The 55,615-nt window shown below is 71.1% G+C and carries 58 protein-coding genes and 1 pseudogene (1 of these 59 only partly in view); 29 read left to right on the top strand and 30 right to left on the bottom strand.

Annotation, left to right across the window (positions count from 1 at the left end):
• The 4 genes in view from ACFVVU_RS31745 to ACFVVU_RS31730 are tightly spaced (at most 29 nt apart) and all read right to left on the bottom strand, a layout consistent with a single transcriptional unit that may run on beyond the window.
• Positions 1-236 carry the start of an ArsO family NAD(P)H-dependent flavin-containing monooxygenase gene (locus ACFVVU_RS31745; protein WP_387793638.1) on the bottom strand. 811 nt of this gene lie to the left of the window's left edge, so the window shows 236 of its 1,047 coding nt (coding positions 1-236); it begins with the start codon at positions 234-236; the stop codon falls past the left edge of the window.
• A 29-nt stretch (positions 237-265) separates the two neighbouring features.
• Entirely contained in the window at positions 266-511 is a 246-nt protein-coding gene (locus tag ACFVVU_RS31740; RefSeq protein ID WP_387793637.1) for a hypothetical protein, read from the bottom strand.
• The gene (arsB, locus tag ACFVVU_RS31735) at positions 508-1,617 is read right to left on the bottom strand and encodes an ACR3 family arsenite efflux transporter (protein ID WP_387793636.1); all 1,110 of its coding nucleotides are present in this window, start codon (positions 1,615-1,617) and stop codon (positions 508-510) included. Before arsB ends, ACFVVU_RS31740 begins: the two co-directional genes overlap by 4 nt.
• Positions 1,614-1,946: an ArsR/SmtB family transcription factor gene (locus ACFVVU_RS31730; protein ID WP_387793635.1), complete on the bottom strand. Its 333-nt coding sequence runs from the start codon at positions 1,944-1,946 to the stop codon at positions 1,614-1,616. The genes arsB and ACFVVU_RS31730 overlap by 4 nt, the downstream gene beginning before the upstream one ends.
• A gap of 158 nt (positions 1,947-2,104) precedes the next feature.
• Between ACFVVU_RS31730 and ACFVVU_RS31725 the strand changes: the two genes are divergently transcribed.
• From ACFVVU_RS31725 to ACFVVU_RS31710, 4 genes and pseudogenes are all read left to right on the top strand, one after another.
• Positions 2,105-2,530: an arsenate reductase ArsC gene (locus ACFVVU_RS31725; protein ID WP_387793634.1), complete on the top strand. Its 426-nt coding sequence runs from the start codon at positions 2,105-2,107 to the stop codon at positions 2,528-2,530.
• 8 nt (positions 2,531-2,538) lie between these two features.
• Positions 2,539-3,555 carry a thioredoxin-disulfide reductase gene (gene trxB / locus ACFVVU_RS31720; protein WP_387793633.1) on the top strand — a complete coding sequence of 339 codons (1,017 nt, stop codon included), beginning with the start codon at positions 2,539-2,541 and terminating at the stop codon, positions 3,553-3,555.
• 61 nt (positions 3,556-3,616) lie between these two features.
• Positions 3,617-3,944: pseudogene (gene trxA / locus ACFVVU_RS31715) on the top strand (thioredoxin).
• A gap of 132 nt (positions 3,945-4,076) precedes the next feature.
• Complete coding sequence (locus ACFVVU_RS31710; protein WP_387793632.1) at positions 4,077-5,045, top strand: NAD(P)/FAD-dependent oxidoreductase; 969 nt, start codon at positions 4,077-4,079, stop codon at positions 5,043-5,045.
• Between the two features lie 200 nt (positions 5,046-5,245).
• Here the strand turns inward: ACFVVU_RS31710 and ACFVVU_RS31705 are convergent, their stop codons facing one another.
• From ACFVVU_RS31705 to ACFVVU_RS31690, 4 genes are all read right to left on the bottom strand, one after another.
• Positions 5,246-6,214, bottom strand: coding sequence for a bile acid:sodium symporter (locus tag ACFVVU_RS31705; protein ID WP_387793643.1), 969 nt, complete (start codon positions 6,212-6,214; stop codon positions 5,246-5,248).
• Positions 6,215-6,340: 126 nt separating this feature from the next.
• A complete protein-coding gene (locus tag ACFVVU_RS31700; RefSeq protein WP_387793631.1) occupies positions 6,341-6,640 on the bottom strand; it encodes a hypothetical protein in 300 nt (99 codons plus the stop codon).
• Positions 6,637-7,410, bottom strand: a complete 774-nt coding sequence (locus tag ACFVVU_RS31695; protein ID WP_387793630.1) for a heavy metal-responsive transcriptional regulator — start codon at positions 7,408-7,410, stop codon at positions 6,637-6,639. The genes ACFVVU_RS31700 and ACFVVU_RS31695 overlap by 4 nt, the downstream gene beginning before the upstream one ends.
• Before the next feature lie 88 nt (positions 7,411-7,498).
• Entirely contained in the window at positions 7,499-8,314 is an 816-nt protein-coding gene (locus ACFVVU_RS31690; RefSeq protein WP_387793629.1) for a sulfite exporter TauE/SafE family protein, read from the bottom strand.
• A 148-nt stretch (positions 8,315-8,462) separates the two neighbouring features.
• Here ACFVVU_RS31690 and ACFVVU_RS31685 point away from each other — a divergent pair, with 148 nt between their 5' ends.
• Complete coding sequence (locus ACFVVU_RS31685; RefSeq protein ID WP_387793628.1) at positions 8,463-8,777, top strand: ArsR/SmtB family transcription factor; 315 nt, start codon at positions 8,463-8,465, stop codon at positions 8,775-8,777.
• 227 nt (positions 8,778-9,004) lie between these two features.
• On the opposite strand, the gene ACFVVU_RS31680 is transcribed toward ACFVVU_RS31685, so the two are convergent.
• Positions 9,005-11,806, bottom strand: a complete 2,802-nt coding sequence (locus ACFVVU_RS31680; protein ID WP_387793627.1) for an ATP-dependent helicase — start codon at positions 11,804-11,806, stop codon at positions 9,005-9,007.
• 514 nt (positions 11,807-12,320) lie between these two features.
• On the opposite strand from ACFVVU_RS31680, the gene ACFVVU_RS31675 reads away from it, so the two are divergent.
• The gene (locus ACFVVU_RS31675; protein ID WP_387793626.1) at positions 12,321-12,947 is read left to right on the top strand and encodes a class I SAM-dependent methyltransferase; all 627 of its coding nucleotides are present in this window, start codon (positions 12,321-12,323) and stop codon (positions 12,945-12,947) included.
• A gap of 52 nt (positions 12,948-12,999) precedes the next feature.
• Here ACFVVU_RS31675 and ACFVVU_RS31670 read toward each other — a convergent pair whose 3' ends face one another.
• The 12 genes from ACFVVU_RS31670 to ACFVVU_RS31615 all read right to left on the bottom strand — a co-directional run bounded on the left by ACFVVU_RS31670 (position 13,000) and on the right by ACFVVU_RS31615 (position 23,658).
• Entirely contained in the window at positions 13,000-15,243 is a 2,244-nt protein-coding gene (locus ACFVVU_RS31670) for a hypothetical protein (protein ID WP_387793625.1), read from the bottom strand.
• Positions 15,240-15,566 (bottom strand): helix-turn-helix domain-containing protein, encoded by a 327-nt coding sequence (locus ACFVVU_RS31665; RefSeq protein WP_387793624.1) that lies wholly within the window; start codon positions 15,564-15,566, stop codon positions 15,240-15,242. Before ACFVVU_RS31665 ends, ACFVVU_RS31670 begins: the two co-directional genes overlap by 4 nt.
• Positions 15,563-16,672, bottom strand: coding sequence for a tyrosine-type recombinase/integrase (locus ACFVVU_RS31660; protein ID WP_387793622.1), 1,110 nt, complete (start codon positions 16,670-16,672; stop codon positions 15,563-15,565). Before ACFVVU_RS31660 ends, ACFVVU_RS31665 begins: the two co-directional genes overlap by 4 nt.
• 133 nt (positions 16,673-16,805) lie before the next feature.
• Positions 16,806-17,198: a hypothetical protein gene (locus tag ACFVVU_RS31655; protein WP_387793621.1), complete on the bottom strand. Its 393-nt coding sequence runs from the start codon at positions 17,196-17,198 to the stop codon at positions 16,806-16,808.
• Between the two features lie 107 nt (positions 17,199-17,305).
• Positions 17,306-19,030, bottom strand: a complete 1,725-nt coding sequence (locus tag ACFVVU_RS31650; RefSeq protein WP_387793620.1) for a mobilization protein — start codon at positions 19,028-19,030, stop codon at positions 17,306-17,308.
• On the bottom strand, positions 19,027-19,461 hold the full coding sequence (locus ACFVVU_RS31645; protein ID WP_387793619.1) for a MobC family plasmid mobilization relaxosome protein: 435 nt from the start codon (positions 19,459-19,461) through the stop codon (positions 19,027-19,029). The genes ACFVVU_RS31650 and ACFVVU_RS31645 overlap by 4 nt, the downstream gene beginning before the upstream one ends.
• 179 nt (positions 19,462-19,640) lie before the next feature.
• The gene (locus ACFVVU_RS31640) at positions 19,641-19,865 is read right to left on the bottom strand and encodes a hypothetical protein (RefSeq protein WP_387793618.1); all 225 of its coding nucleotides are present in this window, start codon (positions 19,863-19,865) and stop codon (positions 19,641-19,643) included.
• Positions 19,866-19,950: 85 nt separating this feature from the next.
• The gene (locus ACFVVU_RS31635) at positions 19,951-20,919 is read right to left on the bottom strand and encodes a DUF2637 domain-containing protein (protein ID WP_387793617.1); all 969 of its coding nucleotides are present in this window, start codon (positions 20,917-20,919) and stop codon (positions 19,951-19,953) included.
• Positions 20,916-21,488: a WhiB family transcriptional regulator gene (locus ACFVVU_RS31630; protein WP_387793616.1), complete on the bottom strand. Its 573-nt coding sequence runs from the start codon at positions 21,486-21,488 to the stop codon at positions 20,916-20,918. The genes ACFVVU_RS31635 and ACFVVU_RS31630 overlap by 4 nt, the downstream gene beginning before the upstream one ends.
• Before the next feature lie 106 nt (positions 21,489-21,594).
• Positions 21,595-22,299, bottom strand: coding sequence for an ATP-binding protein (locus ACFVVU_RS31625; RefSeq protein ID WP_387793615.1), 705 nt, complete (start codon positions 22,297-22,299; stop codon positions 21,595-21,597).
• Complete coding sequence (locus ACFVVU_RS31620; RefSeq protein WP_387793614.1) at positions 22,299-23,336, bottom strand: hypothetical protein; 1,038 nt, start codon at positions 23,334-23,336, stop codon at positions 22,299-22,301. The genes ACFVVU_RS31625 and ACFVVU_RS31620 overlap by 1 nt, the downstream gene beginning before the upstream one ends.
• A gap of 1 nt (position 23,337) precedes the next feature.
• Complete coding sequence (locus ACFVVU_RS31615; protein WP_387793613.1) at positions 23,338-23,658, bottom strand: transcriptional regulator; 321 nt, start codon at positions 23,656-23,658, stop codon at positions 23,338-23,340.
• A gap of 782 nt (positions 23,659-24,440) precedes the next feature.
• On the opposite strand from ACFVVU_RS31615, the gene ACFVVU_RS31610 reads away from it, so the two are divergent.
• The 3 genes from ACFVVU_RS31610 (at position 24,441) to ACFVVU_RS31600 (ending at position 28,304) form a co-directional block, all read left to right on the top strand.
• On the top strand, positions 24,441-25,388 hold the full coding sequence (locus ACFVVU_RS31610) for a zinc-binding alcohol dehydrogenase family protein (RefSeq protein ID WP_387793612.1): 948 nt from the start codon (positions 24,441-24,443) through the stop codon (positions 25,386-25,388).
• A gap of 103 nt (positions 25,389-25,491) precedes the next feature.
• Positions 25,492-26,346, top strand: coding sequence for an IclR family transcriptional regulator C-terminal domain-containing protein (locus ACFVVU_RS31605; RefSeq protein WP_387793610.1), 855 nt, complete (start codon positions 25,492-25,494; stop codon positions 26,344-26,346).
• Between the two features lie 167 nt (positions 26,347-26,513).
• Positions 26,514-28,304: a prolyl oligopeptidase family serine peptidase gene (locus ACFVVU_RS31600; RefSeq protein WP_387793609.1), complete on the top strand. Its 1,791-nt coding sequence runs from the start codon at positions 26,514-26,516 to the stop codon at positions 28,302-28,304.
• Here the strand turns inward: ACFVVU_RS31600 and ACFVVU_RS31595 are convergent.
• Entirely contained in the window at positions 28,282-29,613 is a 1,332-nt protein-coding gene (locus ACFVVU_RS31595) for a helix-turn-helix domain-containing protein (RefSeq protein ID WP_387793608.1), read from the bottom strand. The two genes, ACFVVU_RS31600 and ACFVVU_RS31595, sit on opposite strands and share 23 nt — an antisense overlap.
• Positions 29,614-29,936: 323 nt before the next feature.
• Between ACFVVU_RS31595 and ACFVVU_RS31590 the strand changes: the two genes are divergently transcribed.
• From ACFVVU_RS31590 to ACFVVU_RS31510, 17 genes are all read left to right on the top strand, one after another.
• A complete protein-coding gene (locus tag ACFVVU_RS31590) occupies positions 29,937-30,155 on the top strand; it encodes a hypothetical protein (RefSeq protein WP_387793607.1) in 219 nt (72 codons plus the stop codon).
• Between the two features lie 535 nt (positions 30,156-30,690).
• Positions 30,691-31,407 carry a 7-cyano-7-deazaguanine synthase QueC gene (gene queC / locus ACFVVU_RS31585; protein ID WP_387793606.1) on the top strand — a complete coding sequence of 239 codons (717 nt, stop codon included), beginning with the start codon at positions 30,691-30,693 and terminating at the stop codon, positions 31,405-31,407.
• Complete coding sequence (locus tag ACFVVU_RS31580) at positions 31,404-31,805, top strand: 6-pyruvoyl tetrahydropterin synthase family protein (RefSeq protein WP_387793605.1); 402 nt, start codon at positions 31,404-31,406, stop codon at positions 31,803-31,805. The genes queC and ACFVVU_RS31580 overlap by 4 nt, the downstream gene beginning before the upstream one ends.
• Positions 31,802-32,515 (top strand): 7-carboxy-7-deazaguanine synthase QueE, encoded by a 714-nt coding sequence (locus ACFVVU_RS31575; RefSeq protein ID WP_387793604.1) that lies wholly within the window; start codon positions 31,802-31,804, stop codon positions 32,513-32,515. Before ACFVVU_RS31580 ends, ACFVVU_RS31575 begins: the two co-directional genes overlap by 4 nt.
• A 244-nt stretch (positions 32,516-32,759) precedes the next feature.
• The gene (locus tag ACFVVU_RS31570; protein WP_387793603.1) at positions 32,760-33,458 is read left to right on the top strand and encodes a reverse transcriptase domain-containing protein; all 699 of its coding nucleotides are present in this window, start codon (positions 32,760-32,762) and stop codon (positions 33,456-33,458) included.
• A 10-nt stretch (positions 33,459-33,468) separates the two neighbouring features.
• A complete protein-coding gene (locus ACFVVU_RS31565) occupies positions 33,469-34,032 on the top strand; it encodes a formylglycine-generating enzyme family protein (protein ID WP_387793602.1) in 564 nt (187 codons plus the stop codon).
• Positions 34,029-34,472 carry a hypothetical protein gene (locus ACFVVU_RS31560; protein WP_387793601.1) on the top strand — a complete coding sequence of 148 codons (444 nt, stop codon included), beginning with the start codon at positions 34,029-34,031 and terminating at the stop codon, positions 34,470-34,472. The genes ACFVVU_RS31565 and ACFVVU_RS31560 overlap by 4 nt, the downstream gene beginning before the upstream one ends.
• The gene (locus ACFVVU_RS31555) at positions 34,469-35,509 is read left to right on the top strand and encodes a glycosyltransferase family 2 protein (protein ID WP_387793600.1); all 1,041 of its coding nucleotides are present in this window, start codon (positions 34,469-34,471) and stop codon (positions 35,507-35,509) included. Before ACFVVU_RS31560 ends, ACFVVU_RS31555 begins: the two co-directional genes overlap by 4 nt.
• Complete coding sequence (locus ACFVVU_RS31550; protein ID WP_387793599.1) at positions 35,506-36,453, top strand: radical SAM protein; 948 nt, start codon at positions 35,506-35,508, stop codon at positions 36,451-36,453. Before ACFVVU_RS31555 ends, ACFVVU_RS31550 begins: the two co-directional genes overlap by 4 nt.
• The gene (locus ACFVVU_RS31545; protein WP_387793598.1) at positions 36,450-37,007 is read left to right on the top strand and encodes a phosphoribosyltransferase; all 558 of its coding nucleotides are present in this window, start codon (positions 36,450-36,452) and stop codon (positions 37,005-37,007) included. The genes ACFVVU_RS31550 and ACFVVU_RS31545 overlap by 4 nt, the downstream gene beginning before the upstream one ends.
• Complete coding sequence (locus ACFVVU_RS31540) at positions 37,004-38,137, top strand: glycosyltransferase family 4 protein (protein ID WP_387793597.1); 1,134 nt, start codon at positions 37,004-37,006, stop codon at positions 38,135-38,137. Before ACFVVU_RS31545 ends, ACFVVU_RS31540 begins: the two co-directional genes overlap by 4 nt.
• On the top strand, positions 38,137-39,000 hold the full coding sequence (locus ACFVVU_RS31535) for a 5'-3' exonuclease H3TH domain-containing protein (protein ID WP_387793596.1): 864 nt from the start codon (positions 38,137-38,139) through the stop codon (positions 38,998-39,000). The genes ACFVVU_RS31540 and ACFVVU_RS31535 overlap by 1 nt, the downstream gene beginning before the upstream one ends.
• Entirely contained in the window at positions 38,997-39,614 is a 618-nt protein-coding gene (locus tag ACFVVU_RS31530; protein ID WP_387793595.1) for a PIG-L deacetylase family protein, read from the top strand. The genes ACFVVU_RS31535 and ACFVVU_RS31530 overlap by 4 nt, the downstream gene beginning before the upstream one ends.
• A 41-nt stretch (positions 39,615-39,655) precedes the next feature.
• Entirely contained in the window at positions 39,656-40,249 is a 594-nt protein-coding gene (gene folE / locus ACFVVU_RS31525) for a GTP cyclohydrolase I (protein WP_387793594.1), read from the top strand.
• A 124-nt stretch (positions 40,250-40,373) separates the two neighbouring features.
• Positions 40,374-41,039 (top strand): glycosyltransferase, encoded by a 666-nt coding sequence (locus tag ACFVVU_RS31520; RefSeq protein WP_387793593.1) that lies wholly within the window; start codon positions 40,374-40,376, stop codon positions 41,037-41,039.
• A 131-nt stretch (positions 41,040-41,170) separates the two neighbouring features.
• A complete protein-coding gene (locus ACFVVU_RS31515) occupies positions 41,171-43,261 on the top strand; it encodes a Helicase associated domain protein (RefSeq protein ID WP_387793592.1) in 2,091 nt (696 codons plus the stop codon).
• A gap of 382 nt (positions 43,262-43,643) precedes the next feature.
• Positions 43,644-44,078 carry an NUDIX domain-containing protein gene (locus ACFVVU_RS31510; protein ID WP_387793591.1) on the top strand — a complete coding sequence of 145 codons (435 nt, stop codon included), beginning with the start codon at positions 43,644-43,646 and terminating at the stop codon, positions 44,076-44,078.
• A gap of 289 nt (positions 44,079-44,367) precedes the next feature.
• On the opposite strand, the gene ACFVVU_RS31505 is transcribed toward ACFVVU_RS31510, so the two are convergent.
• Together ACFVVU_RS31505 and rpe are read right to left on the bottom strand one after the other, a co-directional pair.
• A complete protein-coding gene (locus ACFVVU_RS31505) occupies positions 44,368-45,327 on the bottom strand; it encodes a pirin family protein (protein ID WP_387793590.1) in 960 nt (319 codons plus the stop codon).
• Positions 45,328-45,468: 141 nt separating this feature from the next.
• Positions 45,469-46,152 (bottom strand): ribulose-phosphate 3-epimerase, encoded by a 684-nt coding sequence (gene rpe, locus ACFVVU_RS31500; protein WP_380688930.1) that lies wholly within the window; start codon positions 46,150-46,152, stop codon positions 45,469-45,471.
• A 183-nt stretch (positions 46,153-46,335) separates the two neighbouring features.
• Here rpe and ACFVVU_RS31495 point away from each other — a divergent pair, with 183 nt between their 5' ends.
• Entirely contained in the window at positions 46,336-47,274 is a 939-nt protein-coding gene (locus tag ACFVVU_RS31495) for a hypothetical protein (protein WP_355368036.1), read from the top strand.
• A 57-nt stretch (positions 47,275-47,331) separates the two neighbouring features.
• On the opposite strand, the gene ACFVVU_RS31490 is transcribed toward ACFVVU_RS31495, so the two are convergent.
• From ACFVVU_RS31490 to ACFVVU_RS31470, 5 genes are all read right to left on the bottom strand, one after another.
• Positions 47,332-47,865 (bottom strand): DUF4188 domain-containing protein, encoded by a 534-nt coding sequence (locus tag ACFVVU_RS31490; RefSeq protein WP_387793589.1) that lies wholly within the window; start codon positions 47,863-47,865, stop codon positions 47,332-47,334.
• Between the two features lie 228 nt (positions 47,866-48,093).
• The gene (locus ACFVVU_RS31485) at positions 48,094-49,581 is read right to left on the bottom strand and encodes an FAD-dependent monooxygenase (protein ID WP_387793642.1); all 1,488 of its coding nucleotides are present in this window, start codon (positions 49,579-49,581) and stop codon (positions 48,094-48,096) included.
• Between the two features lie 314 nt (positions 49,582-49,895).
• Positions 49,896-50,882 (bottom strand): aldo/keto reductase, encoded by a 987-nt coding sequence (locus ACFVVU_RS31480; RefSeq protein WP_387793588.1) that lies wholly within the window; start codon positions 50,880-50,882, stop codon positions 49,896-49,898.
• Positions 50,883-50,973: 91 nt separating this feature from the next.
• Positions 50,974-51,810, bottom strand: a complete 837-nt coding sequence (locus ACFVVU_RS31475) for an ABC transporter permease (RefSeq protein WP_387793587.1) — start codon at positions 51,808-51,810, stop codon at positions 50,974-50,976.
• Entirely contained in the window at positions 51,810-52,823 is a 1,014-nt protein-coding gene (locus ACFVVU_RS31470; protein ID WP_387793586.1) for an ATP-binding cassette domain-containing protein, read from the bottom strand. The genes ACFVVU_RS31475 and ACFVVU_RS31470 overlap by 1 nt, the downstream gene beginning before the upstream one ends.
• A 109-nt stretch (positions 52,824-52,932) precedes the next feature.
• Here ACFVVU_RS31470 and ACFVVU_RS31465 point away from each other — a divergent pair, with 109 nt between their 5' ends.
• Together ACFVVU_RS31465 and ACFVVU_RS31460 are read left to right on the top strand one after the other, a co-directional pair.
• Positions 52,933-53,679: a TetR/AcrR family transcriptional regulator gene (locus ACFVVU_RS31465; protein WP_387793585.1), complete on the top strand. Its 747-nt coding sequence runs from the start codon at positions 52,933-52,935 to the stop codon at positions 53,677-53,679.
• 115 nt (positions 53,680-53,794) lie between these two features.
• On the top strand, positions 53,795-54,943 hold the full coding sequence (locus tag ACFVVU_RS31460; protein WP_387793584.1) for a serine hydrolase domain-containing protein: 1,149 nt from the start codon (positions 53,795-53,797) through the stop codon (positions 54,941-54,943).
• A gap of 51 nt (positions 54,944-54,994) precedes the next feature.
• Here ACFVVU_RS31460 and ACFVVU_RS31455 read toward each other — a convergent pair whose 3' ends face one another.
• The gene (locus tag ACFVVU_RS31455; RefSeq protein WP_387793583.1) at positions 54,995-55,417 is read right to left on the bottom strand and encodes a hypothetical protein; all 423 of its coding nucleotides are present in this window, start codon (positions 55,415-55,417) and stop codon (positions 54,995-54,997) included.
• Between the last annotated feature and the right edge of the window lie 198 nt (positions 55,418-55,615).

Below are 55,615 nucleotides of genomic sequence, written 5' to 3'. Positions count from 1 at the left end.
TACTCGGTGAGGTACGCGACGACGTGCGCGGCGTCCGGGTACTCCTGCCCGGCCTGGCCCGGCATCGGGCGCCCAGGCAGGGAAGAGTAGGCGGCGGGCGAGAAGAGCCGCAGGCTCTCCCAGTAGTGCTGCCACGCCCCACCCGGGGCGGGCGCCGCGTCCAGGATCGCGAAGTCGAGCCCGGCGCGCCGCAGGTAGTAGCCGGCGGCGAGCCCGGCCTGACCGCCGCCGACCACGAGGACTTGGACACTCCGCGCGGGGCCGGTCACCGGCCCGCCCCGGCGAACGGCGGGCAGCAGGTGCGGTGTGCGGCCAGGGTGGCCGTGTGCGCCGAGCAGTGCAGCGTGCGGGCCTGGGCAGTGACCGCGACCGTGCGGTTGATCGCCTTGGGGCGCGTCAGCGTGACGGGCCTGATCTCGCTGTGGGCGGGATAGGCGCCCGCGCCGCACTGTCGGCAGATGCTGACAGTGGGCGCGGGCGTACTCGCTTGCGTGCGGTCGAGGCAGTTCACCGCTGCGCCTCCACCGCCGGGGTGACCGTGGCGGTGAACTTGCGGCGCCAGGCCAGGGAGACGTACACGAGGCCGATGAGGACGGGGACCTCGATGAGGGGGCCGACGACTCCGGACAGGGCCTGGCCGGAGGTGACGCCGAAGGTGGCGATGGCGACGGCGATGGCGAGTTCGAAGTTGTTGCCGGCGGCGGTGAAGGCGAGGGTGGCGGTGCGGTCGTAGGCGAGGCCGATGGCCTTGCCGAGGGCGAAGGTGCCGAACCACATCACGGCGAAGTAGACCAGCAGTGGCAGGGCGATGCGGGCGACGTCACCGGGCTGGTTCGTGATGGTCTTCCCCTGGAGGGCGAAGAGGATCACGATCGTGAAGAGCAGGCCGTAGAGCGCCCACGGGCCGATCTTCGGCAGGAATGCGGACTCGTACTTCTCGCGGCCCATCTTCTGCTCGCCGAAGCGCCGGGTCAGGAATCCGGCCAGCAGCGGGATGCCGAGGAAGATCAGCACGTTGACGACGATCTTGCCGACGGAGAAGTGCAGGTCGTCCTGGGCAAGGCCCAGCCAGCCCGGCAGGATGTCGAGGTAGAACCAGCCGAGCAGGCCGAACGCGATGACCTGGAAGACGGAGTTGAGGGCGACCAGGACGGCGGCGGCCTCGCGGTCGCCGCAGGCGAGGTCGTTCCAGATGATGACCATGGCGATGCAGCGGGCCAGGCCCACGATGATCAGGCCGGTGCGGTACTCGGGCAGGTCGGGCAGGAAGATCCAGGCCAGCGCGAACATCAGTGCCGGGCCGAGTACCCAGTTGATGACCAGGCTGGAGGCCATCAGCTTCTTGTCGCCGGTGACGGTGTGCAGCCGGTCGTAGCGGACCTTGGCGAGCACCGGGTACATCATGATCAGCAGGCCGACGGCGATCGGCAGCGAGACGCCCCCGATCTCCACCTTCGCGAGGACGTCGTTCAGGCCGGGGATCAGCCGGCCCAGGCCGATGCCCAGGCCCATCGCGATGAGGATCCACACCGCGAGGAATCGGTCCAGGAAGGAGAGCTTGCCGACCAGTCCGGCCTCAGGGGAGTCCGGAGGGGCGTCGGTCTTGGTGGCGGTCACGGGCAGGACCTTTTCGTGTCGGCGCACGCGGTGGCGCGGGCGGTGGAGGCGAGGTCGCCGAGGAAGCCGGTGAGGCCGTCCAGGGCGTCGGGGCGGAGCTTGTAGTAGGTGAAGCGGCCGCAGGGCTCGGTGTCGACCAGTCCGGCCTCGCGCAGGATCTTGAGGTGGTTGGACAGGTTGGTCTGCCGGGCACCGGTCTCCTCGACCAAGTGGCTCGTGCAGAGGGCCTCGCGGGCGAGCAGCTTGAGGATCCGCATCCTCAGCGGGTCGGCGACGGCCTTGAGCACGTCCACCGCATCTTTTGCATCACTGTCGACTGACATCACCATGTGGTGATACGTTAGCCGACGTCGGCGGAAGAGCCAAGCCCGCCGCCGCAGAACAGCACTGCAACCGGCCTGTGCCGCTGATGCCGCAGGCCGCGTCCGAGAGCCGGCCGAGCCGATCGGACGCGCAGTGCGGCAACCCCGTCCTGAGGAAGAGCGAGATGACCACCTCCCCTGCCGCGTCCGTCCTGTTCGTCTGCGTCCACAACGCCGGCCGCTCGCAGATGGCCGCGGGCTTCCTGCGCCACCTCGCCGGCGACCGCGTCGAGGTCCGCTCCGCCGGCTCGATCCCGGGCGACCGGATCAACCCCTCGGCCGTGGCCGCGATGGCCGAGCTCGGCATCGACATCTCCGACCAGAAGCCGAAGGTGCTCACCACCGAGGCCGTACAGGCGTCCGACTACGTGATCACCATGGGCTGCGGCGACGCCTGCCCGTACTTCCCCGGCAAGAAGTACCTCGATTGGAAGCTGGAGGACCCCGCCGGCCAGGGCGTCGAGGCCGTGCGCCCCATCCGCGACGAGATCAAGGGCCTCATCGAGGACCTCATCGCCGAGATCGACGCCAAGCAGCAGACGGAGAGCTGATCACCCACATGAGCACGAACCAGGACACCGCCGCCGAGGTGCGGGAGGTCGTCATCATCGGCTCCGGCCCCGCCGGCTACACCGCCGCCCTCTACACTGCCCGTGCCCAGCTCAAGCCGCTGCTGTTCGGCAGCTCGATCTTCGTCGGCGGCTCCCTCACCACCACGACCGAGGTCGAGAACTTCCCCGGCTTTCCCAACGGCATCGACGGCCCGGACCTGATGACCAACATGCGGGCCCAGGCCGAACGGTTCGGCGCCGAGATGGTCGACGACGACATCCTGTCGGTCGACCTCACCGGCGACATCAAGCTCCTCACCGACTCCGCCGGCACCGCGCACCGCGCGAAGGCGGTGATCGTGGCCACCGGCTCCGGCTACCGCAAGCTCGGCATCGACCGCGAGGACGAACTCTCCGGCCGCGGCGTGTCCTGGTGCGCGACGTGCGACGGCTTCTTCTTCCGCGAGAAGGACGTCATCGTGGTCGGCGGCGGCGACACCGCCCTTGAGGAGGCCACCTTCCTCACCCGTTTCGCGAAGTCGGTCACCGTCGTCCACCGCCGGGACTCGCTGCGCGCCTCGAAGGCCATGCAGAACCGCGCGTTCGCCGACCCGAAGATCACCTTCGCCTGGAACAGTGAGGTCACCGCCATCCACGGCGAGAAGCTGGTCTCCGGTGTCACGCTGCGCGACACCGCCACCGGCGAGGAGCGCGAACTCGCCGCGTCCGGCCTGTTCATCGCGATCGGCCACGACCCGCGCACCGAACTCTTCACCGGGCAGCTGGAGCTGGACACCGAGGGCTACCTCAAGGTCGCCTCGCCCTCCACCCGCACCAACCTGCCGGGGGTCTTCGGCGCAGGCGACGTCGTCGACCACACCTACCGCCAGGCCATCACCGCCGCCGGCTCCGGCTGCTCGGCGGCCCTGGACGCCGAACGCTATCTGGCCGCCCTCGCTGACGCGGCGATCGGCGACCTCGACGACCTCGACGAGGAACAGGGCGAACTGGAGCCCGTCGCGTGACACCGCGGCCCGTCCCCGGGCCGCCCGTGATCCCGAACCCGTGACACGTGAGGAGACTGTTGTGGCCGGTGCCACCGTCAACGTGACCGACGAGACCTTCGCCGCCGAGGTCCTGGGCAGTGAGAAGCCCGTCCTCGTGGACTTCTGGGCCGCATGGTGCGGCCCGTGCCGTCAGATCGCCCCCGTCCTGGAGCAGATCGCATCCGAGCACGGCGACAAGATCACCATCGCCAAGATCGACGCCGACGCGAACCCGGACACGACCGTCAAGTACGGCGTGCTGGCCCTGCCCACGATGCACGTCTTCAAGGGCGGCGAGATCGTGCAGACGATCAGCGGCGCCGAAGCCGAAGGCCGCACTCCTGCGCGACCTCGCCGCGTACCTGTAGCCCGCCCGGCGACGCAGCCCCGACTCCTCACCGGCAACGGCCCGGTCCGCGCCCGACCCGCGGACCGGGTCGTCCCGCCACTTGTCCACGGCTCGGTGCGCGGGTGCGCTCGGAGCAGGAAGGCCAAACTTCATGACGCCCGTCCAGGCGCCCGGTTCCGAGCTGCGCGAGGTGATCGTCATCGGCTCCGGGCCGGCGGCCTACACCGCTGCCCTCTACACCGCCCGTGCCCAGCTCCACCCGCTGGTCTTCGAGGGCACCATCACGGCCGGCGGGGGCCTGATGACGGCTGCTCACGTCGAGGACTTCCCCGGCTTTCCCGTCGGCGTGCCGGGCCCGGAACTCTCCGACGACCTGCGGGCGCAGGCGTACCGCTTCGGCGCCGAACTCGTCAGCGACGACATTCTCGCCACCGACCTGGCCGGCACCGTCAAGACCGTCACGGACACGCGGGGAACCGTTCACCGGGCCCGGACCGTGATCGTCGCCACCGGCTCACGGCCGCGTCGTCTCGGGGTACCCGGCGAGGACGAACTGTCCGGCCGGGGCACCTACCTCAGCGCACTCTGCGACGGCCACGCCGTCCGCAACCGTGACGCCGTCGTGGTCGGTGGAGGCGATGGGGCAATGCACGAGGCGCTCCTGCTCGCCCGTGTCGCCCGAAGGGTGACCGTCGTCCACCACCGTCGGCGACTGCGGGCCTCCCGGACCGCCCAGGCCGCAGCATTGGCCCACCCGGCCATCACCTTCGTGTGGGACAGCGAAATCACCGCGCTACACGGCAGCGACGCTCTGACCGGAGTACGGCTGCGCGACATCGAGACCGGAACGGAGCGGGACTTGGCTACTTCCGCACTGTTCACGGCGATCGGCCAGGAGCCTCGCACCGAGGTGTTCGCCGGTCAGCTCGACCGTGACACCGACGGATACCTCAAGGTGTCCGCCCCCTCGACCCGGACCAGCCTCCCGGGGGTGTTCGCCGCCGGGGACGTGGCCGATCCCAGCTACCGACAGGCGGTCACAGCGGCGGCCAGCGGCTGCGCGGCTGCCCTCGACACCGAACGCCACCTCGCCACCCTTCGGGACGCGAACGACCACTGACCCGACCGGCGCTGCGGCAGACGATGGGATCTACCGGCCGCTTGGGCTCTGCAGCTCGGCGCACGGCCACGCTCTGTTGTTTCTGCGTGGGATAAGCCGATCAGGCGGAGGAGGGCGCTCGCTCCCACCCGGCCGTCGACACGGCTCGCCTCGCAGAGATGCCCAGGTCACCGGCCCGGTGAGCCGCCCCGATTCCGGGGTTAACGCGAGGCGACGACCTGTGCCGGGGCATCGGCCGGCACCAGGCGCGGAACGAGCCGTACGTAGGTGACCATGCCGAGGACCTCGACCAGGGTCTGGGTGACCACGACGACCGCGGCGACGGCCAGCTCGCCGGGCAGCGCCAGGGCCAGTGGCAGCACGACGAGGGAGTTGCGGGTCGCGCCGGTGAACACGATCGCCCGCCCGGCACCCGCGTCGAGGCGGAACAGCCCGGCCACCGCCTTCCCGGCGAAGGCCATCACGACGAGGAAGAGCACGTAGAACGGGACGACCGCGGCGACATCGCCCAGGCTGCCGCCGAGCTTGGGTACCTGCGACGCCACCACGGTCAGCAGGGTGGCGGCCATCAGCGGGACCATCGTGGTGGTCGCCGCGTCCGAGACTCTCTGCCCGGCCGGGCGGCGGGCGGCCCAGGCCTGCAGCAGCCAGGCGAGGGCGAGCGGAACGGCGATCAGGAACACGAGCGCTTCGAGGAACGGGCCGACCTCGACGACGTCGGCGAGCTCCGATCCCATGAGCAGGTAGAGGAATCCCGGGAGCAGCAGCATCTGCAGGACCAGGAGGACCGGGGTGGCGGCGAGCAGTCGGCGGTTGGAGCCGCCGGCCAGGCCGGAGAAGACGATGACGTAGTCGATGCACGGGCACAGCAGCACCAGCAGGACGCCGACGCGGACCGCCTGGTCGGCGGGCAGGAAGGTGAACATCGCGGCGACGACCAGCGGCACCACCACGAAGTTCACCACCACCGCGGCGCCCAGGAACCGGCCGTCGCGCAGCGAGCGGACCAGCTCGGCGGCCGGGACCTGGAGGAAGGTGACGAACAGCAACGCGCCGAGCACCGGGTTGATCGCGTGTTCCAGGCCCGGTCCGAGGCCGGGAGCCGCCCAGCCGAGCAGCGCGCCGATGGCCATCGCCACCAGGTAGATCACGACCTGGTGGTGATCCATCCGCTCGACCAGGCCCTGTGGGCTCTGCTGCGACACCTGTGCTGCTCCTTCGTGCTGTTCCGGCCGGTGGTGGCCGTGCGGCCCATCCTCACAGGTCGGCGCGCACGGCCCGGCCGTCGGCCCTGGTCAGCGAGTGGGTATGCCGGCGCTCGGTGGCGGGCCGAGGGTCGGCATGCCGAGGTCCGCCGGCGCCGGGCTGGTCCGGCAGGATGCGGCTCGGCGCCGTTTGCGCAGCACCAGGACGCCGAGCGCAGCGGCCACGGCGATCACCGCCAGGACGGGCATCCATAGCGCGCCGATCGCGGAGGTGACGCCGAGGACGGCCAGGACCGGACCCGCGCAGCACACCGCGCAGGCCGCTGTCACGGCCGCGCCTGCGCCGAGCGTGGCCCGGAGCCGGGGCGGCCGGGGAGTGGAGGAGGTCACGGGGTTGCTCCGAAGAGGTCGGCCAGCATCCCGGCGGCGGACTCGGGCGCCCGCACGTCCAGTTGGAGAGCGGTCGGGGTCAGGTGCAGGGTGAAGTCGAGGAACGCGCAGCATCCCTGTTCCGCCGCGGCGAGGGCCGCGACCTCGCCGGCGAGTTCGGTGTCGGCGGGGAAGGAGAGGCACAGGCCGTCGGCGATCCCCCCGCGCCGCTCGGCGCGGCCGGCCAGCCGTCGCCACTGCTCGGTGCGCTCGCCCAGCTCGGCGCCGCCCAGCGTGCAGGCCACCGGGGCGTCCCGCCATGGCTCGCCTTCCCGGTCCGGGCGGGTCGGCGACAGCGTCACCGGTACGGGTCCGGCCGCCGGTGTGCCGGTGGTCGTGCAGCCGCAGTCCGGACCGCACGCCCCGGCGGGCGTCGGGCCCGCCAGCTCGGCGTGGACACCGGCCAAGTAGGTCGAGAATGCGCGCAGCTCGGCGATCCGGCTGTCGGTCGCCGTGATCCGCTGGGCGACCAGCGGCAGCATCCTCGCCCGGACCGAGGCGCACACCCCCTCCTCCCGGAGGTCCAGCAGCTCACGGATCTCCTCCAGGGCCAGGCCCAGCAGCTTGGCCGAGGAGATGAAGGCCAGGCGCTCCACCGCGTCCTCGCCGTACACCCGGTACCCGGACGGCGTGCGGTCGGCGGACAGCAGCCCGGCATCCTCGTAGAAGCGCAGCGTCGTGGCCGGCACGCCGGAACGCTCGGCCAACTGCGAAATGCGGTAGGTCGTCACACCGCCGACGGTAGACCTTCGACCCGACTCGAAGGTCAAGCACCGGTCCGCGCCCAAGGCGCGGCCCCACCCCGGTCTCGTGGCGGCGTCAGTCGTGCCGGGCGAGCTTGACCGCGGACACCAGCAGGATCACCGCCAGCACCGGGACCAGCACCAGGTCCGGGAACACCCCGAGCAGCAGCCCGCCCACCACCGCGCCGGTGATCGAGCCCGCGATCATGACCAGCGTGAAGCGGCGGTTGGCGCCCAGCACCGCGAAGCTTCCGTCACGGCTGTACCGGGCGAAGGCCACGAGCATCGTCGGCAGCGACACCAGCAGGGAGAGGCTGCCCGCCGTCCTGATGTCGACCGCGAACAGCAGCACGATCGTCGGGATCAGCAACTCGCCCCCGGCGACGCCCATGACGGCCGCGACCACGCCGATGCCGAAGCCCGCCAGTACCCCGATCGGCACCTGGGCCCACAGCGGGAGCGCCAGCGTTCCCAGAGTGGCGGTGTGCGTGGCGAGCAGGGCGGCAGCCATGAGCACCATCAGGGCGGCCAGCACCTTGTAGAGGGTGGAGCTGCGCATCCGTACGGCCCAGGTCGCTCCGGCCCAGGCACCGAGCAGGCTTCCGGCGAGCAGGTTGACCGCGGCGGGCCAGTGGGCGGCCACGTCGGAGGCGGAGACCGCCGCGAGGCGGGCGGGCAGGGCGACGAGGACGACGACCAGGCTCATCGCCTTGTTCAGGATGACCGCGGAGAGCGCGGCGAACCCGAACAGACCGATCAGCAGCGGCAGACGGAACTCCGCGCCGCCGAGTCCGATCATCCCGCCGAGCACCCCGATCGCCGCGCCCGCCCCGAACACCAGGGCTGCGCGATGCTTCGATCGTATGGGAGCCAGGCCCTTCTCCATGGTCATGGCAGGCATCCTCGTGGGTCCCGGCCCCTGCGCGCTACGGCTGAATCCCGGTCGTCGGCCAGGTCTGCGGGCGTCACCCGTCGCGGGCTGAACGCATCGGAAAGCGACAGGATTTCCTGAATTCAGAGTTACCTGTATCGTCATCGACGTGCTGACCCTTGCCTCCGAGGTCGAGGTGCTGGCGCGGTTCGGCCGTGCGCTTGCCGACCCGATCCGCTGCCGCATCCTGCTCGCCCTGCGCGCCGCCCCCGTCTACCCCTCCGAACTGGCCGAATCCCTCGGCGTCTCCCGGACCCGGCTGTCCAACCACCTGGCGTGTCTCCGTGACTGCGGCCTCGTCGTCACCGTGCCGGACGGCCGCCGCACCCGTTACGAACTCGCCGACCCCCGTCTCGGCCATGCACTGGACGACCTGCGGACCGCGGTCCTCGCCGTGGAGACGGACCGCAACTGCTGCAACTGAACCGTCGAAGCCAGAGCAAGCGCCCTGGATCGCGAGCCACAACGGACCGCGACAGGCAGGGATCGACAAGCCCGTATGCCCGTGTCCCTTTGTGACTGAGCTTTCTACCTGGCGAGTCGAGCGAGCCCCTGAGCACCAGCGGAGAGGCCGCCACCGTCGGGGCGGTCCTCTCCGCCTTCGCAGCACTCGTGCAGTTGCGATCTTCAGCCAGGAGGCGGCACTGTAGGTCAGCTTCCCGGGCGGTCCCGGCATACTGCGGCAAAGTCGCAGGTGTTGCAGGTGTCGCACCAGTTCTGCTTCCTCGGAAGGTTGTTGTCGCGCAGTGCCTGCCCCGCCTCAGCAACCTTCCCGGAGATCCGGTCGAGAAGGTCTTCGCTGACTTCCTCGCGCTTGCTTCCGCTGTTCTCGTCCAGGTTGAGGACCTCCACGAGGTCGGCGCGCGTGCCGCTCAACTCCTCGTAGCCCACCACGTAGACGTGGAGCTGGTCCAGGGTCACGTCCTCGGCCTGTGCCCGCTCGGACGACTTCAGGTCGACGACGGAGACCTCTCCCGTGTCCAAGCGGCGGATCAGATCGATCCTGCCGCTGATCGTGGTGCCCGGCGCCATGTGCACGTCGATCGGCAGCTCGGAGTGCTCCGTCAGCGTGAGCCGGGCCCCGTTGTCACGCAGGTACCGGCTCACCGCCCGAATAGCTGCCGTCCTCAGTTGCTCCTTGAGCGGAGCCGGCGCGAACGGGGCGTGCAGGTGTCGGTCGACCAGCGCCTCGACCTCGACGGCGGTCACGACATCGCCCTTGACCGCCCGCTTGTGAATCTCTGCCATGACGTCGTGGAGTGACTTGCCGTAGCCGAGTTCCTTCTGCAGCGGCGAGTCGAAGCCGTACAGGAAGCGCAGCTTGAACTGATACGGACACTCGAACAGGTACTTCAGTTCGCTGAAGCTGAGCACGACGTCCGGGGCTGTGAGGCGCGGTGTCGGAGTGAGCCGCCTCGCGCTCTCGTCCTTCTCGGCCCGGACGGGCTCCTTCGTCAATACGTAGGTGTTCCGCGTGACTTCGGCGAAGAACGGGGATGGCCTCTTCTTGTTTCCGATGCCCGGGGAAAAGGTCATGACCAGGTACTTCTGGGCGCGAGTGATAGCCACGTAGAACAGTCGTCGCTCGTCCTCGGGGGTGCCTCGGTACCGGTGGGCGTCCGCAACGGCATCCTGCGGGATCACGTGGAAGACATTGAGGCCCCCGTGCCGCTGTCCAGGGAAGCGGTTGCTGCGCAGGCACGGGACGAACACCGCGGGCCACTCCATTCCCTTGGCCTGGTGGACGGTGGCGATGGTCACGGCATTGGGCCGGGCGTAGCCGGCGTCCGCGTCGCTCTCTTCGTAGTAGTCCGGGGCCTGGTATTCCACCCACTTGGAGAAGGTGGAGAACCGGTTGGGAGGGCTGCTGAGGAAGTGGATCCGCTCGAAGTCGCCGATCGCGGTGCTGAAGCGGCCCAGGTTGTAGAAGACCAGTTCGCCGCGGTCCGGGCCGACATGGGCGGCGACCGCTTCCTCGCGCAGTCCGATCTGCTCAAGGAAGCGCAGGTAGACGCCTTGGATCGTGTAGGTGTCCCAGGGCATGTCCGGGGTCCAGGTACGTGCTTCGTCTAGTGCTGTGAGTCCGCGCTCGATATCGGCTGTGGTGAAGCCGAGTTGGGCGTCCGCCCAAGCGGCCAGCACGTCGTCGCGTTCGACGTCTCCGGCGATGTAGGCGAAACAGGATTTGGCGGCCTTGATCTCTGGGGTCTCGAACAGCCGGCTCAGACCCTTGATGACGTAGGGGATGCCACGTCGGCGCAATTCAGCGACCAGCGGCCCGGCGTCCCCGGACACACTGCGGTACAGCACGGCGTAGTCCGACCAGTCCAGGCCCCGCGGTTCGCCTCCCGGGCGATCCGTGAACGGGGTGCCTCGCAACCGGTCCATCCGGTCGCACATCCAGGCCGCCTCCGCGCCCGGTGTCGCAAAGTCCAGAGCCAGCAGATCCCCCCGCTCGTAGCCCTGGTGCCCTCCTGCCGTCATGCTCTTCGCCAACCGCTTCTCGGCCGGAAGCCGCTCGGCGACGCTGCGCCCGAGATCGACAACAGCCGGGCTGGAGCGGAAATTGTCGTTTAGGGTCACCGTCTCGACGCCGTCGTACCTGTCGGCGAAGGAGAGGATGTTGTTCACGGCGCTGCCGCGCCACTGGTAGATGGTCTGGTCGTCGTCGCCGACGATACACAGGTTCGCGCCGAACTGGGTCAGGCCACGGATCAGTTGCTCCTGGACCGGGTTGGTGTCCTGGTACTCGTCGACGACCACGTAGCGCACCATGTCCCTCACGTGGTTACGGACACTGATCACGGGTTCGTCGCCGGCCGCTGGGGTGCCAGTCGGCGGGAGCAGCAGATCGGCGGCTTGGCGGAGGATCTCGCTGAAGTCGAAGTAGTGGTGCTTCTGCAGTAGGGCGCGGTATTGGCTCAGTCCTGCCCTGACGTCCTCCGGCAGTTGAGCGTGGTCGACTTCGTCCTCACGCAGGATGGCCAGAACCTGCTGGTACATACGGGACTCGGTATAGCGCCTCATCTCGCGCGGATCCTTGCCGTTGACGCGCACCAGGGTCTCGGTCAGGCCGCTGCCGCGGCTGTTGCGGTCGATGAGCACCCGGGCCTGGACGTCGCTGATGACCGTGCACTTGAACGCCTCCGGTGCGTGGGACTGCAGCAGGTCCCGGGCATAGCCGTGCATCGTGCCGACGAACAGCTCTGCCAGGCCGCGGACCTCGCCCAGTTCCTCTCGTACGCGACTGGTGATCCGCTCCTTGAGTTCGCCAGCCGCCTTGTCGGTGAAGGTGAAGGCCACGATGTTCTTCGGTTGGACGCCTGGCTGCCTCAGCAGCTCGACGACCCGGCGGGAGATCACCTCCGTCTTGCCGGAGCCGGCACAGGCGACGATGAGCAGGTTGCGCTGCACGGTGTCGATGGCAGTCTTCTGGGCGGCGGTCAGCCTCACGTCAAGGCTCCCTCACTGATAGTCCATGGGTGACAACTCAGCGCGAGCTGTCACCCATGGACTATCAGCAGCCACTGACAGTAGCAATCTGCTTGACGGGATCTGCCCACTCGACACCGGGGCTGCAGGTTGATGGTCGACGGCAGGGATCCCGTAGGTGGGGGCGTTCTGTGACCGAGCGCCAGCTGAGGAGTGCCTCAACCAGTGGTAGCACCGGGAGTGATCCATTGCAGATCGGAGACCGCACGATCATAGTCCTCTGACCAGGAAGGACGGGCTTGCACTCCACCCGCCAAATCAACCGCTCAGCCGCCACGTAGAACGCTCAGTCACACCCTTCGAAGGGACACGGGCATACGGGGGTGCGGGCGTTAGGTTGGCGGAGAGCCGATATTCCTTCCGTGTCGTATTCCTCGGGTTTGACCTCTGCGGGGTCTGCGGCGGCCGCCGTTCCAGCCCAGAGGCAGCGGAAAGGTGTCGCTCCGCGAGCCGGGGCCCGCTACGGTGCACCGTTGTGGATGTTGAAGATCCGAAGGACTTGGTTCGACGCGGGTACGACTTGCTGTCTGCGCAGTACGAGCGCGCGTTCGGCAGCGAGACGAAGTACGCATCGTGGATCGAGGATCTGCTAGGTCGGCTCCCGGATGCGGGCGCCGTACTGGATGTGGGGTGCGGGATCGGAGTTCCCGTGGCCCGGTCGCTCGCCGCAGCAGGGCACCGCGTCACGGGCGTCGACATCAGCGATGTCCAGATCCAGCGGGCTCGGGAGCTGGTGCCGGAGGCCGAGTTCATCCGAGCGGACGCCACGACCCTGGAGTTTCCGTCGGAGACCTTCGACGCCGTCATCTGCCTTTACGCGCTGATCCATATTCCGGTCGAGGAACAGCCCGCCCTACTCGGGCGGATCGCATCGTGGCTGCGGCCGGGCGGCTGGCTTCTGGCCACCACCGGGCATCAGTCCTGGACCGGGACCGACGAGAACTGGCTCGGCGGCGGAGCCGCGATGTGGTGGAGTCACGCGGACGCGGCGACGAACCGGTCCTGGCTGCTGCGCGCCGGCTTGGAGGTGTCACACGAGGAGTTCGTCCCCGAGGGCGACAACGGCCACGTCCTGTTCTGGGCACGGCGCCCGCAGGGTTGACGGCCTGGTGGGCTCACAGCCACCGGCGTTGGTGCGAGGCGTCGGCAGCGGTTCAGCGGAGCTCGGTCGCGCGGGCTTCGAGGTAACCGGTCCAGTCTCGCTTGGCGAGCTTCGACCACCGCTCGGCGGTGTGGATGTGGAGGCCGAGGATCTCGGCGAGGACCGGGGCTGGGAGGTCATCGGCGAGGGACGACAACGCGGTGTTCCGTGCCGATCGGACCTCGATGCCGTGCTCGACCAGCCGCATCGACAGACGGTGGGCGTTGACTGGTTGGCCAGCGAGGGTGCTGGGGAAGAGCCAGCGTTCGGTGATGTTACCGGGCTGGGTGGCCTGGTAGCGGCGGGCGGCCTCGACCTGGGCGGTCACGAGTTGTCCGACGGCCGGTGGCATGAGCACGGGGCTGGCGCCGAGCTCGATGCTGCTTCCGTCCGAGGTCTGGCGGATGTGCTCCGCCTTGAGCTGGGCAACGCGGGTGACTCTGACGCCGTAGAGGAGCACGAGGGCTCCGGCAGCTCGGACGTCCGCCGGTAGACCGGCGTCGTTGACGCAGCGAGTGAGTTGAGCGATGTGCTCGTCCTGGTCGAGGAAGTTGACGGGCTCGCTGTCTGGCCAGCCGGGGACGGAGAGGTCCTGGCTGAGGCGGGTCCTGCTGGTCCAGCGGAGGAAGTCGCGTAGACGGAGACGGCTCGACGCGCCGTCGGCGATCCACCGGTCGACCTCGGTCTGGGTGACGGCCTGCAGGTCCAAGTTCAAACTGTCGCTCCACGCAAGGAAGTTGCGCGCGCAGTTGACCTGCGTCCGGGCGTGGCTGGCTCCGGAGGCAGTGAGGCGGCCGTCGCGGGCGCGTTGGCGTACTCGTCGTAGGACGACCCAGGTTGCATACGGCTGGAGGATCAGCCGGTGGTGCTCGGGGACCGCTTCGAGGACGCGGTTCATCCAGGCTTCGGTCTGGGTCATCCGCTCGTCGCGGGCGGGCAGGATTTCGGATTGGACCAGGAGGTTGCGCAGGTAGAGGGCGGAGACCCGGTTGGGGAAGGTGTCGAGGAGTTCGTGGGTGAGCGGGTAGCCGCTGGCCAGCAGTTCGCGCAGGAGGGCGGCGCCGCTGTTCTCGCGGTGGAGCCAGTTCATGACCGCGGGCGGGTTGCCGACTTGTTGGAGGGCGTCGACCAGGGGCGCGAGGAAGGTCTCGCAGGCCGTCTGGCCGAAGGCGGCCCGCAGTTCGTCGGGCATCGCGCATCGGTGGCACTGGTTCTTGCGGCGGTTGTCGCCGCTGTTGCCGCAGGTGGCGCACGTGTAGTGCTTGTCGGTGCCCGCGCACGGGCCACAGATTCGGCGGTCCTCGGCGTCGAGGCCGATCAGCGGCCGGACCGCGGTGCAGAGGGGGCATTCGGCGGGGTGGCGTTTGGTCCGGTTGTAGCAGGGCTGGCAGACGGGGCCCAGCGGCCAGCGGGTTTTGACTCCGGCCGTTCTGTGGCAGAGCGCGCAGGTGTCCTGCGAGCGCGGGGCGCACGACAAGCACAGGTAGCGGCCGGTCCGGAGGCCGCGGCAGGGCCGGTCCTTGCCGCAGGACGAGCAGGTGCGGATGGGGCCGTTGTAGCAGGACGCGCAGAGGTCCGGACGGCCGTCCTTGGCTCGGATGACGATCTGGCGTTGCTGGCCGCAGCCGCCGCAGGCTCGCGGTGCCCGCTGGTAGCAGGATTTGCAGAGCGCGCCGGCTTCGTTGAACGCCTTCGCCGGACCGACTTTCCCGCAGGTGCCGCAGGTGTGCTGGGGCGGCTGGTAGCACTCGCTGCAGAGGACGGTGCCGTCGGGGCGGCGGGTGGCGACGTGTTTCGCCTTGCCGCAGTGGGCGCACTGCTCGCGCCGGGCAGGGTCGGTTCGGTAGCAGTGGGAGCACAATCCGCCTTCTGTGAGGCGGACTTGGAGTCTTCCCGGTTCGCCGCAGCGGGAGCACGGCTTGACCCGACGCTTCTCCGAGCAGCGCGTGCAGATCCTGGCCTGGTCGGGGCGCCGGTAGTCAAGCGGCCGGTGCTGCCCGCAGTCGGCGCAGGCCGGCACGACCACCTGCACGGCGCCGATTCCCCTCAGCGCAACCGCCAGGCGCATGACTCCTGCAGGGATCCGGCCGTCTCCCGAGGTCAGTGCGTCGGGGTGGCGCCACAGGTGGGCGCGGACGTAGCAGATGGCACCGGCGCCCGCCCGATCGGCGACCGCCCGGACCGCTGCGGGCTGCAGGCCGGGCAGAAACCCGGCGATCATCGCGGTCACGTCGTCGAGCGCTTCGTCCCGGTTCACGGTGTCCCCGGGCGGCGGATCGTCGTGCGGCGGACCTGCGGGGCACTCGGCGCGGCCGGACCGGTGCCGATCTTGCGGACCTCCTCGTTGACGACGACCACCTCGAGCAGGTCGCCGACGCCGCAGCCCAGGATGTCGCACAAGGCAGCGAGGGTGTCCACCGACAGCCGCTGCGGTGTCTGTGTGACCAGCCGGAACACCTGCTCTCGGGAAAGCTGGACGCCCCGCTCGGCCAGCGGCGGAATGAGGTCCGAGGTCTGGAACATGCCCTTGGCGGCCATCAGTTGGCGCAGGTGCCAGTGGCACCCCATCTTCTTGATCACGGCTTCCCCTCCCACAAGTTGGCGTGTCGTGCCTTCAACGCCTTCTCCACCAACCGGTTGCGGTACTCGTCCGACACGCCGGTGTAGATCGCGGTGGTCGACGCGTACTCGTGGCCGACCTGCTGCTGGACGAACAGCTCCGGGTAGTCGAACTCGACCAGGTGCGTGACGTAGGAATGCCGCAGACAGTGCAGGTCGAGTTCCTCGGGCAGACCGGCCCGCTCACGGGCGGTCTCGAACGCGGCGTCCAACCGCCGCAGCGACAGCCGGCCCCGGCGCTCGGTCACCCACAGCGCCGGATGCCTGTCCGGGATGAATCCGGGTCGGACCTCCTCCAGGTAGTGTTCCAACACTCCTGCGGCCCAGTCGAATTCGGGAACCGTGAGTACGGTGCGGCGCTTGGGAGGGTTGCCCCTGGACGCCTTGCCGAAGCGCACGAACAGCGCGCCGAACCGGCCGTAGTCGGCGGCCTTGGGGTTGCGGCGAAGGTCGGCCAGGTCCAGAAAGCAGGCTTCCTGACGGCGCAGCCCGTAGGCGTAGACCGTCTTGAGCACCGCGGAGTCGCGCATCGCGGCCAGCGATCCCTTGCGGTGCCGGGCGCGGATCTCCTCCACGATCCCGTCCGCGGCATCGAACAGCGCCTGGACCTCGTCGTAGGTCAGTGGCCGACGGCGTGGATCGCCTTCGTACGGGCTGACGTGGGTGATCTGGTTCAGCTCGTGGAAGATCTGCGCGGGCGGCTGGCCGAATCGCTCAAGGCACCGGTCGGGCCAGCCGTAGCGGGCATCGGTGACGTACTCACAGAACATCCGCAGGGCGTTGTGGTAGGTCCGTGCGGTGGAGTACGCGAGTTTCCCGCGCTGGCGCAGGTGATCGAGGAACGCCTCGCCTTCCAACGGTGTCCACTGCCACGGGTACTGGTTCGTAAACTCCGCGAACCGGTGTGTCAGCCTCAGCCGGGGTTTGATCGTGTCGTCCTCGTCGAGGAACCGTGCCCTCTGCTGCAGACCCCAGCCGTCCACCATCGCGTCGAAGACGGCTGACTCAGGATCAAGGTGGATGACCCCGGCGGCCAGCACCAGATGCGCCGCGCCGGGGAGATCCACCGACCTCGTTCTCATGGCGCAGGTCAAGGACTTCAGCCGGGGCGCAGGCTGAAGGCCCGAACCCCGGCTGAGCTGCACGTCAGTCACCTGACCAGCGCATGTCGAATTGTTGCAACAGATTCAATTCGACCCATTACTCCAGGTAGAGCCCGGTGAAGATCCCGTCGAAGCCGAGGGCCGTGCGGGCATCCGCGAGGGTGCGGTAGTACGTCCATGTCGGTTCGTCGAGCATGGCCTCGAAGTCCCGTCGGGTGATCTCCGGCTCCAGCCACTCGTGCCCGCAGCGGCAACGGACCCAGACGTTTCGGCGGTGGTTGATCAGCAGCCAGTCTCGCCGGGCCCGGCAGTTGGAGCAGACGACCGGCATACCGAGCAGAGCCAGCTCGTGCGGGCACTGCGCTCCCCGGACCGCGTCCGGCCCGCTCGGAGGCGCCGACTCGTACTCCAGTTGCAGCAGGGGGTCACTGGCCTTCGGCTGCGCGACTGGCGTGGCTGGGGTGGTGGGCTGTTCGGCGGTTCTGGGCACGGGCTCTCCGTTCGCGCGGTGCGGGCTCTTGCATAACACCTGGTGAAACCAGGTGTCGAGGGTTCGGGGAGCCGGTCCGGCGGACGGAGGTCCGCCGGACCGGCTGGTCAGCGTCGAGGGCCAGGGCGGGCTGGTGCCAGCGGTTCGACGCGGGGCGACGTGCGACTGGGTACCGGCTTGGCTCGGGTCGTGGCGGTCTTCGGCCTGTCCGGGCGGCTGGGAGTGGAGGGCAGGTCGGCGATGCGGCGGATCCGCCAGACCAGCACGTCGTCGGTGTTGCGCGCGGTGCCGAGTTCCCGCCAGGAGGCGGCTTCGTCCAGGAGTGCCTTCGGGTCGTGGCCGGCCTTCTCGGCTTCGGCGAGGGTTGCGGCCAGGGCGTCGTAGCTGCGGCCGGTGCCGGTGCGGTTCTCCGGTTCGCCGCGGGCTGCTCGGATGGTGGCTTCGTGGCGACGGCGTTCGGGCTCGGGCAGAGCCTGGCCCCGCTCACGCATCGCCCGCATCGGGGTCGCGGCGGTCTGCTGGTAGGCGGCGCGGAGGTGGTCGGCCGCCTGCCGTGAGGCTGCGGCCTGCTGGGCGTGGCCCCGGGCGGAGTGCCAGCGGGCGGCGGCCAGGGTGAGCAGGACGAGCGTGGACAGGACCATCGCGGTGGCGCCACCGTCCTCGCCGCGTCCCAGCGCGCCGCCGGCGTGGACTATTCCGCGGGCGGCCGAGCGCAGGACGCGGATGTCGGCGTTCTCGGCGCGGACGTGGCTGCGGGTGGCGCGCTCGAAGGCGCGGGCGGCGTCTCGCAGTTCGGCACGGGTGGCGGCCGGGGAGGTCTGGGCGAGGGCGTCGAGGAGTTCACCGGCGCCGACGAGTTGGGCGGCGGCTTCGTCGTCGCGGTTGTCGAGGAGCGCGGTGGCGTGTTCGGCGATGCCGGCGGCGTCCCGGCGCTGCCGGGCTGGGGCGGACCGGCCGGTGCGCGGCGTGGCGGTCCTGGGCTGCGCGGTGGCGGCGGGGCTGTCGGTGAGGCGGCGGCGGATGCGTGGCAGGGAGAGGTCGGGGGCGAGGGTGGACCCGGCGAACCAGACCGGCTCGCTGGCGCGGTTGCGGTCGCCGGGCAGGGCGACGTTGTAGCCGAGGACGTCGCCGGAGGGGGCGTGGCGGAGTTTCAGCCGCAGGCCGGCCTCGCGTAGCCGGGTGAAGAACTCGTCCTCGGTGGCGGCTCCGGCGACGGCCTGGCGGACGGCTTCGCGCAGGGTTTCGCGCGGGGGCTCGGTGCGGCCGGTGCGTTCGGCTTTGAAGCGTTCCTGGCTGGTGGGGGTTTTGGCGGCGGTGCCGTCGCCGGGGTTGAGCTGGCGCAGGCCGTAGTCCTTCTCGATGAGGCGGGCTTCGGCCTGGGCTTTGCGGCGGTCGAAGGAGAGGCCGGCGAGGCGGCCGTCCTGCCGGACGAGGGTGGCGGCGATGTGGATGTGGTCCTCGGCGTGGCGGACGGCGACCCAGCGGCAGGCGGTGGTGTCGCCGTTGGGGGCGATGCCGGTGGCGTGGACGATGCGGCGGGCGATGGTGGCCCAGTCGTTGTCGTCGAGGTGGCGGTCGCCGGGGTCGGCGCGCACCGAGCAGTGCCAGATGGTGCTGTCCGGGGCGCGGTCGCCGATGGCCTTGACGGGTTGGTCAAGTTGGGCGGCGAGCTGGGCGATGGTGTGGTGGGGGTTGCGGCCGGGGTCGGGGGCGAAGTCGTTCCAGGAGGCGACGAGGTGCTGGTCGGTGTGTTCGTCGCGTTGGCCGGGGCCGTAGAGGTAGCGAATGAGGCCGTAGGTGCCGCCGGTTCCGGTGCGGATTTTGGGGATCACCGGCGGACCATCCAGGCGACGGCGTCGTCGACCGCGCCGATGGAGGCTTCGATGCGCTCCAGGAGGTGACGGAGGTCGGCGGCTGGCTGGCCGCCGGCGTTGAGGAAGTGGGCGACCTGGTTGAGGTTGTTGCCGATGGCGCCGAGTTGGCGGTTGGACTCCATGAGTTCCTGGATGCCGCGGCGGTAGTCGGCGACAGCGGCGTTCGGGTCGGTGCTCGCGGCGGCGGCGAGGGTTGCGGCGGCGGTGTAGCCGCCGGGGGCGAGGCCGGCCTGCTCGGCGGCGTGCTGGAGGAGGGACCACTCGGGGTTGCTGAAGCGAGGGCAGACGCGGTTGGTGCGCGGAACGGGCTGGCGCAAGCGGCGGCGGGTGGCGGCGTGGACGGCTTCGGCGGACGGTGGGTTCTGCTGTTCCTCCCCCTTGGTCGGCACCCCTGGGCCGATTCCCTGGTCGTCGGCAGGCCCCCCTGGGTCTGCCGCCGGGCGGGGAGCCTCCGCGCCCTTGGGGGCGGAGGCGGGGTAAGGACTCCTTACCCCACAACTTGCTCCGCCAGGAGCGCTCTTGGGGTCACGTTCCGGTTCCTGGGCGGCACCGTCTCGGCCGGACGCGGTCACCGGCTGGCCTCGGCGTCGCGTCGACGGATCTCGCGGACGAGGTCCTCCACGAAGTCAAGGGCGAGCACAGGGTGGTGCAGGGTCCAGGTGCGGGAGTTCTCGCCGAGCTGGACGGTCCGGGTGCCGTCGGGCTCGGTCCTGACTCGGTGGAGGTGGCCCCGCTGGTGCAGGACGGTGAGCCAGGAGTCCGCCTCGGCCCAGATGGCGGGGGTGGTGCGCATGGTGGTGCTCCCGTTCGGTGGCGGTACGGGGGTGGGTGACTGGCCGGGGTGACCTGCTCGGTCACCCCGGCCGGTGCGGCATCGGTCAGGTGCGGTCGACGGTGACCGGCTGGGCGTCCGGGTTCCGCAGCTGGGCCATCAGCTGGGTCAGGGTCGCGCTGGACAGCGGGATCTGCTGACTGCGGATCGCCTGGGCGACGACCTTGCGGGTCAGCTTGTTGTCCTCGGCCGCGACCGCCTCGCGGGCGATGGCCAGCAGTTCCTCGGTGTCTGGGTCAGCGCGGCGGTCACCTGCCGACCCGTCACTGACCGGCCGGACGCTGACCGACTGACCCCGCAGGTCAGAGGAGGTGACCACGGTGACCGCCGAGGGGCTGACCGGCTGACCGGCCGCCGCACGGTCACCGTCCGGCCAGGCGGTGACCGGCTGACCGCGGAGGCCGGAGGAGCTGACCTCGGCGACCGGGACCGGCGGTCGCCGGAGCTTGACCAGGTTGACCGGCTGGCCGGACTGACCTGCGGTCAGTGTGTCCGTCTGCCCGGGGTGGGATGCCCGGGCGGCAGCCTGACCAAAGTCGGTCACCTCGTCGCTCCGGTCGACCGGGGTGACCGGGCTGCGGGCGATGAGGATGTAGAGGTGGACGGCGCCGGCCAGGGCGAGCGGGGCGATGGTGGAGAGCACCGCGACGACCACCGTGTCGCCCAGCCGCAGGCCGCCGTCGCCGGCGTGCAGCTGGTTGAGCCGGATCGCGTGCAGGGCGTTCGCCCACAGGCTCGCCCCGGTGGCCGCGCCGAAGAGCAGCCACACGTAGGCGCGGGCCCGAAGCGGGGCGTCGCGCAGCACCAGCAGGGTGCGCACGCCGTAGCCGACGAAGCCGTCGATGATGAGCGGGAAGAGATAGCTGAGCGGCTCGCGGACGTGGACCGCGACGGCCATCTGCTGGAGCGCGTCGTACGACAGCGCGCAACCGGCAGCGCCGAGGGCGATGACGACGGCCCGGTCCCAGCCGGTGACGTGCGCGGTCGTCGGGGTGGTCGTGGCGGTGGTGCTCATGCGGCCGTCCCGAAGGCCTGGCGGCCGAGCTGGTCGGCGCAGTCGCCGGTCGTGGCGGCGCGGGCGGCGTCTTCGGCGATCTGGCGGTGGCGGATCGCGCGGCGGGTCTCGCGGTAGAGCTTGAGGGCGTGTTCGTCGCTGATCTTGAGGAGTCGGGCGAGGCGGTCGACGGGGACGTCGTGGCGGTAGGCGGCGAGGACCACCGCGCGGCGTTCGGCCTTGGTGAGGTGGATATCGCGTCCGGCGAGGGTGTCGTTGACGCGGCTGTGGTCGAGGCGTTCGGCGATCCGGGTGTGCAGGGGTTCGCGTTCCTCCTCGGTGAGGCCGCCGCGGACGCCGTGGGTGTCGCCGGCTTCGAGGGCGGCGTCCAGGCAGGCGCGGGCGACGGGGCACTGGGCGCACAGCGCCTTGGCGGTGGCAATCTTGTCGGTGTCCTCGGGACCGGGGAAGAAGGTCTCGGGGTCGACGGGGTTGTACTCGGTCGGGTTGCAGACGGCCTGGTCCTGCCAGGTGTGGTCGCCGAGGGAGCGGTGGCGGACCGCGGTGGTCGGCGTCGTGGTGCTGGTCATGCGGGGTTGCTCCGATCGCTCTCCGCGCGCGGGGCGGCGTCGGCGGAGAGGTGTGCTGGGTCGGTGAGGGTGTGCGGCGCGCCGGGGCGGCTGGGGCGGCGGCCGTTCAGGCGGCGCGCGGGAGGCGTCTGCGGTCGACCGGCTCGAACTCGACCCGGGTGGTCATCTGGGCGAGCCGGGAGGTGACGCGGTCACCGAGGTAGGCCTTGAGGTCTCTGATCTGCAGGTTGGTGGTGATCAGGGTCGGCAGGCAGTGGTTGTAGCGGCGGTTGATCAGCCGGTAGGTCTGCTCTTCGACGAACTCGCTCGACTTGGCGGCGCCGAGGTCGTCGAGGATCAGCAGGGGCACGCGGCTGTAGGCGGTGAGGACCCGCTCGGCGTCGGTGTCGGAGCTGGGCCGCAGCTCGGCGTAGAGGTCGGCGGCGGTGGTCGCCCGCCAGCGCACGCCGATGCCGGCCTGCACGAGCGCCCGGACCGCGCCGTACGCCTGGTGGGTCTTGCCGGCGCCGGTCACCCCGGCCATCAGCAGGCTGGGGCCGGTGGCCACCTGCCGTCGGGCGCCCGTGCTCGGGGCGACGGCCTGTCCGGTGACCTGCCGGGTCCAGGCGAGGACCAGTGGGTGGTCGGCCACCGCGTCGCGGTAGCGCGGCGGCATTCCGGCGGACAGGGCCTGCTCCGCCGAGAACGGCTCCGGTTCGTTGGGGAGGGCGTCGACCGTGGCGCGGTCGATGCCCCGGGCGGCGAGGATCCGGGCCATCCGGTCGAGGACCGACGGGCCGTCGGCGAGGGTCTGCGGGTCGCGGGTGCGCATCACAGCTCCTCGGCGTAGGCGGCGACGGCGTCGACCGGGTTGGTCCACGCCTGGTGGGCGGGGACGTTAGGCCGGGATCCCGGCCGTGCCAAACCGCGGCCGTGTGCGTTCATGGCGTCGTTGACCAGGCTCGGCAGCCGGGACGGGTGGCCCTGGATCTCGGCGAACCGGCGCAGTCCGGAGCGGATGTGCTCGACCGCGATGCCCTCGTCCAGCAGGGTCTTGACGACCTTGCCGAGGTGGCCGAGCACGCTGGCCGGTGGGCGCTGGGCGCAGGCGGTGACGTACTCGCCGACGAGCTGGTTGGCCGAGACGGTGCCGGCGTCGGGCGACTGGCGCCCCGTAGGTGAAGACGATCCAGGATCCAAGATCCTGGATCCGGGCGTCGAGTCCTCGCAGAGGGTTCGACGAACCTTCGGGGAGCCTTCGACGAATGTGGCCTGACCTGCGGTTTTCCCGTCCGCCGAAACCGGTGCTTGGTCCGGGACCGCCGCCCAGGGAGCCCTGGAAGCTCCTGCCGAGGCCGCTGGTGCCGACGGCTCGGGGTGCTGGTCGACGGCCGCCGGAGTGTTCGCCGAGGATTCGGCGAACACTCCGCGAGCACTCGCGCCGTCCTCGCGGGAAGTGCCCGCCGCGTCGGCGAGAGCGGACCGCTGGATGCACGGCCCCTTGCAGACACCGCACCGCTCCGGCTCGCAGTGCGGGCAGGCGGGGAGGCGGCTGAGGGAGGGCTTGTCGATCTTCTGGTGGTTGCGCCAGGTCGGGTAGTGGAAGTACCGGCGGCCGTCACAGCCGGTGTACCGGCAGATCGCTCCGGCGGTGGCGAGCTGCTGGAGGTGGTCCTCGACATCGGCGCGGGTGATCTCCTCGCGAAGCGGCCAGACGAGGCCGTAGACGATCGCCGCGACGTCGCGGTGGCGGCCGTGGTCGTCGGCGTGGTTGGTCATGCCGAGAAAGGTGACCATCGCCGGGATGGAGACCTCGGCGAGCGTCTCGCTCACCCAGGTCTCGGGCTTGACGGAGCGGATGCGTGCCATGTCAGCAGCCCCGACCCGCGTCGTTCGTGCGGACGGCGAGCCGCCCGTCGGCGAGGTAGAGGGTGTGCGGGCGCGTCCAGTCGATGTCCGGGTGGGCCCGGACGATCCACCGGGCGACGACCCTTCTGGCGACCGGGCCCAGACGGACCGGGCGGCCAGCGGCGTCGGTCGCCCGGGCGTACGCGTGAGGCCACTGCGTCGCCGGGTCGGTGAAGTCGACGGTGACGGCGGCGCCCGGGATCATGTCCGCGAGCTTGGCGGCGAGGCGAGGGCCTGCGCCCGTGGGCGGGCAGGCCAGGGTTCCGCTGGGTATGGCGGGCATGCAATACTCCGTGCTTCGTAGGAGCGTGCGCGGCGGTCCTCGTGCGAAGAAGTCCCGCTGCGCGCGTGGTAGCGAATCGACGCCTTCCCGGGCGTCGGCCCGGCGTCCGGAGTTGGTAGCTCCAGGACGCCGGTCTCATTTCAGGGCGTGGACGGCCCGGTCCTTCGGGCCGATCCCTCCCCTTCGTCCGCCGGCCTTCGCGGCGGGAGCAGCACCATAGGGGCAGCGCGGTCCACAGATCCACCCCCTTCCCGAGCGCCGGATACCGCATCCGCGACGACGAGCGCGCTCTCACTCACGGTGACCCCGCCGACGCCGCATCGACCCACCGGCGACCGGAGGCGCGGCAGCCGTCCGGGCTGGGATTGAGCTGAAACTTCATTATGTGATTCCCCATCACGCAGGCCATGGATGATCACGGCGCGAGGTCGAGATTAAGGATCACCCTGGATATCGGTCAATAAATTCCGGCCGTCTACGCGGGTAGGAGTGCCGACTTTTCGGAGACTGAGAAACGATCTTGCTTCTCCCGCCCGACAACGCTCCGCAAGCAGAGTCACCTCGAAAGGCAGGTCACTGACCTTGGCTTCTCACTGTGAGCAAGCAGACGATTTCAATCACTCAGCGTTACGTGACGAATACCACTCGCAATCCGCCACTCGTTCGTACCCCTATATGCGTCGCCGAAGCAGCATTCTTCCGGCAGGTATATTCACTGCCCGAGGCCGCCATCGAAGGCACCTCACCGACAATCAGGCATGCACTATTTAGGGTTGAACAAGATGCGCGCAATAGCCGTGCGGGAGTTCGGCGGCCCCGAGGTACTGGAGCTGACCGACATGCCCGAGCCGGACGGCCGCCCCGGCCACCTTCGACTCCGCACCCGGCTGGCCGGCGTCAACTACGCCGACATCCATCTGCGCGAGGGCACCTACCCGGCTCCCATGCCGGCCCCGTTCATCCCGGGGAACGAGGTCCTGGGCATCGCCCAGGACGGACGCCGTTACGTCGCCCTCGGCCGCGGCGGCGGCTACGCCGAGACGACCGTCGTCCACCGCAGACTCGCCTTCGAAGTACCGGACGCCGTCGCCGACCACGACGCCGTGGCCCTGACCCTCCAGGGCAACACCGCCTGGCATCTGCTCTTCACCGACCTGCGTGTGACGGCCGAGGACACGCTCCTGGTCCCGGCCGCGGCCGGCGGCGTCGGCTCGCTCGCCGTCCAGCTCGCCAAGCACGCCGGTGCGAAGGTCGTCGCCATGGCCTCCAGCGAGGACAAGCGCCGCACCGCCGTCGAGCTGGGCGCGGACGCCACCGTCGACTCCTCCACCACCGACGCCCTCACCGAGCGGATCCTCGACGCCGCGGGCGGCCCCGTCAGCGCCGCCATGGAGATGACCGGCGGCGACGTCTTCCACGCCACCCTCGCCGCGCTCAGCCCGCGCGGCCGGATGTCCGTCTTCGGGGCCGTCACCGGCTCGGAGGGCCTCGTGCCCATCACCAGCCTGCTCGCCGCCTCGAAGGCCGTCAGCGGCTTCTGGCTCCCCAACCTCTATCCCACGCGCACGCACCTCAAGGAGTCGATGGCCGCGCTGTTCGCCGCTGTCGCCGAGGGCTGGCTCAAGCCCCTCAACGGCCCGGCCTACAAGCTCGGTCAGGCCCGCCAGGCTCACCATGACCTCGCGGCCCGTCTCACCGCCGGCAAGGTCGTCCTTGACGTCGACCGCTGACCGGCAACCCACCCTCGCCAATCGCGCACCCGTGCCCGACGGGTTAACGCGAGACGCCGCTCTCGCGCCGCCGCGCGGCGCGACGACTCCCCCGGAGCCGCTCATGCACACCACCACCGCACCCGCGATCGACACCGTGCCCGGGCAGCGCCCGAGCGACGCACCGAGCAAACCGCCGTCCTCCCTCGCCGCCCGCGCGTTCGCCGTGCAACAGGCCTTCACCCGCCTGCCCGGCGACGTGCACCCGCTGCGCGCCATCGCCGGCGCAGCCAGCCTCGACGACGCCACCACCCACCGCATCCTGCAGACCGGCGTCGGCGACGGCGTCTTCGAACAGGTCGGCCGAGGCCGCTACCGCCTCGGCACCGGCACCGCCCGCGCCGGCGTCCAGGCCATGGCCCACTCCCCCGGCGCCGCCTCCACCCACGGCATCCTCGAACGCCTCCACCAGGCCACCGGCGGCCTCGCCCTGCTCTACGTCCTCTCCCCCTTCGGCGGCGCGAAGCGCCTGTGCACCGACTACGCCATCGGCGACACCGACCCGGCCGAGGTCGGCATGACCGCGGAGGACGTCGTCTCCGTCTCCCGCTCCCTGCGCACCGGCGCCTCCGGACGCGTCATCCTCGCCTACCTGCCGCGGACCATCCAGGACCTCGTCCTCGCCGAGGAGATCCCGCCCACCGCCGGCCCGGGCGTCATCCGCGACAACGACGCGCTCACCGCCTCCCTCGACGAGATCCGCCGGCTCGGCTTCGGCGTCGGCCGCCAGGAGTGCATGCCCGGCTGGGACTCCGTCGCCGCCCCGGTCCACTGGCACGACTCCATCATGGGAGCCGTCCTCATGCTCAAGCGCTCCACCGAGATGCCCACCGACCTGCGCCCGCTGATCTTCCACACCCTCAAGGCCGCCGAAAACATCAGCGAACTGACCACCAGCCCGCTCCCGGCCACCCTGTAGCCCGCAGCACGTCAGCAGGCCTTGGCGCTGCCGCCCGTGACCAACATCGGGCGGCAACGCCGAGGACCGTCCGCCGCCTTCGGCATCAGTCCGAGCAACCGAAGCCCATGTATGGGTCCGTCCTGCGATGGTGGCACTTACCGGCGTAATTCGGCAGGATCCGTTCCATGAGGTCTCAGGACAGCGGGCTGTCACCCGCATGGGTTGCGCGGAAGGTCGTCACCTACGACGAACTCCAGGCAGCGGCAGGCTCACTGTGGTGGCTGCAGTCCGATCCCGACCACGGCGGGGCCCGTCGGGTGATGCGTTCGGATCCCGCCGGCAGGGCCTTCCCGGTGACGCCTGCCGACTTCTCGGTCGGTAGTCAGCTGCACGCCTATGGTGGTGGCGGATTCGCCGTGACACAGGACGCGTTGTGGTTCGTCGGCGACGACGGTTCCCTCTTTCGCCAAGCGCACGGGCACGCACCGGACAGGATCGTGCCCGTCCGCGGCTCCGAACAGTACGGCGATCTCGTTCCGGGCCCGGACGGCGGCGTACTTGCCGTTCGCGGCGACGGCACCGCGGACGAGGTCGTCGCGGTCTCTCCGGCCGGCGTCGTCCAGGTACTGGTCCGGTCCTCCGCGTTCCTCGCGTGCCCTCGGCCGGCGGGAGACACCTTGGCCTATCTGGAATGGCCCCGGGATCAGATGCCCTGGGACAGTTGCCGTCTCCTGCTGGGCGACATCCGTTCAGACCTGCTTCGGCCGGGTCGCGCCGTGGCGGGCGGCCCCTCGGAGTCCGTGGTCCAGCCGTCCTGGGGGCCGGACGGAACGTTGTACTTCATGTCCGACCGAACGGGCTGGTGGAACCTGTACCGGCTCCGGGACGGCGAAACGAAGGCCGTTCTACCGATCGACGCCGACTGCACGCCGGCTCCGTGGGAAGGCGGCTACCGGTCGTACGGGTTCGCCCCCGACGGCACCGTGGTGCTGACCGTCCTCGACGGGTTCTCCACCGTACTCGTGGCCGTCGCCCCTGCGGGAAGCGTGCGCCGACTCGGCCCGAACCTGAGCTCCGTGAAGCCCTACATCGCCGTCGACGAAGGCCGGCTCGCCGTGATCGGCTCCACCCCGTCGTCGGCTCCAGGCCTGTGGTCGCTCGACCTCGCAGCCGGAGCGGATGCTCGGGCTCTTCCGGCGGGCGGGGCCACCGAGTCGGCTCCGCCCTGGACGCCCGCCCCGCCGTCCGTCGACTCCGTGCCGGGCCCGGGCGGACCGGTCCGCTTCCTGCTGCACCAACCAACGACGGCGGCGGCTCCGGCGCCGCTCGTCGTCCGGGCGCATCCCGGTCCGACGGACGACGTTCCACTGCGGCTGGACTGGACGACCCAGTTCTTCGTCAGTCACGGCTTCGCCGTCGCCGAGGTCCTCTACCGGGGCAGCACAGGCCAGGGCCGGACGTTCCGCCAAGCGCTGCACGGTCACTGGGGCGAGTACGACGTCGACGACTGCTCGGCGGTGGCCGAGCACCTACGCTCGACCGGCGTGGCGCAGCCCGACGCGATGTTCATCGCCGGCGCCAGCGCCGGAGGGTACACCGCGTTGCAGGCAGCGACTCGCCAAGGACCGTTCGCTGGCGCGACGGCCATCTCGGCGATCATCGACCCCACACAGTGGGAACTGTCCGTGCCCGAGTTCCAGCGGCCCCATGCGGCTGTGCTGCGAGGGCCTGCCGGCGGGGTGGAACCCGAACGGATCCGTTGCCCCGTGCTGGTGATCCACGGGACCGCTGACACCATCACATCCGCCAAGGAAGCCATGCAGTTCGCCCAGGAGCTGGCCGCGCTGGGAGACGGCCACGACAGCGTCCTCCTTGAAGGCGGCGACCACTACCTGTCGGCACCCGCAGACCGGGAGCAGGCGCTCTGCGCCGAACTCGACTTCTACCAGGGCATCATGAGCCGCTCAGCAGTGTGACAGCCACACCGTCGGCTTCCGGCAGCACCGCCCGGGCGAACTCGCGCAGTTCCCGGGCTGGGGCATAGTCGGCATGGGTCTGCAGGTCCGCCAAGACACCGGCCACCCGCTCGATGCACCGACCTGACCCGGTCCTGGCGGCGTAGGCGACGGCGTCCCGGCCGGCCGCGCACGCCTGGTCGACCTCTCCGCTGCGAAGCCAGGTCGCGGCGAGCAGCGCCGCGTCGATCGCGCGGCGGCGAACCCTGTCCTCGCCCACCCCGCTGAGGGCCTCGGCGAGCTGGCTCCTTGCTGCCGGGGCCCGACCGAGGTCATGGAGGCAGTGGGCTACCTCGTCGGCGAGGTAGGCCTGATTGAAGTAGCGGATCCAGGTGGGTTCGTCCTGGTGGTCAGCGGCGTCGAGCAACCTCTCGGCCTGGATGATCAGCTTCGTTGCCTCGCTCTCCCTGCGCAGCCTGGCATTGGCGCGGGCCACAACCGCGGTGATGGCGGCCCGGATCGCCGGGCTCACGGTGGTGCCGACCGCTGCCTGGGCCGAGGCTGCCCATCGCAGGGCGGTCTCCGGCTCTCCGCAGTGCAGCGCGAGGTGCCCGAGGTTCACCGCCACGAGGTAGGCGCTGTACGCCTGGTCGTTGTTCACCGCCGTCAGGGTGAGGGCGCGTCGATAGTACGTCTGGGCCTCGTCAGGGTTACCGGTGTCGACGGCCTGGTATCCGGCTAGCTCGCAAAATCCGGCAGCGAGTCTCGCCCGTCGGCGAACAACAGGCTCGCCCGAGGCCGGACGGCGGAGCAGGGCTTCGAGTTCGTTGTCGATGTAGGAGCTGACCTGCCGCCGGTACTGCCGAGCCCCGTGCGTGTGGTCGAGTTGACGGAACAGATCGAGCATTCCCTCCGCAGCACCAAGGTCGGCCGCGGTCACCGGAAGCGATGCTGGGGCAACACCTCGATCTGAGTTCACGGACAACCAGTCCGTGACCAGGCCGCCCAGCTGTGTCAACGGAGACGGTACGGACGGCGTCTTCGATCTCCCCTGCACAGGATGGTGCACCACCCCCGGGAGGTGCTCGCCGTCCTCTGGTGAGGCTGCTGGCACATCGGCATTCGGACTGCCGGGCAGAAGGGCCGGCAGCTCGGCCGCGGCAACCTTCAACAATCTGGCGAGCTTCGGCATCTGCCATGGCTGCGGCGTCGCCGTGCCTTTCTCCCATCGATGGACTGTGGTGCGGTCGACGTTCATCAGCTCCGCCAGCTGTTCCTGGGTGTAGCCGGCAGCCCTGCGCTGCGCGGCAAGCCGCCCCCGTCGCGTCATCGCGTTCTCCCAGGCTTTCTCGATCCATCAACCGCGCAGGTCATCGGCAGGGTTTCAACATCACTGCCGAGCTCTGCAACAAGTCTGCACTGTCACAACGAGCTTGGCAGGTGTTCCGTATGAGCCCCCGAGAAGTTCGACACCTCGGGGTCGGGCTCACCGCGCAGACCGACTTCCCTCGGCCTGGCGTGATCCGGATGTGCCCGGCGTTCAGCCCGCCAAGCCCAGCAGCTGTCCCGACAAGGAAGCCGATGACCACGATCCTCGTTTCCCCGGCAGGTCCCGCACCCGCTTCCCCGCCCGGCTCGCGCCCTGTCGTCCCCATGCCGGCCCTCAACTCGTACCAGCCGCCGACCGGCAGGCGTGCCACGAGCCCCGAGGCCGGCGATCCGATGGAGTCGCTGGTGTGGGCGCTCTGGCTGGCGGGCTACGTCCTCGCGATCACCCTCTTGGGGATGCTCGTCGACCAGGGGATGAACCACCAGGGCGCCGCGCACGGGCCCGACCCCGCCCGATCCGCGCCCGACGTCGGGGAAGCCTAGCCACGCCACCGGACATGAGAACGACCGTCCCTTCGTCGGCAACGAGATGGCCGGTGCCGTCGACACGAGACGGCTTTCCCCGGTTCTCGTACGAGCGGGCCCTGGTCTACATCGCTGCGGAACTCACATGGTGGACCGGCTCCGACCCCCTCGACGACGCCGGCCCCGGGGAACTGGCCGAGATCTGCGACAACATCCGCATCACCCTGGTTCGTTCGGCCGACGCCGCAATCGCCCGAGAGGCGCTCGCTCTCTGCGAGGAGTGTCTGAGAGCCGCCGACAGACTGCTCGGTAGCGCTCCCGCCGTACGGCTGCTGCACGTACGCCGCGCGTGCTTCGCGTCCGCAGCCGCTCGGCTTCTCTGCCCCACCCGTCCCACGACAGCTCCGCCCCGAGTCATCCGGGGCGAGGTACTCGCATCCACACCGGCGCACGTCCGTCCATGCACAGTCGGCTCTCCTGCCGAACCCGTCACGGACGTACGACGACCGGACTCACTCCGACCTCCGGCTGCGGAGGACTACGAGGAAGACGTATGGAGATGACTGAACTCGACCTGCCGCGACACGCGGTGGTCATCGCCTCCGGTGGGCTGGACAGCACCACCGTCGCCTACTGGCTCGCCGACAGCGGCAGCCGGCTCACGCTGCTCTCCTTCGACTACGGGCAGCGGCACCGGAAGGAACTCCACTTCGCCCGGCGGAGCGCCGGCCTCCTCGCCGCGCACCACGAGATCGTCGACCTGAGCGGACTCGGCCGTCTGCTCTCGGGCTCCGCGCTGACGGACCCGGCGATCGCGGTGCCCGACGGCAACTACACCGCCGAGAGCATGCGCAGCACCGTGGTGCCCAACCGCAACGCGATCATGCTCTCGATCGCCGTGGCCGCGGCGGTCGCCGCGGGGGCGGACGCGGTGGCGTTCGGTGCCCACGCCGGCGACCACGCCGTCTACCCGGACTGCCGCACCGAGTTCTTCGACCTCTTCGCCGAGACCGCGCGGGTGGGCAGCGAGGGGTTGATCTCCGAGGACTTCCGGCTCCTGGCGCCGTTCATCGACCAGACGAAGGCCGACATCGTCGCGGTCGGCCGGCAGGTCGGCGTGCCGTTCGCGGACACCTGGTCCTGCTACCGCGGCGGCGAGTTGCACTGCGGCACCTGCGGGACGTGCACCGAGCGGATCGAGGCGTTCGTGCTCGCCGGGGTCGAGGACCCGACCGAGTACGCCGTCACCGCCACCGGGGCGGCCCGATGAACGGGATCGCCGCGTCCGGCCGGTTCCGGATCGGGAAGTCGTTCCGGTTCGAGGCGGCCCACTTCCTTCCCGGCCTGCCGGAGGGCCACCAGTGCTCGCGGATGCACGGCCACTCCTACGTCGTGGAGTTCGTCCTCACCGCCGATCGGTTGGTGGCGCCGGGGTTCGTCACGGACTTCGGCGATCTCGCCCCGGTGAAGCAGCTGATCGACAGCACGCTCGACCACCGGGTGCTGAACGACGTCCTGCCGGTCGCGCCGACGTCGGAGAACGTCGCCGTCTGGCTGGCCGGATGGTTCGTGGAGCACGTGGAGCCGTCGTTGCCGGGGCGGCTGGCGTCGGTGCGGGTCTCGGAGACCCAGAGCAGCTGGGCCGAGTTCGTGCTGGAGGCGCGGTGAGCCTGTCGGGAGGTGATGCCGCTGCCGGCCAGGGCCTGCTGGTGGCGGAGTGCTTCGGCCCGACCTTCCAGGGCGAGGGGCCGAGCGCCGGGCAGCAGTCCTTGTTCGTTCGGCTCTCGCGGTGCAACCTCCACTGCCCGGGATGCGACACCCCGCAGACCTGGGACTGGTCCCGGTTCAACCCCCGTGAGGTGGCCACGCGACACAGCGTCGAGGACCTGGCGGCGTGGGTGATGGCCCGCACGCCCAGGCTCGTGGTGGTCACCGGTGGCGAGCCGCTGCTCCAGCAGCCGTCGCTCGTCGACCTGGTCCAGTTGCTGTCGGGGCGGCGCGTGGAGGTGGAGACGAACGGCACCGTCGTCCCGCAGCCGGAGCTGATCGAGTCGGTCACGGCGTTCAACGTCTCGCCGAAGCTGAAGGCCTTCGCCGGTCCCCGGGACCGTCGGATCGTCCCGGAGGCGCTGTCGGCGTTCGCGGCCAGCGGCCGGGCCCGGTTCAAGTTCGTCGTCCAGGAGGTCGCCCAGCTCGACGAGGTCGCCTCCCTGGTGGAGACGTTCTCGCTTCCCGAGGTCTGGATCATGCCGGAGGGAACGAGCAGCGAAACGGTCCTCGGCGGGATGCGCGGGCTGGCCGACGAGGTCCTGGACCGGGGCTGGCACCTCACACCGCGGCTGCACACGCTGCTCTGGGAGGACGAGCATGGCCGGTGAGGACAGCAAAGTGCCTGAACGGCGCGGTCGTTCCGACTCCCCGAGGCCGCGCGTGTTGGGTAGCGGCCAAGCAATCGGTGTGGAGGGGAGCGGGATCCTGCATGCCGTCCAGGCAGCACCCACTATAGCCAACTCCCGCCCTCCGCGCGCCCATTCGCTGATGTCCTTCCTCGTCGATCCTCGGCACCTCAAGTCGGCCGCCCGAGCCTGCATGCGTCGGGCCGGATCGCCGGGTGCCGACGGAATGAGCTGGGCGCAGTTCCGGCAGGGCATGGACGGCCGGCTGGAGGTCCTGGCCGAGCAGCTGCGGACCGGCTCCTGGTCTCCCGGTCCGCTGCGCGAGGTGGGGATCACCGCCTACACCGGCAAGACGTTCTCCTCGGTGATCCCGACGGTGGGCGACCGGGTCGTCCAGCGGGCGATGCGAAGCGCGATCGAGCCGGTGCTGGAGCAGCGGGCGTTCGCCGACTGGGTCTCGGGCTACCGGGCCGGGCGGAACCGGATCACCGCGCTGCGCGACTCCGACCGGCACCTTCGGGAGGGGTACCGGTGGGTGGCGGACGTGGACGTGCAGAGGGTGTCGGAGGGATCGAACGCGACCGAAGTCACCGACTGGCTGGCCGAGCACGTGGCGGACGGCTCCTTCCTCCGCCTGTTCGAGCGGGTGTTGGAGGCCCTGCCGTTTCCGCTGGTCCCGGGCACGGCGCTCGCGCCCCTGCTGATCAACCTGCGCTTGTCGCGTGCCGACGCCCGGCTCGCGGGACACCGCACGGTGCGGTTCGCGGACAACTACTGCGTCTTCTGCGACGGCGCCGAGCAGGCCGGCGAGGCCCTCGAAGCCGTCACCAGGGCGTTGGCCCGCTGCGGGCTGCGACCCAACCTCGCCAAGTCGAAGCTCTGGGCCGGCGCGAACGCCGAAGACCTGTTCCTGATCGCCGGATGAAGGGGGAGCAATGACGACGGACCCGGCCGGACGCGCGCTGACCTGGGTGCCCATGCCCGGCGGTGTGTGCCTGTTCGGCGACCGGCAGAGGCCGCTGCGGGTAGCCGACCTGGAGTGGACGGCGACTCCGGTCACGCCCGCTCAGCTCGGCCTCGGCCCGGACCACCGGCCGCTGGTCGGGATGGCCCAGGCACAGGCGGCCCGGATCGCGGCCGACCTGGGCGGCCGGCTACCGCTGTCGAAGGAGTGGGAGTGGGCGGCCTCGGGAGCCGAGCGCCGGCCGTACCCGTGGGGCGACGAGGAACCGGACGAGAGCCTGGCGAATCTGCGCGACGTCTGCGGGCGGCTGACCCCTGTCGACTCGCACCCACGCGGGCGGACGCCGACCGGGCTGTGGGACATGGCGGGCAACTGCTGGGAGTGGACCGCGTCGAAGACGATCGGCGTCGGCTTCGTCATCCGCGGCGGCTCCTACAATTCCCTCCCGCTGTACGCCAGGTGCACGTTCCTGAACGCCGCGCCGGCCGAGTCCTCCTCGGCGGGCATCGGCTTCCGGGTGGTGAGACCCGCGTGATCGGCGACCTCGTGATCGCGGGCTGCTCGCACCGCAAGGCACCGGAGAGCGGCCTCCTGCCGGCCCTGGAGCGGTACGCCGGAGGCATCGCCCCACAGCTGCGGGCCCGCTTCTCCGACCACCCGCACGCCCGCAGCCGCATCCGCTTCCTGTCCGCCGCCTACGGCTTGGTGGGTGCGGACCACCTGATCGCCGCTTACGACCAACGCCTCGAGCCCGACCGGGCCGAAGGTCTGCGTCTGATCGTCAACGGGCAACTTCGACGCGACTTCGCCGCCAACGGCGTCCCGCGGCGGGTGCTGCTGGTCCTCGAACCCGACTACCTGGTCCTGCTCGCCGATCTCCTGGCTCTGCCGGAACGACCGGTTCTGCACTGGATCCCCGACCCTCGCGGCTGGCCCCAGGCCGCCGCCGTGCTCGACGAATGGAGGTGGCCGTGACGCACACCAACCTCGCGGACACGCTCAAGACCCAGCCCAACACCCACCAGTACTTCACGACCGGATTCACCGAGCGCACCGGTCTGGGCTGGCACCAGCCCACCCCTGCGGGAAGCGGCGCCGGCCATGCGCTGTCGGTGGTGATCCCGGCCCGCAACACCGCCTACGCCTTGCCGGCGATGCTGGACGCGCTCGCCGCCCAGCGGCACGCGGCCGACATGGAGGTGATCCTGGTCGACGACGCTTCCACGGACGCGACGTTCGACATCGCCCGCCGGCACCCGGCGGTCGCCACCGCGGTGCGCCTGGCCGAACGGCGCGGCTCGGCCACGGCCCGCAACGTCGGTGCCCGCCTCGCCCAGTCCCCGACCGTCCTGTTCGTCGACGCCGACATGGTGCTGCCCTCGCACGTGTTCGCCGACGTCGTCACCCGTGCCGCGGCCGACACCGTGCTCACCGGGTTCCGGCACAACGTCCCCTACCAGGCATCGCCCTGCGGCAAGCCGATCCTGCCCGACGGCCCGCCGCACCTCACGGCCGACCACCGCGTGACCTGGAAGCCCCCGGTGGGCACGGTCCTGCCGTACTCGGGCATCACGCTCACCGACGAGCTGGACGGACGCCCGCTGGACGCCACCGACGACTTCCAGAAGCTCGGGTACGGGCGGTCGTACTACGACTGGGACCTGCCCAGGATGGTCGTCACCGCGTTGCTCGCCGTTCCGCGTGAGCAACTGCTGGACGTCGGTGGCTTCGACGAGGAGTTCGGGGCGCTGGGCTGGGGCATGGAGGACACCCACCTCGGCGCCGCCATGGTTGCCGCCGGTTGTCTCGTCATCCCGCTGCGGCAGGCCGTCGGCTACCACCTCGACCCCCCGGACGCCGCCGCCCAGTGGCGCACCAAACTCGCCACCTGGCCGGCGACGCTCGCCCGCTACCGCCACCTGCTGGCCCTACCCGCGCCCTCCGGGCGGAGCCGCGCCTTCGCCGCCGCTGCCGACAAGCACCTGACCGACGCCGAGGTGATCACCCGATGATCCGTACGTTCGCCGCCGCCACATTCGGCAGCACCACCGTCGTGCACGACCCGGCGGTCGGCAGCAACCACCTTCCGCCCCAGCCCCTCCCCGCCGGCTGCGTCGCCCTCGACGACCAGCAGGTGGCCGCCTGGCCCCAGCCCGACCTGGCCGACCTGGCGCTCGAATACCCGCTGAGCATGTGCTGGTCCCCGATCGTGCGCTGCAACCTGGACTGCCCACACTGCCTCGACGACAAGAGCGTGGGCGAGTCCACCGCGGCCGAGCGGCGCGTCCTCGCCGGCCACATCGCCGCATCAGGCGTCCTGGGCGTCGACATTTCCGGCGGAGAGCCCCTTCTGCTGCGCGACCTGCCCGACCTCGCCCGTGCGATCCGACGTCAGGGCACCAGCGTGGTCAGCTGCACCACCAACGGCTGGCACCTCGCCCGCCGCGCCGGGGAACTCGCCGACGCCCTCGACGCGATCCGGGTCTCCCTCGACGGCGCCACCGAGGCCACACACGACAGGTGGCGCGGCGAGGACAGCCACCGCCGGGCCCTCACGGGCATCCGCGCGGCCGTGGACGAAGGCCTGTTCGTCCAGCTCCAGATGGTCCTCATGCAGTCCAACATGCACGAGGCCCAGAAGCTGCTGGACCTCGCCGCCCGGCTCGGCGCCGGCGGGGTGACCTTCCTCCAGGTACTCCCCATCGGCTCCGGCGCCGCGCTCGCCGCCGAGCAGATGCTCACCGACGGGCAGGCCCAGGAGGCCGTCGCTCCGCTCACCGTCCCCGACGGTGTGCGGGTCCGCCTGCGCACCCGGCGCAGCGCGGGCGGCTTCACCGTCCTGCGCGCCGACGGCTACGCCTGGCGCAACGCCCGGGGCGCCACCGGCATCTCCGCGTTCGTCCCCGTCACTGGCCCGGCCGACCTGCGTCTGCCTGCCTCTGGGAGCACCTCATGACCGACACCCCCTACGCCGCGAGGCGGGTCTTCGTCCAGCGCGTCCCGTTCGCGCCCACGCGCTACCAGTGCTTCGACGCGGCCCGGCTGATCGCCGAGTCCGTCGTCGGGGCGGAGCCGGAGGTCTCCTGCGTGATCGGCATCGCCTCCGGTGGAATCGAACCGGCCCGCCTCATGGCCAACTACCTGAAGGTGCCCTTCCACTCCGTCCGCGCCAAGCACAACAAGGGCGACGCACTGTGGCAGCAGGCCACCGGCAACGTCGAGGTCCTGGTCGACGGCACCCTGCCCGACCGCTTCGCCGGGACGGTGCTCCTGGTCGACGACATCGCCGGCACCGGGGCGACGTTCTCCGCCGTCACCGCCGCGCTGAGCCGCCGCCTCGACGGCGGTTCCGCGATCATGTCGGCGGCGCTGTTCCGCAACCGGGGCTGCCCGCAACCGCCGGACCGTTGGGCCTGGACCGTTGACGACTGGGTGGTCTTCCCCTGGGAGACGCCGCACCGCGGACCGACGCAGCCGCTTCCGCCGTTGCGGCGGGTGAGGACCCGATGATCACCCGCACCTCCTCCCGCGGCGTCCTGCTGGTTCTCGTCTCCTGGACCCCTGCCGCCCCTGCCGGGATCGAACGCGCGACGGCTGCCCTGGCTGTCGGCCTCGCCCGAAACGGCCACCGGCCCGTCATCGCCACCGCCGCACCCCAGCCCGCCCGCTCGGGGCTTCCCGGCGTCGCCATCGCCCGGCTACGGCTCGACGACGTCCGCTTCCCGTGCGACGACGAGGTGTTGCGCCGCGCCGTCACCCACCAGGACGCCGCGCTGACCTCTCAGATCCGGGACCTGATCACCGAACACCGCATCGACACTGTCCTGTTCACCGACGCGCTGTGGGGGCTCGGCCGTTTGCGCGGCGACATCCCCGGCCACGTGCGCCGAGCACTCGCCGCCCACGTTCGACCGCACGCCCTCGACGCGGGTCCGGCACTCGCCCGCGCCACCCGCGTCCTCGTGCCCTCCTCGGTCGTCCGCGACGAGCTGGTGGACTGGGGACCGCGAAACCTCCGTGTCGTGCCCAACGCCCTCCTCACCGACGCCTCGGTGGCGCTACCGCCGCCGTCCCGCCGCGAGCAGCTGCGCCGCAGCGGCCCGATGCGCGTGCTCGCACGGCTCGGACCGGAGAAGGGCGTGCTCGACCTGTTGGAAGCCGCCGCCGGCTGGGACCGGCCGGTCGAGGTAGCCCTCGCCGAAGCCGGGTTCGAGGTCGGGGAAGGCTCGCAGTCCGAGCTCCTCGACCGCTGCCGCCAGGCGGCGGCCCGGACGCCGGGCGTCCACCTGCACGGGGCGCTGGCCTGGGACGAGGTGCTCCCCTGGCTCGCCGGGGCAGCCGTGGTGATCGTCCCCAGCCACAAGGAGACCTTCGGTCTGGTGGCACTGGAGGCGATGAGCGTCGGCACTCCGGTCGTCGCCTACCGTGTCGGCAACCTGCCGGCCCTGATCGGCCCGACAGGCCACGGCGACCACCTGCTCGTCGACCACGACGAGGGTCCGGCCGCCCTCCACAAGGCGGCACAAAACCTGCTGGAAGATGACATACTGTACGCCGCGACTACACAGACCGTGTATCGGCGGGCGGCCGCGTTCGAGCCCCGCCGAATCGCTGACTTCTTCCTGGAGGCGGTGTCGTGATGCCCGAAACCCCAACAGCCCCTGCGCCGTTGCTGCTCGTCGACGGCTTCAACCTTCTGTGGGCCGGGACCTTCGGGTTCCCCGCGCCGATCTTCTCCCGCGACAAGTCCCGCGAGTTGACCGGGCTGTTCGCGTTCTTCGCCCTGTTGCGGGCCGCGATCCGCGACGACATCGATGTCGCGGAGCCCGAGGTCCTGGTCGTCTTCGACGGCGAGCACGGCTCCGCCGAGCGCGCGGCCACCGACCAGGAGTACAAGGCGAACCGGGAGGCGACACCGGAGGCGCTCAAGCCGCTGCAGTTTCTCGCCCCGGTGAAGGACGGGCTGGACGCACACGGGATCCGGTGGGTCGAGGTCGACGACGCCGAAGCCGACGACGTCATCGCCACCCTTGCCACCCGGGCCGCAGCCTCGCGTCCGGTCCTGATCATGTCCCGGGACATGGACTACTACCAGCTCCTCGACGAACGCGTGCGCATCCTCAACCGCTCCCGGAAGTCGTCCCAGCGGATCATCACCGCCGGCGAGGTCATCACCCGGTTCGGCGTCACCCCCGACCAGTGGCCGGCCTTCCGCGCCCTGACCGGGGACAAGTCCGACAACATCCCCGGCGTGCGGGGCGTCGGCCCGAAGGTCGCCGCCACCCTGCTGCGCGACGGCATGCGGCTGAGCGACCTGCCCGGGTCCGGGCGGCTGACCGGCGCCAAGGGCGCGGCGATCACCACCGCCTGGGCCGACGTCCTGCGCTGGGAGTCGATGATCACGGTGCGCCGCGACCTGGACGTGCCCGTTGTCCTCAGCGCCCTGGCGAGCCCCCAGCTACCGAGGCCCGCCGACGTCGTCGAGAAGCTGGGGCTGTGGTGACCGGTGCGCTGCCGGGCTCGGTCCTGGCCGTCTTCGCGCACCCCGACGACGCCGAGCTGTGGGCCGGCGCCACGCTCGCGCTCCACGCGAGGTGCTCCCCCGTCACCATCGCCGTCCCGCACCGCGACGACGTCCGCGACGCCGAGGCCCGTAAGGGCGCCGCAGTCCTCGGCGCCGAGCTGCACCAGGTGCCCCGGCTCAACCATGCGCTGCTGCAGCAACTGCTGCTGGAGAAGCGCCCGGAAATCGTCATTACCCACCCGCTCGTCGACGTCCATCCCGAGCACCGGGCCGTCGCCACCACCGTGCTCGCGGCCGTCCCCGAGCCCCGGATCGCCACCGGCCGCCCGAGCCGCTTCTACACCTGCGACGCCTACAACTCGCTCACCCTCGACGGACCGGTGCGCGCCGACGTGATCGTGGACGCCACCGCGACCTTCGCCACCAAGATGGCCGCCCTGCACGAGCACGCGAGCCAGCCCGTCGAGCAGCACTTCGGCCCGATGGCCGAGACCCTCGGCCGGCTCTGGGGCGCCCGGATCGGCACCCGGTACGCGGAGGCGTTCACCGCAGTCCCGGTCCTCGGCTGCCTGCCCGGCGCCGCCCACCTCTGAATCGCCACACTCCGCCGTCAACTCACCCCCGAGGGATGACCATGACGTCCATACCCATGCACGCCCAGCGCCGGTCCGTCGACCGCCCCCGCGTCGAGGAGCTGACCCGCCAGCTGCTGCTCGCTCTCGGCGAGGACCCCGACCGCGACGGCCTCAAGGACACGCCTCGCCGCTTCGCCGACTGGTGGGGCGAGTTCCTCGACCACGACCCCGGCAAGCTCACCACCACCTTCGCCCAGGAGGGCCAGTACGGCGACTTCGTCCTGCTGGGCGGCATCGAGGCGTGGAGCGTCTGCGAGCACCACCTGCTCCCCTTCCGCCTCGATGTCTCCATCGCCTACGTCCCGGACACCACCGTCCTCGGCCTGTCAAAGCTGGTCCGGCACCTGGAGGCCCACACCCACGCCCTCCAGCTCCAGGAACGCATCACCCGCGACGTTGCCCACGACCTCGCCAAGGCCGCCGGCAGCGACGATGTCGCCGTCTTCACGGTGGGCGAGCACCTGTGCATGAGCATGCGCGGCGTCAGGGCCACCGCGGTCCGCACCACGACCATGTGCCGGCTCGGCCGCACCGAGAGCGACCCCGACCTGGCCGCCCGGATCGAACGCCTCGCGCTCGCCAGCCGCACGTAGTGACCACCCGGGCTGAGCCGGGCGACGTCCCACCCGGGCCAGACCACCGACCCGGCTTCCGCCCGGCTCCCCGGTTCCATCCGAGGCCCCAACGAAGGACACCAGAGTGGCTACCGCCCTACCCGTGCCCTACACGAAGACCCCTGCCGAGCGGGCGGCCCGCCTGCAACGTCTCCTCGTCACGCATCCGTTGGGCCAGGCGCCCAGTAGCCAGGTCATCACCTACACGGAAGCAGACCTCGCCCGCTTGTGGACGGGAACGCCGCCGCTCAGACCGCTCATCATCACCATCATCGGTCACGGCCGAAACGAACGCCTCCCTCTCCTGTTCGATGCGGTCGGCACGGCCGCCCGCGCTTTGGAGCCAGGTGCGCAGCCCGCCCTGGTCGTCTGCAGCAGCCCAGACAGCAGGACCGATGACGCCTGCCGCACCCTGTCCCTCGCCGCAAGGTCCGGCATCCATGACTCCGTCTTCCACGCGGACCGAGTCCCTGACGACGAGCTGTCCGCGCTCTTGGCGTCGGCGGACGCCTACCTCAGCACCGCCCGGCACACCGACGCCTTCCTCTGGAAGGCCATGGCGTGCGGGACCCCTCCGATTGTTCTCTCCGACGCCGATGCCGAGCAGGTGATCGTTCAGGGCGGGTACGACGCCAACGGGTGGGTCAGCGACCCGTACGCCGACGACCTGGCCGCCACCCTGGTCCAGGTCTGCCTCCACCCCGCCGAGCGACTGCGACGAGGGGCCGCCGCTGCGGCACGAGCACGCGCCCACAAAGCCGGCTCCTGATCCCGCCGCCGGCCGACGAACACGGCCAGCAATTGCGCATCGGCCAACCCAGCCCGGGCTCGACGGCCCCTAACTCCTACCGCAGGACTGCCATGACCTCCGCCCTCACCACTCCTCGGTCCTTCGCGGGCTTGACCCTGTGGCCAGAGCAGGAAGAGGCGGTGGACAACGCCTGCCGGATGCTCGCCGAAACCCCACGAGTCGTCATCCTGATGGCCTGCGGATCCGGGAAGACCGTGACCGCCGGCGCCATCGCGCAGGAGGTGGTCGACCCCAGCACCGGCAGTGTGCTGATCGCCGTACCCACCCTGGACCTCGTCGCCCAGACCCTCGCCCAGTGGCTATCGGCCTTCGGCCCCGACGCCCTCGGCGAGGTCCTCGCGATCTGCTCCGAACCACGCGTGCTCGACCGCTTCAACCACGACACCAACGGTGCCCGTGCCCGTGTCCTCAGCGACCCTCAGGAACTCGCAAGCCAGATCACAGCAGGTCAGCGGATCACCGCCGTCTGCACCTACCAGAGCCTGCACGCCGTGATCGCCGCCCACCAGGCCGGGTCCGCTGCCTGGGACCTCGTCATCGCCGACGAACTCCACCGGGCGGACGGCAACAGCTGGGCGCAGATCCACGACGACGGGCTCGTGCCGGCCCGGCGCCGCCTGTCCATGACCGCCACGCTCCGGGACCTCGTCGGCAACGACGGCATCCTGGTCCGGCGCGACCGCTTCGGTCCCATCGCCCACCGCCTGTCCGTCAGCGAGGCGATCGAGCGGAACCGGCTCGCAGACTACGAACTGGTCATCGCCGACGCCGCCGACCGTGCTGTCACCGACCACGTGCAGCAGGGCACCTTCCTGACCGTGGGCCCCATGCACGTAGAAGCCGGCGTGCTGGCGAAGGCCGTCTCGGTCCTGCGCGCGGCGGCGGAACGCGGTACCTGCCGCATGATCACCTACCACTCGACGGTAGCGTCCGCCCGCGCCTTCGCCCAAGTCCTCCAGCACGCGATGGAGTACCTGCCACCCGAACACCGGCCGCGCTCGTTGTGGACCGGGCACGTCAACGGGCGGCAGGACCGCTCCGTCCGCCAACGCCTCCTCGACCGCTTCCGCACCAGCACAGAAGGCCTGGCGGTCCTCACCAACAGCCGGCTCCTGATCGAAGGCTTCGACGCCCCGGACACCGACGCCGTCGCCATCGTCGACCCACGCCGTTCAAAGATCGAGATCACCCAGATCGCCGGCCGGGCACTGCGCCGAGGCGACCGGAGCCGGCGCAAGGTCGCAGCCATCATCGTCCCGGCCATCGCCGCCAACGACGCGGCCGAGCGCAAGGACAGCGGCTTCGACGCCGTCGTCGCCACCATCGAGGCCATGGCGGCACTGGACGAACGGCTCCACCTCCACCTCACCCGCGTGCGACGCCCCCAGGACCGCACCGCCCGCCCGGCGCCCTCGTCTCTGCTGCCGGCGTGGATCTCGTTCAGCGGGACCGACATCCCCACCGGCTTCGTCGAGGCGATCACCACCCGGACGATCCTGTCCACCGCATCGCGCAGGGAGCGCCACTTGGAGGACCTGCGGATCTTCCGTGCCAGGACCGGCCACCTACGCGTTGAGCGGGACTGGATCGGCCCCAGCGGAGAGAAGACCGGGGTGTGGCTGAACAACGCCCGGCACCGGCACCGCCAGGGGTCCCTTCCCGCCGCCGTCACGCGTCAGCTCGAAGAGCTGGGCGCGGTCTGGGATGCACGGGACGCCGAGTGGGAGCAACTTGTCCAGGACCTCACCGACTACAAGGCCGCGAACGGCGACCTCCTGGTGCCGGCCACCTACATCACCCCCGTCGGCCAGCGGCCCCTCGGTTCCCAGGTCCGCGGCAGACGCGTCCGATTCGACTCCCTCAACGCGGACCAGCGCCGGAAGCTGACCGACCTCGGATTCGTGGCCGACGTCGCAGAGGCGCGGTTCCGGAACAACGTCAAGTTGCTGAAGGACTTCGCCGCACAGGCCGGCCACGCGCGTGTTCCGGTGTCCGGGAAGGGTGGTGAACACGACCGGCTCGGGAACTGGTTGAAGAACTGCCGAAAGAAGGCCCGCGAGGGCTCGCTCGCCCAGTGGCAGCATGCCGAACTCGCGGCGTGCGGAGTCGATCTTCCCCCGCAACCCGACAGCGTGCCAGATGGCTCCGCGCCCCAGGCCCCTGAATCCCGCCAGCCATGACATCCGCACACCGCGTAGAGGGACCCCCGCGCTGTGCCGCCCCCAAAGCCATGAAGTCACCGAATTCGCCGTCGCTCAATGCCTCGGCTACGAACCGGACGAAGGCATCCACTTGGCGTCCACCTGCCTGCCGGAGGTCGACACCTGATGCATGGTAAGCAAATCGATTTGGCCGTTTTCGTTAGGCCCAGGATCACTGGTCGGCCTCGCGCCATCGGCATCTGGACAGCGTTCGCCTGCCGCCAGGAAAAGAAGAGTTGACTCTCCACCAGGCACTCTAGGCTCATGGGCTCCAGGACCCCGTCTCACCGGCTCGCCCGCGGGCCGGATTCGCAGTTCAGCGCGTTCCAAACGATGATTCCCGACCACGTGAGGTTGATCGATGCCCGAGAAAGTCACCAAGGAGAAGGTGCTCGTCTACGTCGTCCGCGACGGGCGGCTGCTGGTGTTCCGGCACGCCGACTACAGCTACGAGGAGGTCGGCATCCAGGTCCCGGCCGGCAGCATCCGGCCGGGCGAGACCCCGGAGGCCGCCGCACTGCGGGAGGCCCGGGAGGAGACCGGCCTGCACGACTTCAAGATCGTGCGCAAGCTCGGCGAGACCGAGTATGACATCAGCCCGTACCGGTTCGAGATCCAGCACCGCCACGTCTTCCACCTGGAGCCCACCGAGCCCACCCCGGAGCGGTGGACGAGCCAGGAGGACCACGACGGCGAGCAGGAGCCCACCCGCTTCGAGTGCTTCTGGATCCCGCTGGAGGCCGCGCACATCCTCCAGTCCGGCCAGGGCGCCCTCCTCGGACGCCTGTCCGACTAACGGCAGCAAGGAAGGCAGCCGATGCGCCCACCGTGATCACGGCCGGACCGACAGGTGTTCGACCCATCATTCACTGATTACCCGTCAGAAAAGTCAGCAAGAGGTCAGCATCGATACGAGCAGACCTTGCCGCAGACACCCAAACTTGAGAATTAAGAGGCCACCCACATCGCATCCCGAGGGCAGCCGATCCGGGGAGTGACCGCCCGTCGCCGGGGGTCGGAGAACGTCCGCCCAACCCCGTCGACAGCGACAGCCGAGCACGCCCCCATGGCATCATTCTCGCAGGTCAGCGCACCCTCCCACGGGCCCTCAGGGGGATTTCGGGAAGCTCCGGGGCCCTCAGTCGGGCACCGTCGTAGCCGTGGACCTCGCCGAAACGAATTCCCTTCTCCCAGTCGTTTCGTGCCTGTACGATCTCGTCACCGGATCGGCCGATGAAGTTCCACCACATGACGAGTTTCTCGGCGAAGGGTTCGCCGCCGAGGAGGAGGAAGGTGGCGTCGGTGGTGGCGTGGAGGGGGAGGGTGCGGCGGCCGGTGCCGAGGTAGAGCATGGCGCCGGGGTCGAGGCGGACGGTGTCGACGTCGACGGTGCCGGACATGGTGAGGACGGCGTACTCGAAGTCGGGGTCCAGCGGCAGGCGCAGGTCGGTGCCGGCGGTGAGGGTGAGGTCGGCGCCGACGAGGGGGGTGTGGGTGGTGCCCGGGGAGGTGGCGCCGTCGAGGGTGCCGAGGATGACGGTGGCGGACAGGCCCGGGGCGGTGACCGTGGGCAGGTCGGGGTGGTGTTCGAAGGCGGGTTCGCGGTGGCGGTGGGCGTCGGGCAGGGCGACCCAGAGCTGGGCGCCGTGCAGGTAGCGGGCGTGCGGGCGCGGGGACTCCTCGGAGTGGGAGATCGCCCGCCCGGAGGTCATCAGGCCCAGCTCGCGCGGGCGCACCGTCTGCAGGCTGCCCAGGCTGTCGCGGTGCAGCACCTCGCCGGCGTGCAGCCAGCTCACCGTCTGCAGGCCCATGTGCGGGTGCGGAGGCACCTGCATGCCCGGCTCGTCCGCGATGTCGTCCGGACCGTAGTGGTCCACGAAGCACCACGCCCCCACCATCCGCCGGCCCAGGTTCGGCAGGAGACGGCGCACGACGGTGCTCTCGCCGAGCGGCACCCGGCGGGCGGTCAGCAGGTCGCGGACCGGTCCGGTGCCGGGCTCGCCGCCGCAGGTGGTCGCGGCGGGCTTGACGTCGAGGTTGCTCATGGGGCGGTCACCGCCGTGTGCGTCGGGCCGGTGAGGGGTGGCAGGGCCCGCCCCTCCCCGGCCGGAGGGGTCGTCGCAACGATCCTCCTCCAGGGCCCGGCGATCCTCCAGCCGGGACCGCCCGGCCGGGCCCCCTCGGCCTCAGTGCGCGCAGGCCCAGTCGGCACCGGCGCTCGCGCCCTCGGCGAGCGTGCGCAGCTTGGCGACCGCCTCCGCCGGGTCCTCGGCGCCGTACACCGCCGAGCCGGCGACGAAGACGTCCGCGCCGGCCTCGGCGCAGCGCTCGATGGTGCTCGCCGACACACCGCCGTCGACCTGGAGCCACAGCTCCAGCCCGTGCTTGGCGATCAGCTGCCTGGTCCGGCGGATCTTCGGCAGCATGATGTCCAGGAACGCCTGGCCGCCGAAGCCCGGCTCGACGGTCATGATCAGCAGCATGTCCAGCTCGGGCAGCAGGTCCTCGTAGGGCTCGATCGGCGTGGCCGGCTTGAGCGCCATCGACGCGCGGGCGCCCTTGGCCCGGATCTCGCGGGCGAGCCGGACGGGCGCGGCGGCGGCCTCGACGTGGAAGGTCACCGAGCCGGCGCCCGCCTCCACGTACTGGGGGGCCCAGCGGTCCGGGTCCTCGATCATGAGGTGGCAGTCGAGCGGGATGTCGGTGGCCCGGGCCAGCGACTCGACGACCGGGACGCCGAGGGTCAGGTTGGGCACGAAGTGGTTGTCCATCACGTCGACGTGCAGCCAGTCCGAGCCCCGCACGGCCTCGGCCTCCTGGGCGAGCCGGGCGAAGTCCGCGGACAGGATGCTGGGATTGATCTGCGCCATGGGGCCTGTTACCTCTTCTGCCTTCTTGCCAACGTACCGACGTACCGACATACCGACGTGCCAACGTACCGAGGGATCGGGTGTGCGCGGGGGCGCACCCCGGCCATCATCTCGTGCGCCGCCGGCCACGTGTCACCACCGAGACCTCCGCGTGACTGTCATCACACCCCGAGCAGGGTTATCGTGGCCGCCGCCGTGGTCATCAGCCTCTACGAGAACACTCGTACGGCGCGCCAGTCCCTCCCCGAGGAAGGTTCCCCTTTGGCCGATCTCGTCCATCCCGCCCGGGCCCTGTGGTGGCTCTTCGAGCCGGTGCACGCCGTCACCTACTTCACCCCGGAGGGCCTCGGCGCCTTCGAGGACGTGGGCCTGCGCGGGGTCGCGCGCAGCTACTTCGCCGGCCGCGCCGCCCCGCTCGGCCCGGTGGACGCGCCGCCCGTGATCGCCGCCTTCTTCAACTTCGCGCCCGCCCCGATCGAGCGCGCCCTGCCGGCGATCTGGAAGCTCGCCGACCCGGACACGGCGCTCGCCGCCAGGGCCGCCGGCGCCTCGGCGGCCCTGGCGCGGCTGCTGGAGCACGTCGACCGGGCGCAGATCGAGCTGGCGACCGACCTCCTGGAGGACGCCGTCACCCGGCTGGACTGCGCCGGGCGGGTGCTGGCCGCCGCCAACGCCGCCCTCCCCCGCCCGTCCGACCTGCACGGCCGGCTCTGGCAGGCCGCCACCGTGATGCGCGAGCACCGCGGCGACGGCCACATCGCAGCCCTGGTCTCGGCGGGGCTGGACGGCTGCGAGGCGCTGGTCGTGCGCTGCGCCCTGGACGTGCGGCGCGAGGCGCTGCAGCCGTTCCGCGGCTGGACGGACGAGGAGTGGGACGCGGCCGCCGCACGGCTGACCGAACGCGGCTGGCTCACCGAGCGCGGCACCATCACCGAGTGCGGCCGGATGCGCCACCAGTCCCTGGAGGCGGCGACCGACCTCGCCGCCGCCCGGGTCTGGGAGGACCACCCCCGCGCCGAGCTCGACCGGCTCGCCGCCGCCCTCAAGCCGATCTCGGCGCTCTGTCGCACGGCCCTGCCGCCGATCAACCCGATCGGGCTCCCGGCGACCACCACCGCCTGACGTTCCCGGCCGGTCACCGTCCCCGCCCGTCCGGTGGCGGGGACGGTGACCGGCCGGCTACTCGGCCGCCGCCGGCCCCGGCGCCCGCCCCGCCGCGTCCGAGCGGAAGGCGAACCGCTGCGCGGCGCTCCGCCCGCGGCTCTCCACCGGCAGCACCCCGGCCGCGCCCGCGAGCCCGAACGGCGGCATGTCGAAGTACACGCTCTCGTACGACCCCTCCGGTACGACGTACGTCTCGTGCCAGAGGCCGACCCGCCCGCGCAGCCGGCCCTCCTTGAGCTTCCTGTTGGCGATCTTCCACACCCGGTGGTGGAAGGCGTCCGGAGCGCTCGCGTACCGGTACAACTTCTCCTTGGACTCCCAGTACTGGACGACGTAGTAGGTGCGCGGCGAGGCGGTCAGCAGGACCTTGCCGCGCAGGCCGCGCTCCGGTTCCTTCGCCAGGTCGCGCAGCATCCGGAACATCGCCAGCATCACCGGCACCCACTGGTGGACGGCCCAGAACCGGTTGATCCGCATCCCGATGAGCAGGACGACGGTGTCCCCGGTGGCGGCCGCGGTGGTGAAGCCCGGAGTCGGTTTCGCGAACACGTCTGCCCCCAGCCTGTCGGCGCTTCCGGCCCTCCCGCCACTTTGGCTACTCGCGGGTAGAGGCCGATGTGAGCGGTGATTACACCAGCGCGGACAGAACCGGTCAAGCTTTCGCGCAGGCGAAGTCACCTTCGCTCAAGACGTGTTGGCGAAGCCCCGGGAGTGCCGGTCGAGCAGCACCCCGACCCTCAGGTCGCGCAGCGGCCGGCGCCGCCCCAGTCATCGGCCTCAGGCCGACCCCTGCACCGATCCCTGGGCCGGGGCGCCCCACCACCGGGTCAACGCGGCGTCCAACTCCTGCTGGTCGTCGCCGGTCCAGGCCACATGGCCGTCCGGCCGCAGCAGCAGCGCGGGCGCGTCCACCTCCGCGCCCTCACCGTCCACGTGGTCGACGCGGTCCGCCCAGCCGTCGAGGGAGAGCCGTCCGCCGGTGCGGTCGAGAAGCAACCCGCGGCCGCCGTGCATCAGTTGGTACAGCCTGCGGTCCTCCGAGAGCCGGACGTCCCGCAGCCGCCGGCCGACGAGTTCGACATCCCCGCCGCGCCCGACGCCGCTCGCGCCACCGAGGTCGTAGCGCAGGTCGACGGCGGTGATCATCCCGGTCACGTAGCGGTTGACCTCCTCGATCTCCATCAGCCGCGTGAATAGCCCCCGCAGCGCGGTCGGCCCCGACGCGCTGCCGAGCAGGGTCATCTGCGCGCGGGTGTTGCTCAGCACGCGGGCCCCGACCGGGTGGCGTTCGATGTGGTAGCTGTCCAGCAGCCCCTCCGGCGCCCAGCCGGTGACCTCGGCGGCGAGCTTCCAGCCGAGGTTGAACGCGTCCTGCACACCGAGGTTGAGGCCCTGCCCGCCGGTCGGCGGGTGGATGTGCGCGGCGTCGCCGGCCAGCAGCACCCGGCCGACCCGGTAGCGCTCGGCCTGCCGGGTGGCGTCGCCGAACCGGGAGAGCCAGTGCGCCGTGTGGGCGCCGAAGTCGGTGCCCGCGACGGCGCGCAGCCGCGCCTTGAACTCCTCCAGCGTCGGCGGCGTCGCCCGGTCCTCGGCGACGCCGGCCGCCGGTACGATCACCCGCGCGACCCCCGGCCGGCCGTCCACGTCGGGAGCCACGCCGAACCGCAGCTCGGTGCGGCGCACCCGCTCCACCACGGCGGCCACCTCCGCCGGGTCCGCGGACAGTTCCAGGTCGCCGATCAGCGTCTCGACCGTGGCGGGCTCACCGGGGAAGCCCACGCCGAGCGCCTTGCGCACCGTGCTGCGCCCGCCGTCGCAGCCGACGACGTAGCGCGAGCGCAGCCGCGTGCCGTCTGCCAGTTCGACGCTCACACCCTCCGCGTCCTGACCCAGGCCGGTGACCTCGTACCCGCGCCTGATCCCGGCCCCGAGTTCGAGGGCGCGCTCCTCCAGCAGCCGCTCGGTGACCGCCTGCGGGGTGGCCAGCCCGTACGGGTGGGCGGTGTCCAGACTGTCCGGCCAGGGCGCCATGACGCCACCGAACAGCCCGCCCACCCGGAACTTCTCGCTCACCGCGAGGAACCGCTCCAGCAGTCCGCGCTGGTCCATGATCTCCACGCTGCGCGCGTGCAACCCGCGCCCGCGCGACTCCCCGCCCCGCTCCGCCCGCCGTTCCAGCACGACCACACCGACCCCGTGCAGCCGCAGCTCGCACGCCAGCATCAGCCCGGTCGGCCCGCCACCGACCACGATCACATCCAGGATCACATCCGGCACCGAAGGCCCCGTTCCGTCGTTCCCACGCATCCGCCGACCGGGACAGAACATCATGGACTCCGCAAATCCCACCGAATCCCGCCGTTCCGCCCCATCCCGGCCCAGGGCGACGATTCTGCGCCTCCCCCACCCCCTTGCCGCAAGGCCCCCCGTGCGCTATACGTTGAGAGTGGCGGTGAGTGGACACTCCTCCCGCTCTCGAAATCCTCCCCTTCCGCATCCGGCAGACGTGTGCCCGCTTCTCGTCTCGGCGAGAATCGGGAAGCGGGCACACGTGCGTCCGTCTCCCTCGTCCGCCGCTCCTACCAGGCGTAGTCCTCCGGCGCGGGCTTGTGGCCCGGGAAGAGGGTGTCGAGGCGGGCGAGGACCTCGTCGTCGAGCTTGATGTCCAGGGCGTGGACGGCGGCGTCGAGGTGGGCGGCGGTGCGCGGACCGACGATCGGCGCGGTGACGGCGGGACGCGAGAGCAGCCAGGCCAGGGCCAGGTCGGCGGGGTGCTCGCCGAGCTCGTCGGCGAGGTCCTCGTAGGCCTGGATACGGGACCGGTTGGCCTCCAGGATCTCGCCGGCGTGGGGCATCGCGCCCCGGACGAGACGGCCCTCGCGCTCCTTGCGCAGGGCGCCGCTGAGCACGCCGCTGCGCAGCGGGGACCACGGGAGCAGCCCGAGCCCGTAGTGCTCGACGGCGGGGACGACCTCCAGTTCGACGGCGCGGTCGAGCAGGTTGTAGAGGGACTGCTCGCTGACCAGGCCGAGGAAGTTGCGGCTGCGGGCGGCCTCCTGGGCCCGGGCGATGTGCCAGCCGGCGAAGTTGCTGGAGCCGACGTAAATGATCTTGCCCTGGGCGACCAGGACCTCCATCGCCTGCCAGATCTCCTCCCAGGGCGTGTCCCGGTCGATGTGGTGCATCTGGTAGAGGTCGATGTGGTCGGTGCCGAGGCGGCGCAGACTGGCCTCGACGGCGCGGCGGATGGCGAGGGCGGAGAGCCGGCCCTCGTTCGGCCAGTCCCCCATCGGGGCGTAGGCCTTGGTGGCGAGCACGGTGCGCTCGCGGCGGCCGTCGCCCTTGGCGAGCCAGCGGCCGATGATCTCCTCCGTGTGACCCCTGTGGCCCCCGTTGACGGTTCGGCCGTAACTGTTGGAGGTGTCGAAGAAGTTGATGCCCAGCTCGTGGGCGCTGTCCATGATCAGGTGGGCGTCGGACTCCTCCGTGTGCGGGCCGAAGTTCATGGTGCCCAGGCAGAGTCGGGAGACGGTGAGGCCGGTGCGGCCGAGGTGGGTGAACTCCATGGGGCCACCCTGAGCCGCACCGGCCGTGCTGTCCAGCACATTTCGCCCCGTGGGGCGCGGGTCGCACTGACCCCGGCGGTTTGCCTGCCCGTCAGCGCCCGCGGGTGCCGTGGGTGGCGAACTTCCGTACCGCGAGCGGACCGCAGAGCAGCAGCAGGAGCCCGCACCAGAGCAGGGTGGCCGGAGCCGCGTGCTGCATCGGCCAGGCGGCCGACGGGGCCGACGGGTTGCCGAACAGCTCACGCCCGGCCTGCACGACGGCGCTCATCGGGTTCCAGTCGGCGAGCGCGGCCAGCCAGCCGGGCATGCCGCCGGTGGGCACGAAGGCATTGGTGACCATCGCCAACGGGATGACGGCCACGGCCAGTTGTCCGGCCGCCTCCTCCTTGCCGACGGCCAGGCCGAGCAGCAGGCCGACCCAGGTCATGGTGAACCGGAAGACCAGCAGCAGGCCGAACGCCGCCGCGGCGTCGGCGAGTGAACCGCGGACCCGCCAGCCGACGGTCAGCCCGACCCCCGCCAGCATCGCGAGCACCACCACGCTGACCAGCAGGTCGGCGAGGGTCTGGCCGAGCAGCAGGCCGGTGCGGGAGACCGGCATCGAGCGGAGCCGGTCGGTGACGCCGCGCCCGACGTCGCGGGCGGCGCCGACCATGGTGGGCATGATGCCGTTGACGGCCACCATGGCGAACAGGCCGGGCATCAGGAACTCCCGGTAGCCGCCGCCGACACCGGCCCCGGAGGCACCGGACGTGCCCGCCGCGTCGGGGACGGCAACCGCGCTGCCGAACACGTAGCCGAACACCACCACCATCACCACGGGGACGCCCAGCGAGGCGGCCAGCAGTCCGGGCGAGCGGCGGTAGGCGAGCAGGACCCGGAGCATCGAGGTCCAGGTGTCGCCGATCAGGCGCGCGGGTGCGGACATCAGGCGGCCCTCCCCGCGACATCGGCACCGTCCGGGACACCGTCCGTGCGCCCGGTGAGGGCGAGGAAGACGTCGTCCAGCGAGGGCGTCCGCAGCGCGGCGTCCCGCGCGACCACGCCCACCGCCTCCAACTCCCTGACCAGTCTGGGCAGCAGCACCTCCACCCCGGGTCGGGATACCACCTCGACCGTCCGCTCCTGCTCGTCCACCACGACGTCGCCGGTCCCGGCGAGCGCCGCCAGCACCACAGCGGCCCGGCCGAGTTGCTCGGCGTCGGCGAGGGTGACCGAGACCCGGGTGCCGATGGACGCCTTCAGCCGCTGCGGCGGGCCGGTGGCGATCGCGGCGCCCTGGTCGACGACCACGACGGTGTCGGCCAGCCGGTCGGCCTCCTCCAGGTACTGGGTGGTGAGCAGCACCGTGGTGCCGGTGGCGGCCAACTCCCGCACCGCGTCCCAGGTCTGCCGGCGGCTGCGCGGGTCCAGGCCGGTGGTGGGCTCGTCCAGGAAGAGCACCGGCGGCGCCGTGACCAGACTGGCGACGAGGTCGAGGCGGCGGCGCATGCCTCCGGAGTAGGTGCGGACCGGGCGGTCGGCGGCCTCGGTGAGCCCGAAGCGGTCGAGGAGTTCCCCGGCGCGGGCCCGGGCACCGGCGGCGCCGAGGCGGTGCAGCCGGCCGAACAGGTGCAGGTTGTCGCGCCCGGTGAGGCCCTCGTCGACGGCGGCGTGCTGGCCGGCCAGTCCGATGCTGCGGCGCACGGCGTCGGGGTCGCGCGCCACGTCGTGGCCGGCCACCCGGGCGGTGCCGCGGTCCGGGGCGACCAGGGTGGCGAGGACGCGCACGGCGGTGGTCTTGCCCGCGCCGTTGGGGCCGAGCAGGCCGCAAACGGTGCCGGCTGGGACGGTCAGGTCGAGCCCGCGCAGGGCCCGGGTCGCGCCGAAGCGTTTCTCCACGCCCGCCATCTCGATGGCGGCGACGGCGGCCGAACGGTTCTTCCGGACGGTGTCGGACATGGCTCTGCCCACTCCCCTCACTAGGTACAGCGTACGTAGAAGCATCTGCGAGCGCATCGTACTACGTACGCCGTACGTATCTAAGATGGGAAACCGAGGTGATCAACCAGTGCCGTCGAGCAAGCCCCCGAACAACAGCTCCACTCCCACCCCGCATCCCGGTGAGGCTCCGGAGCTGATCTGGCTGCGCCCCGAGCGCACCGGCCGCGGCCCCCGCCCGGCCCACAGCCGGACCTCGATCGCCGCCGCCGCCATCACCATCGCCGACGCGGAGGGCCTCGACGCGGTCTCCATGCGCCGGGTCGCCGCGGCGCTCGGCGCGGGCACCATGTCGCTCTACAACTACGTGCCGAAGAAGGAGCACCTGCTCGACCTCATGCTCGACGCCGTCGCCGACGAGTACGACTACACCGCCCTCGCCCCGACCGGCGACTGCCGCACCGACCTGCGCCGCCTCGCCCACGAGCAGCTCGCCGTTCTGCGCCGCCACCCCTGGGCCCCCGCCCTGGTGATCGCCCGCCCCGGCCTCGGCCCCAACGCCCTGCGCTACACCGACCACTTCCTCGCCGTCACCGAGCCCAGCGGCCTGGACGGCGCCGCCCGCCTGGAGGCGCTCGCCCTGCTCAACGGCTTCATCTGCCAGTACGCGCAGTACGAGCGCACGGCGGCGGCCGGCGCCAAGTGGCAGGCGGAGCTGGCCGGTTACCTCGGCCGCGCCGCCGCGAGCGGCCAGTACCCGCACCTGGCCGCCGCGTTCGCCACCGCCGCACCCCCGTCCGGGGGGCCCGACGCCGCCTTCGACCGCACGCTCGACCGCGTCATCACCGCCGCCCTGGCGCCGCTGGCACCGTCCTGATCACCGGCTTCACGGGCTTCACGGCGTCAAAATCGTTTCCCCCGGACCCCGGCCTCCCCCTACCGTGACCCGGTCGACGATCGCGCGCTCAGGAAATCAGGAGAAGGACACCGCCATGCAGACCGACCACCACGGCTGGGCCGACGTGGGCTTCGGCGCCGTCGCCGACACCTTCGCGCGCAACTTCTCAGACTTCCCCGAACTCGGCGCCGCCGTCACCGTCCACGCGAGCGGGCGCAAGGTGGTCGAGCTGTGGGGCGGCGTCGCGGACGAACGCACCGGCCGCCCCTGGCAGGCGGACACAGTCGTGCCGGTCTTCTCCTGCGCCAAGGCACTCGTCTCCCTCTCCGCCCACCTGCTCGCCCAGCAGGGCCGCCTCGACCTGGACGCGCCGATCGCCCGCTACTGGCCCGAGTTCGCGCGGAACGGCAAGCAGACGATCACCACCCGCATGGTGCTCGCCCACCGCGCCGGCATCCCCGCCCTCGACGCGCCGCTCACCTTCGCCGAGGTCGCCGCCTGGACGCCGGTCGTCCGCGCCATCGAGGAACAGAAACCGCTCTGGGAGCCGGACACCACCCACGAGTACCACGGCCACGTCTTCGGCTTCGCCATCGGCGAGGTGATCCGCCGCATCACCGGCCTCACCCCGGGGCAGTTCTTCCACCGCACCTTCGCCTCACCCCTCGGCCTGGACGCCTGGATCGGCCTTCCCGCCGCCGAACTCCCCCGCCTGGCCCGCCTCTCCGAGGCCGACGGCCGCCGCCCGATGCCCGGCCCCGAGCACCTGCTCACCCGCATCGTCACGATGAACGGCGCCCTCGTCTTCCCCGGCCTCGACGCCCCGCACGGCTGGAACGACCCCGCCCTGCACGCCGTCGAACTCCCCGGCGCGGGCGCCGTCGCCTCCGCCACCGCCCTCTCCACCCTCCTCGCCGCCACCGTCACCGGCCTCGACGACACCCCACCCCTACTCACCCCCGCCACCCTCGCCGACGCCACCCGCGAACTCACCTCCGGTCCCGGCTACCTGGGCTTCGACGCCGGCGCCCGCTGGTCCGCCGGCTTCCTCCTCCCCTCCCCCGCCTTCCGCCCCATGCTCAGCCCCCACAGCTTCGGCAACGACGGCGCCGGCGGCCAGTTCACCTTCGCCGACCCCCACCACGGCATCGCCTTCGCCTACACCGCCAACCGCATGATCGGCCACGCCGACCCCCGCGCCAACAACCTCATTGACGCCGTCCGCACCTCCCTCGCCGCCTGACCTGCCACCCGACTCGACATCAGATCTGCTGCACGGCCCCGAGGATCTGCATCACGATTCCCTCAGAAGCTCCTTCACCGGCGAAGGCTCCATGCTGAATCCCAGCTTCTCGATGCCTCCGCCGTACACACCGATCGACGCCCAGAACGTACACGTTCCACCGCCGTCCTTGCGCACCGCCTCGACCCGGACGCCCCAACCGGCATCGGGCTCGAACTCCTTCATCCAAGTTCCGTCCAATTCGATCAGCAGATCATCCGGCCTGCACCGACTTCCGCTACAGACACCGGCCGGAAGGGACGACCTGCCGATCTCGCCGCCTTTTCGGAGTTCCAGGAAATACGGCCCGCTGCGCCATGTTCCTTCCGGCTTGGTGCGATCCGCCGTGGCCAGGAGCCACCCAGCCACAGCCAGCACCCCCGTCCCGGCCAGGCCCGCGAGCACCATGCTCGACCACTTCATTCGAACAGCCACTTGCTCTCCCCTCCCCGAACTCGACCACACCCGCAGCCGCCCTGCTCAGTCCCCGCAGGATCTCGCCTTCCCCCAACTACCCGCCCCCGGCACCCGACTCGGCGAACGCACAACGGCCGTGGGGGGGGGGGCGGGCCCCCCCCCCCCCCCCCCCCCCCCCGGCCGCCCCCCCCCCCCCCCCCCCCCCCCCGGGCGGGG

It is taken from the genome of Kitasatospora sp. NPDC057965, assembly GCF_042887135.1.
Lineage (GTDB): Bacteria > Actinomycetota > Actinomycetes > Streptomycetales > Streptomycetaceae > Kitasatospora.
This window is presented reverse-complemented; position numbering and strand designations above follow the sequence as displayed.

What these genes read in the sequence shown, in the direction of transcription:
- ACFVVU_RS31730 (WP_387793635.1), bottom strand. Translation starts at nt 1,946, where the DNA reads ATGGTGATGTCAGTCGACAGTGATGCAAAAGATGCGGTGGACGTGCTC.
- ACFVVU_RS31725 (WP_387793634.1), top strand. Translation starts at nt 2,105, where the DNA reads ATGACCACCTCCCCTGCCGCGTCCGTCCTGTTCGTCTGCGTCCACAAC.
- trxB (WP_387793633.1), top strand. Translation starts at nt 2,539, where the DNA reads ATGAGCACGAACCAGGACACCGCCGCCGAGGTGCGGGAGGTCGTCATC.
- ACFVVU_RS31710 (WP_387793632.1), top strand. Translation starts at nt 4,077, where the DNA reads ATGACGCCCGTCCAGGCGCCCGGTTCCGAGCTGCGCGAGGTGATCGTC.
- ACFVVU_RS31705 (WP_387793643.1), bottom strand. Translation starts at nt 6,214, where the DNA reads ATGGATCACCACCAGGTCGTGATCTACCTGGTGGCGATGGCCATCGGC.
- ACFVVU_RS31690 (WP_387793629.1), bottom strand. Translation starts at nt 8,314, where the DNA reads ATGACCATGGAGAAGGGCCTGGCTCCCATACGATCGAAGCATCGCGCA.
- ACFVVU_RS31640 (WP_387793618.1), bottom strand. Translation starts at nt 19,865, where the DNA reads ATGCGCACCACCCCCGCCATCTGGGCCGAGGCGGACTCCTGGCTCACC.
- ACFVVU_RS31635 (WP_387793617.1), bottom strand. Translation starts at nt 20,919, where the DNA reads ATGAGCACCACCGCCACGACCACCCCGACGACCGCGCACGTCACCGGC.
- ACFVVU_RS31630 (WP_387793616.1), bottom strand. Translation starts at nt 21,488, where the DNA reads ATGACCAGCACCACGACGCCGACCACCGCGGTCCGCCACCGCTCCCTC.
- ACFVVU_RS31625 (WP_387793615.1), bottom strand. Translation starts at nt 22,299, where the DNA reads ATGCGCACCCGCGACCCGCAGACCCTCGCCGACGGCCCGTCGGTCCTC.
- ACFVVU_RS31620 (WP_387793614.1), bottom strand. Translation starts at nt 23,336, where the DNA reads ATGGCACGCATCCGCTCCGTCAAGCCCGAGACCTGGGTGAGCGAGACG.
- ACFVVU_RS31615 (WP_387793613.1), bottom strand. Translation starts at nt 23,658, where the DNA reads ATGCCCGCCATACCCAGCGGAACCCTGGCCTGCCCGCCCACGGGCGCA.
- ACFVVU_RS31610 (WP_387793612.1), top strand. Translation starts at nt 24,441, where the DNA reads ATGCGCGCAATAGCCGTGCGGGAGTTCGGCGGCCCCGAGGTACTGGAG.
- ACFVVU_RS31605 (WP_387793610.1), top strand. Translation starts at nt 25,492, where the DNA reads ATGCACACCACCACCGCACCCGCGATCGACACCGTGCCCGGGCAGCGC.
- ACFVVU_RS31600 (WP_387793609.1), top strand. Translation starts at nt 26,514, where the DNA reads ATGAGGTCTCAGGACAGCGGGCTGTCACCCGCATGGGTTGCGCGGAAG.
- ACFVVU_RS31595 (WP_387793608.1), bottom strand. Translation starts at nt 29,613, where the DNA reads ATGACGCGACGGGGGCGGCTTGCCGCGCAGCGCAGGGCTGCCGGCTAC.
- ACFVVU_RS31590 (WP_387793607.1), top strand. Translation starts at nt 29,937, where the DNA reads ATGCCGGCCCTCAACTCGTACCAGCCGCCGACCGGCAGGCGTGCCACG.
- queC (WP_387793606.1), top strand. Translation starts at nt 30,691, where the DNA reads ATGGAGATGACTGAACTCGACCTGCCGCGACACGCGGTGGTCATCGCC.
- ACFVVU_RS31580 (WP_387793605.1), top strand. Translation starts at nt 31,404, where the DNA reads ATGAACGGGATCGCCGCGTCCGGCCGGTTCCGGATCGGGAAGTCGTTC.
- ACFVVU_RS31570 (WP_387793603.1), top strand. Translation starts at nt 32,760, where the DNA reads ATGAGCTGGGCGCAGTTCCGGCAGGGCATGGACGGCCGGCTGGAGGTC.
- ACFVVU_RS31565 (WP_387793602.1), top strand. Translation starts at nt 33,469, where the DNA reads ATGACGACGGACCCGGCCGGACGCGCGCTGACCTGGGTGCCCATGCCC.
- ACFVVU_RS31550 (WP_387793599.1), top strand. Translation starts at nt 35,506, where the DNA reads ATGATCCGTACGTTCGCCGCCGCCACATTCGGCAGCACCACCGTCGTG.
- ACFVVU_RS31545 (WP_387793598.1), top strand. Translation starts at nt 36,450, where the DNA reads ATGACCGACACCCCCTACGCCGCGAGGCGGGTCTTCGTCCAGCGCGTC.
- ACFVVU_RS31540 (WP_387793597.1), top strand. Translation starts at nt 37,004, where the DNA reads ATGATCACCCGCACCTCCTCCCGCGGCGTCCTGCTGGTTCTCGTCTCC.
- ACFVVU_RS31535 (WP_387793596.1), top strand. Translation starts at nt 38,137, where the DNA reads ATGCCCGAAACCCCAACAGCCCCTGCGCCGTTGCTGCTCGTCGACGGC.
- folE (WP_387793594.1), top strand. Translation starts at nt 39,656, where the DNA reads ATGACGTCCATACCCATGCACGCCCAGCGCCGGTCCGTCGACCGCCCC.
- ACFVVU_RS31510 (WP_387793591.1), top strand. Translation starts at nt 43,644, where the DNA reads ATGCCCGAGAAAGTCACCAAGGAGAAGGTGCTCGTCTACGTCGTCCGC.
- ACFVVU_RS31505 (WP_387793590.1), bottom strand. Translation starts at nt 45,327, where the DNA reads ATGAGCAACCTCGACGTCAAGCCCGCCGCGACCACCTGCGGCGGCGAG.
- rpe (WP_380688930.1), bottom strand. Translation starts at nt 46,152, where the DNA reads ATGGCGCAGATCAATCCCAGCATCCTGTCCGCGGACTTCGCCCGGCTC.
- ACFVVU_RS31480 (WP_387793588.1), bottom strand. Translation starts at nt 50,882, where the DNA reads ATGGAGTTCACCCACCTCGGCCGCACCGGCCTCACCGTCTCCCGACTC.
- ACFVVU_RS31475 (WP_387793587.1), bottom strand. Translation starts at nt 51,810, where the DNA reads ATGTCCGCACCCGCGCGCCTGATCGGCGACACCTGGACCTCGATGCTC.
- ACFVVU_RS31470 (WP_387793586.1), bottom strand. Translation starts at nt 52,823, where the DNA reads ATGTCCGACACCGTCCGGAAGAACCGTTCGGCCGCCGTCGCCGCCATC.
- ACFVVU_RS31460 (WP_387793584.1), top strand. Translation starts at nt 53,795, where the DNA reads ATGCAGACCGACCACCACGGCTGGGCCGACGTGGGCTTCGGCGCCGTC.